Genomic DNA, 57,671 nt, shown 5'->3' on the forward strand with positions numbered 1-57,671 from the left:
CTTTCTTCAATTTTAGTATTGACTTTTTATTTGCAGGCTAAAGTAACGAGAATGCGACGCGCAGTTTTCAATTCTATTAGCTACAGCTAATGGTCAAACAGCAATGTCTGTTTGGAACTTTACTATCTATAAAAGTTCCAGGCAGGCATTTTTTATTTCCTGAATCCTGGAGGAAAGGAGTCAAGATGACTGAACCAAACAAGTGAAAAGTCTGTTATTGAGAGGGTATGGGGAGATCCCCATCAAGATAAAACCCATAGGTTGACGGGAGGCCAAATGGCAATACCGTTAAACATGGATGGATCTTGCTCTTATTTGTATCCCTCTATATAACGAAACGCTCAGAGGCTGTTTTACAGTGAGGGAAAAGAAAAAATATCAAGAAATTGATAATTAATGGTGAACTTGTGATAGAATGGAAAAAAGAGAAAAGCATAAAGGATGTAGTTGTGGAGAATATTTGTTATGATTAGAAAGTTGCTGAACGGAGATATCGATAGAGTCGCTGACATATGGTTAAAGACAAATCTGAAAGCACATTATTTTATTTCCAATCAATACTGGAAAAGTAATTATGAATTAGTAAAAGAAATGCTGTCACAATCCGAAGTCTATGTGTTTGAAGTGGATAAAATGATACAAGGATTTGTAGGACTAAATGATGAATATATCGAAGGTATTTTTGTCTCCGATGAAATGCAGTCATGTGGCATAGGTAAACTTTTATTGGATTATATTAAGGATAAAAAAGTTAGCTTACGATTAAATGTATACCAGAAGAATGCCAGAGCAATTTCTTTTTACCAAAGAGAAGGGTTCATTATTCAATGTGAAGATTTGGATGAAGATACTGGTGAAAAAGAGTACACTATGCTATGGAAACGAAAATAGAAATCGGAGTTTGGAGAATTAGACGTTATGAGGAGCGTAAAAATATGAATGCTGACTTCAGAATAGACGGAAAAGTAATAGAAACAAAAAGGCTCATTCTTAGATCATTCAAACAAACAGATTTGGAGGATTTCTATGAGTATGCATCTGTCGAAGGTGTTGGGGAGATGGCAGGATGGAAACATCATGAAAATATTGCTGAATCTCAAAGTATTATGAATTCCTTTATCAGTGAGGATAAAGTATTTGCAATCTGCTTAAAGAAAAACAATAAAGTAATCGGTACTGTTGGCATAGAAAAATATGGGTTAGAAGATGCTTTGACAGAATTCAAGGATTATTACGGCAGAGAATTAGGATATGTTTTGAGTAAAGATTATTGGGGAAAAGGACTTATGCCCGAAGCCGTAAATGCAGTTAAAGATTATTTATTTGGCGAATTGGATTATGATTTTCTGATTTGTGGTTACTATGATTTCAATGAACAATCAAAACGAGTTCAGACAAAATGTGGCTTCAAACCATATCGTTCATTGGTCATGACAACGCAAATGGAGACAAAAGAACAAGGTACATTGATGTTGTTGCTGAATTCCAAGAAGAATATTAAATTAGTTTTTTCACATCCGGAAACCTTAATCTCCGAAAATTGGTAAAATCCAGTTTGTTGAACTGAATCCGAAAAGCATTAGGGCGCAGAGGAGATAGAATCCTTTGCGTAAAAGACTAACGAACATATTTAATGAAACATCGGAACCATCTTCTTTTTGTTGTCTACCTATAATAACGATTGGAGTAATCGATTATAGACACTGCAATCAAAAAAATCTGAAAATATATTTATCAACATTACATAAAAGTGTGTAGATACACATAAAATGGGAATACATATTGAAATTCAGGTCGTTCTGCGATAGAATCTCATTACTAAAAAGTGTGCAGATGCACGGAAATGGGGAATATAACGGTGGAGATTAAAAGAGACGCTTACCTACAGCAGCTGATCGAGCGAAAAGATAATGGAATGATAAAGGTGATTACCGGCATTCGTAGATGTGGCAAATCCTTTTTGCTGTTTACCATCTTTAAGAGATACTTACTGGAGAACGGCGTTGATGTTGATCATATTATTGAAATTGCATTGGATGGTATTGAGAACGAAGAATTAAGAGATCCCAAGGTATGCTTCAAGTACATCAAGGATGCCATGAAAGACGACGGGAAGTATTATCTCCTTTTGGATGAAGTGCAGTTCATGCCACGATTTGAGGAAGTGCTGAACAGCCTGCTCCGCATGAGCAATATTGATGTGTATGTCACCGGAAGTAATTCCAAGTTCCTGTCCAGCGACATTGTGACCGAATTCCGTGGCAGAGGTGATGAGATTAGAATCTACCCTCTCTCCTTTGCAGAGTTTTATTCTGTCTATGACGGCGATTATGATGATGCCTGGGATGACTACATGATCTACGGAGGATTGCCGCAGATCGTAAGTTTCCAGAGCGAACGACAGAAAGCGGACTATCTGAAGAACATCTTTGCAAATGTCTATCTGAAGAATGTTATTGAAAGAAATAAGATTCAGAACGTGGATGAGATTGGGATTCTGGTTGATGTCCTTGCATCTGCAATCGGCGCACCGACCAACCCTTCAAAGATTGCCAATACCTTTGCCAGTGAGCGCCAGATGACTTATGCTAATAAAACCATCTCCAAGCATATCGACTATTTGACAGATGCCTTTTTGATTTTCAAGGCAAGCCGATACGATATTAAGGGCAGAAAGTATATCGGTGCAAATCTGAAATACTACTTTACGGATCTGGGACTGAGAAATGCACGTTTGAATTTCAGACAGCAGGAGCCTACTCATATCATGGAGAACATTGTTTATAACGAGCTGTTGATCCGTGGCTACAATGTTGATGTGGGTGTCGTGGATATCTTCGATAAGGATAAAGAGGGCAAACGTGTTCGCAAGCAGTTGGAGGTTGACTTTGTGGTGAATCAAGGAAACCAGAGATACTATATCCAGGTTGCATATGACATGACTTCGGAAGAAAAACAGACGCAGGAGTTCAATTCTCTGCGTAATATCCCGGACTCTTTCAAAAAGATCGTCATTGTAAATGGCAGCAAAAAGCCTTGGAGAAATGATGAAGGTTTTGTCATCATGGGAATGAAGTATTTCTTGCTGAATGCGAATAGTCTGGAATTTTAAGTCGATTTGAGTTGTTGCTGTGGTGTTGTTCTATTTCAAAAAAGAGTGAAATGATATAAATAAGGCCAGCCGATGTGGTAGCATTTATGTGGGAGTACATGAAAGTACCGGAGGATTCAAGAGAAAAAGTTAAGAATCTGCTTAAAGATGCAAATGAAAATGGAGTAAAAATAAGTCATCAGGCACCAACACTGTATGATGTTGTTCCGAAAGAAGAAATTGCTGAATTTGAAGAGCTTATGCGCAAAACCATAGCTGACATTGTATCAGAAGCCAGTAGCGTTGCCTGTTGGGTGTATGTGCAGAAATATGTGAAGCACAAAACCCTAAACGAAATGCTGCAAGAATTGCCAGACGTAAGTCAATTCATCCTGGCTATGATGAGATAAGTGAAGAATTACTTCATTCTGCAAGAGCTATCATTGAAGCAGATAAGGAAATGCAGAGAATAAAAGACAAAATTGGTATGTTACACGAAATTTAGGGAGAAAACTGAGCAAGTAGGAAGGTGGAATATATATGAAACAAGATACTTTAGAGGGCAAAGCAAAAACAAAAAATGGGGTAAAACGGCTGTGCTTTTCCATAATCTGCATTCTTCTGGAAGTGATTTTTATTATTACTATCGTAACACGCTTGAATGAATATGCAGAAATCATAAATTTATTTACAAGGATTTTGAGTGGGATCTTGGTTTTGGGATTGTACGCATCAAATAAGACATCCTCTATGAAAATGCCTTTGGTCATCTTAATTCTAATTTTCCCAATTATGGGTGTAGGCCTGTATTTGTTGATTGGTTTGAATGGCGGCACACATAAAATGCGTGAGCGATATGCAGAAATTGATAGCAAATTGTTACCAATGCTCCCGGACAGTCAGGAGTGTTTGAGCAGAATAAAAGAAACAATTCCGAAAGCAGGAAATATAGCAAGTTACATACAAAGAAATTCGCAGTATCCAATCTATCAGAATACGGATATTGTGTATTTTGATGAAGCAGTGAAAGGATTAGAGGCACAGCTTAAGGATTTGGGGAAAGCACAGAAGTTTATCTTTATGGAATATCATGCGATAGAAGACGCTGAAGCATGGCATAAGATTCAAGATGTTCTGGAAGAGCGAGTAAAAGCAGGTGTGAAAGTTAGAGTATTCTACGATGATATGGGTTCTATAGGCTTTATTAACACAGATTTTGTGAAAAAGATGGAGGCAATAGGAATTCATTGCCGTGTATTCAATCCGTTTATGCCAGGTTTAAATCTGTTTTTGAACAATCGTGATCATAGAAAAATAACAGTTATTGATGGAAAAGTCGGATTTACAGGTGGATATAATCTAGCAAACGAATATTTTAATTACACACACCCGTATGGACAGTGGAAAGATACAGGTATTCGTTTAGAAGGAGATGCTGTTCAGTCGCTTACGGTGACATTTTTGGAAATGTGGAATGCAGTAAGTGATAAGGATGCTAATGATTCTGATTTTAGTAAATACCTTTTCCACTATGATTATGCGGCACAGCAAACTGGGTTTGTTCAACCTTATGCAGACAGCCCTATGGATAATGAGCAAGTAGGAGAAGAAGTTTATATCAGTATGATAAATAAAGCTGAAAAATATTGTTGGTTTATGACTCCATATCTAATCATAACAGATGAAATGACGCATGCGTTATGTCTGGCTGCTAAGCGAGGGGTAGACGTAAGAATTATCACACCTGGTATCCCTGATAAAAAATTCATTTATAATATAACTCGTTCTTTTTATCATGGATTGGTTAAACATGGTGTTCGTGTTTATGAGTGGACTCCTGGTTTCTGTCATGCAAAAATGAGTGTGGCAGATGACTGTATGGCAACTTGTGGAACAATTAATCTGGATTATCGAAGTTTATATCACCATTTTGAAAACGGCTGTTTTATGGCAGATTGTCAGGCAGTTGTGGAAATAAAAAATGATCTGATAAGAACGATGGGAGAATGTCGTGATGTGACAGACCAATATCAAACTGGACGAAGTGCATATTTGCGACTGGGACAATTATTTATGAGATTATTTGCTGGATTGCTATAAGAATCTGATGAAACGACCTTTCAAAAAACAGTTGATTTAGAAGTTAACTGTTTTTGAAAGGCCGTTTTTGCTATATCTAACAGTCTGTTGTACAAAGAAGATTTTGCATGGATGAAAAAACAAACCTTGTTGAGGTTAAATTGAGATTGACTTTGTATTATATAAGTATGAAATAAAAAGGAATCAGGTGATGTACAATGAAAAAGTATAAAATATGTAAAATCCTTCTTGTTATACTGGCAATTTTTTTATGTGTGGCTTTTTATGAATTGCTCGGAATCCACGTTGCATATAAAAAGCAGCCGGAAGTGTCCAATACAACCAAAAAAGAAACAAAAAATGGGTCATGGAACGAATGCAGTGAAAATACAGAACGGGCAGTAATCATAGAAAAGAATCCAGAAGCGCTTTTACAAAGAGTGCGTTTGATCAAGAATGCAAAAAAGGAAATTATTCTTTCTACTTTTGCATTTCAATCCGATGAAAGTGGAAAATTGATTTTAGGAGCACTGCATGATGCGGCAGACAGGGGTGTACATATTCGTCTGTTAGTAGATGGAATGGAGAGCTGGATTGATATGGAAGGAAATCCGTATTTCTATGGATTATCTTCCCATGAGAATGTTGAAATTAAACTATATAATAAGGCCAATCCGTTGAAACCGTGGAAAATGATGGGTAGAATGCATGATAAATATTTGATTGCAGATGGAAAGAGATATATTCTTGGGGGAAGAAATACATACAATTATTTCCTGGGTGATTTTCCGGGACATAAGAACTATGACAGAGACGTGTTAGTGGTTTGCGATGAACCTGAGAAAGAAAATTCAGTTAACCAGTTGTTAGAGTATTTTGAAACGATATGGGAACAAGAAGACAGTGGTTATTTTCATGACAATAAAAAACTGGCAAATAGAAAATCTGTAAAGAACGCAGTTTTAGAGCTGCAGAACGGCTATCAGAAATATTTTGAAGAGAATAAGGAAAGAATCTGCGATACCGATTACACGGACGAAACTTTTGAGACAGAAAAGATTGCATTAGTGTCAAATCCTATCCACACAGGTTCCAAGGAACCAGTAGTCTGGTATCAACTGGGAGAACTAATGAAAAATGCAAAAGAGCGCGTGAAAATTCATACACCATATATTATTTGCAATGATATGATGTATAATACATGGAAAGAGATTGCGGAGAGAGTTCCGGATTTTTCTATCATGACCAATTCGGTTGCCAACAATGGAAATCCGTTTGGTTCTGCTGATTATGCGAGAAACAGAAACAGAATTTTAAATACAGGAATTGATATCTGGGAGTATGAAGGCGGCTATTCTTACCACGGAAAAAGCATCCTGATTGATGATGATCTATCCGTAATCGGTTCCTTTAACATGGATATGAGAAGCACGTATCTGGATACGGAACTGATGCTTGTAATACGTAGCAAAGAGATTAATAAACAGTTGGAAGAAGGCATGATGGAATATGAAAGAGTGTCCCGACAGGTATTGGAAGATGGAACCTATCGTGATCCATATCATGTAGAGCCAATCGAATTAACAAAGAAACGTCAGAGAAAAATATTTTTGGTACAGCATCTGCTTGGATGGGCAAGGTATCTGTTTTAATAAGGAGGAAGGAAAACGTGTTTCAAATATTGATTGTAGAAGATGATAAAGAATTAAGCCAGCTATTCCAAAAAGTGCTTGAGAAGAATGGATATCAGGTCAAAAGTGCATCGGATGGAGCACTGGCATTAGAAATATTGGATAAAGAGTATATTGATCTGATCATTTCCGATATTATGATGCCGGTTATGGATGGTTATGAACTGGTGTCGGAACTCCGTTCAGCAGGATATCAGATACCGGTACTTATGATCACTGCGAAAGGTTCCTTTGATGATATGCGCCAGGGATTTCTTTCGGGAAGTGACGATTATATGGTAAAACCGGTAAATGTGAATGAAATGGTTTTAAGAGTTGGAGCACTGCTTCGCCGTGCACAGATACTGAATGAACACAAAATTGTGATCGGTTCAACAGAGTTTGATTATGATGCAATGACGGTTACAACTGATAAGGAAAGTCTTGTTTTGCCTAAAAAAGAATTCCTGCTTTTATATAAGCTTGCAGCTTCGCCAGGCAGAACATTTACAAAACAACAGTTGATGGATGAAGTATGGGGATACGAGACGGAGGCAGACCCACATACGATAGAGGTACATATAGGAAGAATCAGAGAGCGTTTTAAAGATAACCCTGATTTTGAAATCGTAACAATGCGTGGAATTGGATACAAGGTGGTGAAAAAATAATGGAACAAAAGAAAGAAAAAGGATTGCGGATCCGATCCTGTCTGACTGGTGCAATCTGGCTGGCACTTGTATTTTCAACAGTCATATCTGCTTTATTATTTGCTTTTTTGAATCATTTTTTTAATCTGCCGGGCAGCATATCTGTACTTGGCTGGCTTTTGATTTTCAATACATTGATTGCCGGGCTGATCACTTCCTTTATTAATGCAAAGTTACTGGAACCAATTACCAGACTTAGTAAAGCAATGAAGGAAGTTTCTCAGGGAGATTTTGAACAGCATTTGGAAACGAACAGCCGTATAGCAGAAGTTGGAGAATCTTATCAAAGTTTTAACGTTATGACAAAAGAACTTCGTGCAACAGAGGTGCTGCAGATGGATTTTGTATCTGATGTTTCTCATGAGTTTAAGACCCCGATTAATGCCATTGAAGGATATACAATGCTGCTTCAGGGAGAAGAACTGTCTCCGGATCAAGAGGAATATGTAGAAAAAATCTTATTTAACACCCAAAGACTTTCCGGATTGGTTGGTAATATTTTGCTGTTATCCAAGTTAGAGAATCAGAATATACCAATGAAAAAAAAAGAATATCGTCTGGATGAACAGATCCGCCAGGCATTTCTTTCATTGGAAACAAAATGGACAGAAAAAGAAATTGGTTTTCAGGTAGAATTGGAGGAAGTTAAATATACTGGGAATGAAGGACTTTTTATGCATATCTGGATAAATCTTTTGGATAATGCGATTAAGTTCAGTCCTTCAAAGGGGACAATTACGATGTTTCTGAAACAAGAACAGGATTCTGTTAAGTTCATTCTGGAAGATGAAGGACCAGGAATAGAGGATGATGTAAAATCCAGAATATTTGACAAGTTCTATCAGGTAGATGGATCTCATAAAGCAGAAGGAAATGGCCTAGGTCTTGCACTTGTAAAACGGATTGTAGATAGTGCCGGAGGAACAATCAAAGCAGAAAACCGTGAATATGGTGGATGCAGATTTGTTGTAGAGCTTCCAATCCAGAAAGATAAGGCCATATAAGTTTAAGAAAAACAGATAGAGGAGGAATTACATGACATTTTATCAGGAGTTGCAGTTAAATCAGGCAGGTTCTAAAAACCTGTTGAAAAAGAGTGAAACACTAAAAGAAAAATCATATCATATGTGGGTATATCTGGTGAAGATAGCTGCTACAATGGCATTTTGTTTTTGCTTTGTTAGTATTTTCAGTATCCTATTTGGAAATGAGAACAGCATTGTAGGTGTAGTAGTCTTATTATGTCTCATGGTGTTTAGAAATGCGGATCTGGGGATCCACACCGGACAATCTACGATGCTTTTGGCTTTGTTCTTTGTAATTATGACTGTATGTCCGCATTTAGCAAATCAGTTTTCACCGGTATTGGGAATGCTGTTAAATATTGCGGCACTGGCTGTGTTGATTCTGTTCGGATGCCATAATCCATTCATGTTTAATCAATCTACATTGGTTCTTGGGTATCTACTGCTATATGGTTATGATGTTACGGGAAAAAGCTATCAGATGCGATTAGTCGGAATGGCTTTAGGTGCAGCACTTACCTGCTTCGTATTTTATCGAAATCATAAAAACAGAACCTATAAAAGAAATCTGAAAGATCTGATACAAGAATTTGATATCACTTCTTCCAGAACAAAATGGCAGATATGTCAGATTTTATGCGTACCGATTGTCCTTTGCATTGCAGAACTTTGTAATATGCCACGTGCAATGTGGGCTGGTATTGCGGCCATGTCCACGATTTTGCCGTTTATGGAAGATATGCACTACAGAGTCCGTAAAAGGATTGTCGGAAATATTGCAGGTGTTATATGTTTTACAGTATTATATTTTCTGCTTCCTTCGTCAATCTATGCATATATAGGAATTCTTGGTGGAATCGGTGTAGGATTTTCAGCACAATATGGCTGGCAGGCAGTATTTAACACATTTGGTGCTTTAGCCATTGCAGCAGAGACTTATGGACTACAAGGAGCGGTTAGTCTTAGAGTGATTCAAAATGTTTTTGGTGTTGTGTTTGCTTTAGCATTTTGTGTTATATTTTATTGGTTTATGTCTAAAAAAAAAGGAAAGTAAGGTGACCGTACATGCAGAGTGAAGTGAATCAGGAAGAAAATTTGAATAGAATTATTACGGTTCCTAATCTTCTTTCTTTTTTCGGCTTTGTCTGATTCCGGTAATTATATGGAGTTATTGTGTAAAGAAAAATCCTCTGTTAGCTGGTGAAATCTTATTGCTGTCTGAGCTTCCCGATATGTTCTGGTAAAGACTTGGACCATGGCAGAAGCTCTGTTAGAAAATCAGTTTTTTTATCCTCCACATGTTTAGGGATTTCTCTGAGCAGATGTCGAACTTTCCTATTATATAAGAAAATTCCGCATAGCCGCTGATGATAATGAGCTACATATCTTCCCGGATTTTTCTCAGCACCGAGCAGACTTCCAGTCCAAGTTCTTCCCCCAGGATCCTACCTTCCATCCTTTCTTTTCTGTCATACCCTGCTGTAAGTATAGCATAGACTTTTGTTTCCGACATTAAAAATTCCATCGACATCCGTTTCTGCACACGGTATAATAGGTATCATGTAAAGAAAAAGGAGGTTGTTTTCTTATGTTATCCTGCACCTACGAGGTAGTCGCCATCGATGGTGATTACGCGCATTTACGCCGCAATGACATCGAACCGGAGGACAATGAAATGAAACTGGTTGCCCGCGCGCTGCTGCCGCCGGAAATTATGGAGGGCAGTATTTTGAAATACGAGATGCTGCAGTATGAAATCATTGGCTGATGCTGTTTTTCCGGCCGAGGTGTTTTCTCTCCCGCTCTTTCATGGCATCTCGGAAACCGGGCGGACGGCTCTTGTTTCGAGCGGGTGGCTGCGGACGTGTTCGTTTGAGAAAAACCAGACCATTTATCACATGGGTGACCGCGTGTCCGAACTGGGGATTGTGCTGTCCGGCAGCGTTTTCGTGGAGAATACGGATCTCTGGGGCAACCGCAGTATCTTAAGCAAGATCACCCCCGGCCAGGTATTTGCCGAAACGTATGCCTTCTGTCGGGAGCCGATGATGGTGAATGTCACGGCAGCCGAAGCCTCGACGGTTCTCTTTTTCAATCTTCGAAACCTCGACCAGACCGCCGATGGTGATGATGCATGGCTGTCCCAGCTTCGCAGTAATATGCTCCGCATCTCCATGCAGAAAAATCTTACCCTCTCCAACCGCATTTTCTGCACTACACCAAAGACGATCCGCGAGCGCGTGCTGGTCTACCTCGCCGCGCAGTCTGCCAAAACCAGCGCCGACACCTTTACGATCCCCTTCGACCGCCAGGGCCTCGCCGACTACCTGAACCTCGACCGGAGCGCCCTCTCCAAAGAACTCGGAAAAATGCAGAAAGAGGGAATCCTCGAATTTCATAAAAACAAATTTACGCTGCGTCATCCGTCTCTCTAGGCGGTACCGCAGCGTAAATTTTTTACCGTTTCATCGTTTCAAATGCTTATTTTTCATAAACGAATATACACAAAAAGTATTTTTCCGTGGTTATAACCACATACTTTTCCTGTTATATCCGATATTCTGTACGTGTAAATTATGAAACTCCGCGCAGATCTGTTTTTCCCTCTGCGCTTAACCCCTCGGAAATACCCTACAGGAGGAACTATTTTATGGAACAGAACATGTTTTGCTACCAGTGTCAGGAAACTGCCGGCTGCTCCGGCTGTACAAAATCCGGTGTCTGTGGAAAGCGCCCGGAGACAGCGGCGCTGCAGGATCTGCTGATCTGGACGACGAAAGGACTTTCCGCCGTGACGACACAGCTCCGCCGCGAAGGAAAAACCGTCGATGCCAGCGTCAATCATCTCATCACCGAAAACCTGTTTACGACCATCACAAACGTGAACTTTGATGATGATACGATCCGCGCACGAATTGAGGCAACGCTTGAGACCAAAGCGCTTCTCGCTCAGCTTGCCGACTGCTCCGCTCTGCCGGAAGCCGCCCTCTGGAACGGCACAACCGATGAGTTTGCCGCAAAAGCGGTTACCGTCGGCGTACTTTCCACGGAAAATGAGGACATCCGCTCTTTACGCGAGCTCATCACCTACGGTCTGAAAGGACTTGCCGCGTACACCAGCCATGCCAATGTTCTCTTAAAAGAAAACGAGGAAATCGATGCCTTCCTGCAGCGTGCTCTCGCCGCAACGCTCGACGATTCCCTCTCCGCAGAGGAACTGACGGCTCTCGCACTCGAGACCGGCTCCTACGGCGTGCAGGGAATGGCACTGCTCGATGAGGCCAATACTTCCGCTTACGGCAATCCGGAGATCACCACCGTCGATCTCAGTGTCGGCACCCGCCCGGGTATTCTCGTCTCCGGCCATGATCTGCGCGACCTCGAGATGCTGCTCGAGCAGACCGTGAACACCGGCATCGATGTTTACACCCACTCCGAAATGCTGCCTGCACACTACTATCCGGCGTTCAAAAAATATGAACATTTTAAGGGAAATTATGGTAACGCCTGGTGGAAACAGAAAGAAGATTTTGAAGCCTTCAACGGCCCGATTCTGATGACGACGAACTGTATCGTGCCGCCGAAGGACAGCTACAAAAACCGTATTTACACAACCGGAGCGGTTCGTTATCCGGGATGCCCGCACATCGACGGCGTCATCGGTGAGACAAAAGATTTCTCTCTGCTCATCGAACAGGCAAAGCACTGCGCACCGCCGACGGAACTCGAGCAGGGAACCATTGTCGGAGGCTTCGCCCATGCACAGGTACTCGCCCTGGCAGACCAGATCGTCGATGCCGTGAAATCCGGCGCGATCAAAAAATTCGTTGTCATGGCTGGATGTGACGGCCGTGCAAAGAGCCGCAGCTATTACTCTGATTTTGCACAGGCACTGCCGAAAGACACCGTGATTCTGACCGCCGGCTGTGCAAAATACAAATACAACAAGCTGAACCTCGGCGACATCAACGGCATTCCGCGCGTCCTCGATGCCGGCCAGTGCAATGATTCCTACTCTCTTGCCGTGATTGCACTGAAATTAAAGGAGGTCTTCGGCCTCGACGATATCAACGATCTGCCGATCATCTACAATATTTCCTGGTACGAGCAGAAAGCTGTGATTGTTCTTCTGGCACTGCTGTCGCTCGGTGTCAAGAACATCCACCTCGGCCCGACACTTCCGGCATTTTTAAGCCCAAATGTTGCAGCTCTTCTCGTTGAAAACTTCGGCATCGCCGGAATCGATACCGTTGAAAACGATATGGAATTGTTTTTCGGGAAATAAAGAAAACCCCTTGCTTTCTTTCATTTTTCCACGTATACTGTATATGTTCAGACAAAAATATCTTTGAATTTGGGCATATCAGAAAACGGACCTCAGATTCCATTTCTATACACGCCCGACACTGATGAGTCATCTCATCTTAATCACACATTTTTAGAACGTGCCTGGGAATTTTTTCAGACACGTTCTCATTCTATCACGGAGATTTATGAACTATGAGCATCATGAAAAATATCAATAAAGCCAAGGTTATGGTCTTAAAAGATCAGGTTTCCTACCAGGAAGGCCAGATCGTCAGCAAAACACTGGTACAGAATGAATCCGTCAGCATCACCTTATTTGCCTTCGACAAAGGCGAAGAAATCAGCACCCACGAGTCCGGCGGCGACGCCTTCGTCACCTGCCTCGACGGAACCGGTGAAATCACCATCGACGGCGTAAAATACGAACTCCACGAAGGCGAATCCATCGTCATGCCGGCAAAACATCCGCATGCAGTGTATGGCAAAGAGCAGTATAAGATGCTTCTGGTAGTGGTATTCTAACGTATCCTTTTTGAACCAATTATTGATATGCCTGACAAAATAAGGCAGCATGCCTCAGGATTTCCTGTGATATGCTGCCTTGCCTTTTTATTCATTTACGCCTTTTCTATCAGGCATTCATTCTTTTTGGTCTTTTTATCATAATTAATTCCAACCAGTAGAATATCTCCAATATACGGTTCCAATGATGCAATGTACTTTTTCTCTTTGATCTGATCCGTCTCCACCCACAGATGGGCTATGAGCTCCTCAGCAAATGGGATTCCACAAGACCATACGCCGAGGCGGCGCTCTACCACCATCTCTGGTACGACGAAAAAGGCGGCTATCCGCGCGAGTATACCTATAAAGGCAACGACAACGCCATTCTCTACCAGATCCTCACCTGCGCCGATTGTCTCGATGCGGCAACCGATTCCGTCGGACGTGCCTACAGCTCCTGCAAGAACTTTGCCGATATGCTTGCGGATCTTCACTGCAACGCAGGCCGCATGTTCAATCCGGATCTCGTACAGCTCTTCGACAGTGAACAGCTCCAGCAGGAAGCCGGGCGGCTGATCACCGTGGAACGCGAACAGTTATACCGCGAAGTCTTCTGTAAAAACGTGGAGCTGGTTCTATAACTTTGGTTTCTGTTTATGGCGTTAATTCGTATATCCGTATATTGTAGTTCTTTTCAAGGCTCTGTCCGTCTCGCGTGGACACATTGTAAAATGCACAAATTTCATTCAGCTTACATGTTCATTTCGTTAATTTGTTAATGAACGTGTTTTTTCAATTTTATGTTTTGTGTTAATTTATGTTCATTTATTATTCATCATTTTGTGAACATTAAGTTGACATCATCAAAAGAAAATAGTTTACATTTTGGAAAAAATATACTAAAATAACAGAAACGGTCAAATCTCCGCCAAAAAACGGCGGAGATTTTTCTGGAAAGAAGGGCGAAAAACGTGTTGGAAAGACGATTGAAAAATTTCGAAGGAAATGCGTAGAAAATCCGCCCGAAAAGGTGAAAAACCAAGCATAAATCACAGGGAGGAACTCATACTATGAAAGAAATCATCCAGGGCTTCTACCAGAAGAAACATTTCTGGACCCGCCTGATTCTGGTCATCGCTGCCGTCATCCTGATGGGCTTTGCGCTCTCATGGCTGCTTCTCGTCGATCTCGGCACCGATCCGTGTACCTTGTTAAACCAGACCATCTCCACCCGCCTCGGCATCAGCATCGGAAACTGGCAGGCGCTCTTCAATACCGTCCTGCTCATCTTCGTTATCATTTTCGGCGGCAGAAACTTAGGCTTCGGAACCCTCGCAAACATGTTTCTCGTGGGATATTCCATCGACTTTTTCTCCTGGATCTGGGCGAAAGTCCTTCCGGCAGACCTCTTCACCTCGATGGGTGTGCGAATCGCCGTGCTGATCCCGGCGCTGATCCTGTTTATCCTTGCCGCATCCTTCTATATGGATGTTGATATGGGAACTGCACCGTACGACGCAGTATCCTTCATTATCTCCACCCACCTGCCGAACGTTTCGTTCCGTGTGATCCGCATCGTCTACGACTTCGTTGTCACCGCGATCGCCGTTCTGCTCGGCGGAAAACTCGGCATTGTTACCGTGCTGATGGTTATTACCCTCGGTCCGGTCATTGAATGGCTGGGAAATATCATGAAACAGCATCTGAATATTTTTGATGACTGAAATCATTGCTTTTCCGCGCTTTCTATACTACAATAGAACTACCAGATGATCTTTTTTCTAAAAGAAAAGCCTGCCTCCGGGACTCACATCTCTGTGGCAGGCTTTTCTTCCCTAAAAATAGCCGAAAAAAGACTCAAAAAGCAGAAAATCATTTATATTAAGGAGGTTTTTCCTATGAGCAACACCCCAAACCCTGTTTACGAAAAACTGATGAAATGCTACGAGAGCTTCCGCTCCCAGATCGATTTCCAGCCGGAAGTCGCACTGATTCTCGGTTCCGGCCTCGGTGATTTTGCGAATGATATCCGCGTTACCGCAACCCTCGATTACCACGATATCGAAGGCTTCCCGGTTTCCACTGTTCCGGGCCACGCGGGCCGTTTTATCTTCGGCTACGTCGGCGATGTGCCGGTTGTCTGCATGCAGGGCCGCGTTCATTATTATGAAGGCTATCCGATGACCGACGTCGTTCTCCCGACCCGCCTCATGAAGCTGATGGGCGCAAAAGCACTGTTCTTAACCAACGCCGCCGGCGGCATCAAACAGGGCACAAAACCAGGCTCTCTGATGCTGTTAAACGGCCAGATCGCCTGCTTCGTTCCATCTCCGCTTATCGGGCCGAACATCGACGAGCTCGGCACCCGTTTCCCGGATATGAGCCAGATCTACGACCTTGAATTCCAGAAAATCGCACGGAAAGCCGCAGCCTGCCTTGATATCGACCTGATGGAAGGCGTTTATCTGCAGCTCACCGGCCCGCAGTACGAGTCCCCGCAGGAAATCGCCATGTGCCGCACCCTCGGCGCAGACGCGGTCGGCATGAGCACCGCCTGCGAAGCCATCGCTGCACGCCATATGGGCATGCGCGTCATCGGTATTTCCTGCATTACCAATCTTGCCGCCGGCATCTCCCCGCAGCCTCTGTGCCATGCGGAAGTTCAGGAGGCAGCTGACATGGTTGCACCGCAGTTCAAAAAACTCGTTGCCGCAACGATTCAGGGCATCGCAAAGACACTGTAAACAGCACGTAAAATAAAGGAGAGATCTTTTTTGAATACACGTTTTTACAACGCCAAAATTCTCGTACTCGACGCTGAAAACCATTTTTCCATCGCCGAAGACGAACTTCATGTCACCGGCGACACCATCACCTATATCGGACCTGGTAGAAAAGCAGATCCAGATGCCGCAGAGACCCCTGTCTTCGACCGCGAAATTGACGCCCGCGGCAATCTTCTGATCCCGGGCTTTAAAAACGCACACACGCACACCCCGATGACCTTCCTCCGCTCCTACGCGGACGATCTCCCGCTCCACGAATGGCTCGAGCGCCAGGTCTTCCCGAACGAGGCAAAGCTCGCCGGGGACGACGTTTACTGGCTCAATATCCTCGGCATCATGGAATATCTGACGAGCGGCATCACCTCCAATTTCGACATGTACATCCAGCAGAAAAACAGCATCGCTGCCACGGTCGACACCGGATTCCGCACCGTTCTTACCAGCGGTCTCAACAACTTCGTCGACAGCCCGGAAATTCTCGAAGAGATGTATAACTATGTCAACAAACTCTCCGACCGCACCTCGTATCTGCTCGGTTTCCACGCCGAATATACGACCGGCGGCCCGCTTCTTGAATCCGTTGCCAAACTCGCCGAAAAATACCATTCCCCTGTCTGGACACACAACGCCGAAACAAAAAGCGAAGTCGAGGGCTGTAAAGAGCGCTGGGGACTCACCCCGACACAGCTGATGGAACGCTTAGGCATGTTCCAGTACGGAGGCGGCGGCTACCACTGCATCTGGATGGAGGACCGCGATTTTGAGATCTTCCGTGACCGGAAACTGACGGCCGTTACCAATCCCTCCTCAAACCTGAAGCTCGCCTCCGGCATCTGCCCGCTGAAGCGTTTTTACGATAACGGCATCAACCTCGCCATCGGCACTGACGGGCCGGCCAGTAACAACTGCCTCGATATGTTCCGCGAAATGTTCCTGACCACCGGCCTTTCCAAAGTCCGCGAGATGGATGCCGCAGGAATCCCGGCCGACGCCATTCTCTACATGGCAACCGCAGGCGGCGCGCACGCCATGCAGCTTACTGACTGCGACCGTCTCGCTGCCGGCAAAAAGGCCGATCTCGTCATGATTGACCTCCATCAGCCGAACATGCAGCCGGAGAATAATCTGATCAAAAACCTCGTTTACAGCGGCAGCAAACAGAACGTAAAGCTTACCATGGTAAACGGTCAAATCCTCTACGAAAACGGCGAATTCCATATCGGCTTTGACCCGGAAGAAATTTATGCAAGATCCAACGCCATTATCCGAAGAATTTCCGGCTCGCATGCAGATAATTAGTGGATTTCACGCAGTTTTTCCTTTGCTTGACATACTTTTTTCTTCTATATTATAATGTAGCCATACACGCAAAAACGCTGTACCTCTTGAAAGGAGAATACTATTATGAAAAAGAAAGTAGTTAGCTTACTGCTTGCAGCCGCCATGACAACTGCTGCACTCGCAGGATGCGGTTCCTCCAACGGATCCTCTTCCTCCGACGCATCCACAGGCGCCGATTCCACCAGCGCAACTTCCGCTTCTGCTTCCACAGATGGAGAAAAAAAAGACGCCGCAGGTGAGAAAATTGCCATGATCACAGACTCCGGAGATATCACCGACGAATCCTTCAACCAGATCACCTGGGAAACTGTATGCGCCTACGGCGATGCAAACGGCGTAGAGTACGAGTACTACAAACCGGCAGAGGATACCGATGAAGAGCGTATCAACTCCATCGATCTTGCTGTTTCCGAGGGTGCTACCGTTGTTGTAATGCCAGGTTACCTGTTCGGACCTGCCATCGCTGAAGAGCAGGACACCTATCCGGATGTAACCTTCATCGCAGTCGATGTTACCGAAGGTGATATTGTAAAAAACGGCAAAGCTGTTGATCTCGGAAAGAACGTGTACATCTGCTCCTTCGAAGAAGAGCAGGCCGGCTACCTGGCTGGATACGCTGCAGTAAAAGACGGCTACACAAGCCTTGGTTTCCTCGGCGGTATCGCTGTTCCGGCCGTTATCCGTTTCGGTTACGGTTATGTACAGGGTATCAACGCTGCTGCTGAAGAAGACGGTGTAGATGTAAACGTAAAATATTACTATGGCGGCCAGTTCTACGGCGATGACTCCATCACCGCCCGTATGGAGGGCTGGTATGCAGACGGAACACAGGTTGTATTCGCCTGCGGCGGCGGTATCTGGACATCTGCTCTGGATGCAGCTGAGACACACGACGGAAAAGTTATTGGTGTAGACGTTGACCAGCGTTCCAAAATCGGCGAGCGCTGCCTGACTTCCGCTATGAAAGGTCTTCCAAGCGCCATCAACAACGCTCTGGATTCCTACTTCAGCGGAAACTTCTCTGAACTTGGCGGAACTGCTCAGCAGCTTGGACTGAAAGACGGAGATTACATCGGCCTTCCTACCGATTCCGAATCCTGGGGATTCACAACCTTCACACAGGATCAGTATGAAACTGTACTGGCTGGTATCCGCGATGGTTCCATCGAAATCTCCAGCGATACAGAAAATCAGCCGGAAGTAGGTTCTCACGTAACCGTTGATTACATCAGCTAATGTGCATACTGTTTCTGTAACAATATGCCTTTTGGGGAAGAGAATATTATTTCTCTTCCCCTTTTTTTCTGTCACACAAAATGCTATACTAGACATAATGAAAGCCCGCAGTTCTGCCCTGTTTTCCATGCCTTCGGCAGTCCTGCAAAACCACGCTTGAAAGGGAATATGTATATGGAAAATGAGTACATTATTGAGATGTTGAACATCACCAAAGAATTCCCGGGTATCAAGGCGAACGACAACATTACGTTACAGCTCAAAAAAGGAGAAATCCATGCTCTGCTTGGAGAAAACGGTGCAGGAAAATCAACCCTGATGAGTATTCTTTTTGGTCTGTATCAGCCTACCTCCGGAATCATCAAGAAGAATGGGCAGGAAGTCCATATCAACACGCCGAACGACGCCAATGATCTCAACATCGGTATGGTGCACCAGCACTTTAAGCTGGTCGAATGTTTCTCGGTTCTCGACAACATCATCCTCGGCGTAGAGCCGACCAAAGGCCTTTTCCTCGAGAAAAAGAATGCCCGTGCAAAAGTCATGGAACTGAGCGAGAAATACGGTCTGATGGTCGATCCGGACGCTCTGATCTCGGATATCACCGTCGGCATGCAGCAGCGTACCGAAATTCTGAAAATGCTCTACCGTGACAACGAAGTCCTGATCTTCGACGAGCCGACCGCGGTTCTGACGCCGCAGGAAATCGACGAGCTGATGAAGATCATGAAGAACCTCGCAAAAGAAGGAAAATCCATCCTCTTCATCACCCATAAACTCAACGAGATCATGGAAGTTGCCGACCGCTGTACGATTCTCCGCAAAGGAAAATACATCGGAACCGTCAACATCAGCGAAACTTCCAAAGAAGAGCTCTCCCGCATGATGGTCGGAAGAAACGTCAGCTTCTCCGTCAACAAAAAGCCGTCAAAACCGGGCGACACCGTTCTGAAAGTAGAGCACATGACCGTACCGAGCAAGGTGCACGGAAACAACGCCGTCAAAGATGTTTCCTTTAATGTAAGAAAAGGCGAGATTGTCTGCATCGCAGGTATCGATGGAAACGGCCAGTCCGAGTTCGTTCAGGGCCTCACGGGACTGGAAAAAGTATCCGGCGGTAAAATTCTGTTCAACGGACAGGACATCACGAAAGCTTCCATCCGCGACCGCTCCAAGATGGGCATGAGCCACATCCCGGAGGACCGCCATAAACACGGCCTCGTGCTGGATTACTCCATCGAGCAGAACATGGTGCTGCAGCGTTACTGGCAGCCGGAATTTGAATCCTTCGGCTTTATCAAATCAAAAGCCGTGCGCGAATATGCCGAGCGTCTGATCGAGCAGTACGATGTCCGCAGCGGCCAGGGTCCTGTGACCATCACCCGCAGCATGTCCGGCGGAAACCAGCAGAAAGCGATCATCGCGCGTGAGATCGACAAAGATCCTGATCTTCTCGTTGCGGTACAGCCTACCCGTGGTCTTGATGTCGGAGCCATCCAATACATTCACAGCCAGCTCGTTGCACAGCGCGACAAGGGAAAAGCCGTTCTTCTGGTTTCTCTGGAACTGGATGAGGTTATGGATGTTTCCGACCGTATTCTTGTTATGTACGAAGGAGAGCTGGTCGGCCAGCTGGATCCGAAAACCGTTTCTGTCGAAGAACTCGGTCTCTACATGGCAGGTGCAAAACGGGATCCGGTTCCCGAAGAAGTATAAAAGAGAGGTAAGAAAAGCATGAACGAAAAAACGAAAAACGCTCTTCTGTCCATTGTCGCTTCTCTTGTATGTATTGTGATCGGTCTTCTTGTGGGATTTATCATTTTATACTGCATCAACGCGGAGAACGCAGTGGATGGATTTACACGAATCATCAAAGGCGGCTTTTACTTAAAGCCGAAAGGAATCGGAAGTGAAATCGCTCAGTCCGCTCCCCTGATTATGACCGGACTTTCGGTTGCATTTGCTTTTAAAACAGGTCTGTTCAACATCGGTGCTGCCGGACAGTACACCATCGGTGTCTTCGGCGCCCTGTATTTTGCCATCATCCTCCACATGCCATGGTATGTATGCCTTCTGGCTGCTATGGTCTGCGGAGCCATCTGGGGAGCAGTTCCTGGTATCTTCAAAGCATACTTCAACGTAAATGAAGTTATTACTTCCATCATGTTCAACTGGATTGGTCTTTATCTTGTCAATGAGCTGATGTACAACACCATCCCGGGCATGTATGATCAGAAGACCACACGTACTTACAAATTAAGCTCCGCTTCTCCGAAATCCCTGATTCCGGACTGCGGCATGAACTCCATTTTCCGTACCAGTTCCACAACGATTGCGATTTTCATTGCGATTGCCATTGCGGTCATCATCTACATCGTTCTGAACAAAACAACCTTCGGCTATGAGCTGAAAGCCTGCGGGTTCAATAAGGATGCTGCCAAATACGCCGGCATCAATGAGAAGAGAAACGTTGTTCTCTCCATGACCATCGCAGGTGCGCTTGCCGGAATCGGTGCAGGCCTCTACTTCCTCTCCGGTGCATCCGAGTGGAACCCGCAGGTATCGACAGCACTCCCGGCCATCGGATTTAATGGTATCCCGGTTGCGCTTCTTGCACTTAGCAACCCGATCGGCGTTATCTTCGCTGCTCTCTTCGTTGCTCATATTTCGGTCGGCGGTGCTTACCTGCCTACGAAATATTATCAGCCGGAGATCGCGGACCTGATCGTTGCCGTTATCATTTACCTTTGCGCATTCGTTACCCTGTTCAAGGGCATCGTTGCAAACCTGTTCAAGAGCAAAAAAGAGCAGAAAGCAAATGCCAATGCAGACAACGGAAAGGAGGAGAAGAAATAATGTTCCTTTTAATTAAATTTACCTTACTGTACGCCGTTGTTCTGATGCTCGTTGCGATGGGCGGTATGTTCTCCGAGCGAAGCGGTGTCATCAACATCGCGCTGGAAGGAATCATGGCGATCGGCGGCCTTGCCGGTGTCTTCGTCCTGGTTCTGTTCCCGGACCTCCCGGCTCCTGCACTTGTGGCACTTTCCATTCTGGCGAGCGCCGTATCCGGTATGATCTACTCTCTGCTGCTTGGCTTCTCCGCCATCACACTGAAAGCAGACCAGACGATCGGCGGAACCGCGCTGAACATGCTGGCTACTGCCATTGCCATCGTCCTGGTAAAAGCATTCAACAACGGCTCGGATGCCGGAAACGGTGCAGCTTCCGCAAAGCTGAACTACACCAACGCCGCTTTCATTTACAAGATCGGACCATTTACCGTGAACATCTTCCTGTTCATCGGCATCATCCTTCTGATCTGCAGCTACGTGTTCCTCTTCAAAACGAAATGGGGACTGCGCCTGCGTGCCTGCGGTGAGCATCCACAGGCAGCCGACTCTGTTGGTATCAACGTATACCAGTGGAGATACACCGGTGTTATCATCTCCGGTGCACTCGGCGGTATCGGCGGATTTGCCTACATCGTTCCGTCCGTTACCACCTGGAACTTCGAAGTCGGCGTAGCCGGTGCCGGATTCCTTGCCCTCGCTGTTATGATCTTCGGTCAGTGGAAACCGTTCCACATTGCCGGAGCAGCCGTATTCTTTGCGGTATTCCGTTCCCTGGCAAACATTGCGGACTCCACCGTCCTCTCCCATCTGGGACTGTCCAAGAACATTTACAACATGATGCCGTTTATCGCATCCATGATTATTCTCGCCTTCACATCCAAGAATTCCCAGGCTCCGAAAGCCGAAGGTATTCCATACGATAAGGGCGCAAGATAATATGTAACTATTCAGAGCCATGTGAAATGGAAGAAAAAATTGCGAATCATGCTTGCATGAATGAGCGGTTTTTTCTGGAATTTCATATGGCGAGCAGCCACATCGAGATGCAGCGCAGCGGAATCGAGATGTGGCTCTGAATAGTTACAATTTTTAAAGGCAGAGCCGTTAAATCCGAACTGTGTTTTTTCGGCTCTGCCTTTTCTCTATCATTCTAATTTATTTTTCATCAAAGAAAGGAAAAAATTATGCTGAACACCAAATTATTTGACCACACCATCTTAAAAGCAGACGCAACCGAAGCACAGGTTGCAAAGATCTGCGACGAGGCACTTGCACATGATTTTGCTTCTGTCTGCGTCAACCAGTACTACACCAAATTCGTTGCTGAAAAACTCAAAGGATCTGACGTCAAAGTCTGCACCGTTGTCGGCTTCCCTCTGGGCATGTCCGATACCCGTGTAAAAGCGTTTGAGACCCGTGCGGCCATCGAAGACGGTGCACAGGAGGTTGATATGGTCATCAACGTCGGAGCCCTCAAAGACGGCAAATACGACTTCGTACGCTCCGATATCCAGACCTTAAAAGAAGTATGCGGCAAGGACATCGTTCTGAAAGTCATCATCGAGACCTGCCTTTTAACCGATGAAGAGAAAGTAAAAGCGTGCGAGCTCGCAAAAGAAGCCGGCGCTGACTTCGTAAAAACCTCCACCGGATTTTCTACCGGCGGTGCAAAAGCGGCTGATGTTGCCCTGATGAGAAAGACCGTAGGCCCGGATATGGGCGTAAAAGCTTCCGGCGGAATCCACAACGCAGACGAGGCACAGGCTATGGTAGATGCCGGCGCAAGCCGTCTCGGAACAAGCGCAACACTGGCTATCATCGGATAAAAAGGAGTTTCTTATGGATACGATACTGATAGGAATTGCCGGAGGAACCGACAGTGGAAAAACGACACTGGCAGATAAGCTGGTAGAAAGTTTTGGACGCGATGAAGTGAGCATTCTGCGCCATGACAACTATTACAAACGCCATGACGATATTCCTTTTGAGGAGCGTGCCAAATTAAATTACGATCATCCCGATGCCTTTGATACCGACCTGTTATGCCAGCACATTCTCGAGCTGAAAGCCGGAAAATCCATCGAGATGCCGGTTTACGATTATGCCATGCATAACCGCTCGGATAAAACGATTCTGGTCCATCCTGCCCCGGTTATCGTGCTCGAGGGCATTCTCCTCTTCGTTGAGAAGGATCTCTGCGATCTGATGGACATCAAAGTCTTTGTCGATACCGATGCGGACGTGCGGATTCTCCGCCGGATCCTGCGCGATGTAAAAGAGCGCGGCCGTTCCCTGGACAGCGTTGTAACGCAGTACCTGACGACCGTAAAACCGATGCACGAGCAGTTCGTAGAGCCGAGCAAGCGCCGTGCCGACGTGATCATCCCGGAGGGCGGACAGAACACCGTTGCTCTTGAAATGCTGATCGAGCGGGTGCGTAAGCATCTGAATCTGGTGCAGAACCAGTAAACATCCGTTTATCGCTATAAAAATCTGCAAAAAAAGAACGAGGACTGAATTTTCTCTTTTTCCGTCCTCGCTCTTTTTATTTTTTCCTTACAGATGTTCCAGCATTCCCTGCAGCCAGATCTGGCCTTTGAAACGTCTTCCCACTTCCGGTACTCCAAATAAATCCTTTTCGTTGATACAGATGTCTATCGGCACATCGTTGCAGACGAGGCCGAGCTCATACACCTGCTCGCCCGTTACCGCGTTCTTCGTTGTATTCATCTCCGTAATTTCACCCATCACGCTGTACTGGTCACATTCGAGACCGCTCGGCATGAAAAAGCTATCTACAATAGAAAAGACATCTTCCTTCGTCAGACGCTGGGAAATCATGGCATATGTGTCAATATCATCCATGGTGAGACTTTCCATCGCATCCTCATCCCCGTTTCTGGCAGCCGAGATCAGTGAATTCTTCTGCTGCGTGCTGCGGCGCTCCTTCTCGACCTGTTCCGGGTCTTTCTGGATCGGAAGCAGAATTGTTCCTTCCGCTGCAAGACCGGAGACAGAAAGCGGGAGCGGAAGCGGCTGCAGCGCATTTTTCTGTTTCATCTCAAGATATTCCGCTGCATGCGTCAGATAAAAGATCATCGTGATGCCAAGCCGCATATCGTCGCAGGCGCCTGCAAACGATTCCTTATCGACGTGGCGCTCCACCGATACCTCCTCGTAGGAGCTGATCTGCCCGCCCTCGAAATAGGGATAATAATATTCCATCTGGAAACGGTTGTTCTCATCAATTTCCCCACAGACCGTGATACCACAGTCATATGCATATTCTTTCGAAAATTCAGCAAAAAGGTGGTGTTCTTCTGTTTCCACAATCTTTTTACGGTCGTAGTTTTCTACTACATCACGAAGAATCTCCTGGAGTTCCTTCGTCGTCTTGATCTTTGAAAATCCAATAGTTTTCAGGTAAGCGTGCATAAGAACACCTCCTCTCATTCCTTTGTATTTCTTATGCGATTAGTGTTTCGGAACCAGTTTTTCTTTTCCGCCCATGTACATACGAAGAACTTCCGGAATGCTTACGGTTCCGTCTGCATTCAGGTTGTTCTCCAGGAATGCGATCAGCATACGCGGCGGAGCAACTACGGTGTTGTTCAGGGTATGTGCCAGGTATTTCTTTCCGTCCTCGCCGTTGACACGGATTTTCAGACGTCTTGCCTGTGCATCACCAAGGTTGGAGCAGCTTCCTACCTCGAAGTATTTCTTCTGACGCGGAGACCATGCCTCAACATCGACAGATTTTACTTTCAGGTCAGCCAGGTCACCGGAGCAGCACTCCAGAGTACGAACCGGGATATCCATGGAACGGAACAGGTCTACGGTGTTCTTCCACAGTTTGTCATACCACATCATGCTGTCTTCCGGTTTGCAGACAACAACCATCTCCTGTTTCTCGAACTGATGGATACGATAAACACCACGCTCCTCGATGCCGTGTGCTCCTTTTTCTTTACGGAAGCACGGAGAGTAGCTGGTCAGGGTCAGAGGCAGTTTCTCCTCCGGGATGATGCTGTCGATGAATTTACCGATCATGGAGTGCTCGCTGGTTCCGATCAGGTACAGATCCTCGCCCTCGATTTTGTACATCATGGACTCCATCTCAGCGAAGCTCATAACACCGTTTACAACGTTGCCGTGGATCATGAAAGGCGGTACGCAGTAGGTAAATCCGCGGTCGATCATGAAATCTCTTGCATAAGAAAGGATGGCAGAGTGGAGGCGTGCAATGTCGCCCATCAGATAATAGAATCCGTTTCCTGCAACTTCTCTTGCTGCATCCAGATCGATTCCGTCGAAGGACTCCATAATGTCGGTGTGATACGGGATTTCAAAATCCGGTACAACCGGCTCGCCGAAGCGCTCTGCTTCTACGTTCTCGCTGTCATCTTTTCCGATCGGTACGGAAGGATCGATGATGTTCGGGATCACCATCATGATCTTCTTGATTTCTTCTTCTACTTCTTTTTCTCTTGCAGAAAGAGCCTCGATGCGGGAACCGTCAACAGCTACCTGTTTCTTTACTTCCTCAGCCTCTTCTCTCTTGCCCTGGCCCATCAGTGCGCCGATCTGTTTGGAGATTTTGTTTCTTTTTGCACGAAGTGCTTCTACTTCCTGTTTGATGTCACGGTTTTCTTTGTCCAGCTCGATGACTTTATCAACCAGCTCCAGTTTCTGATCCTGGAATTTATTTCGGATATTCTGTTTTACAACTTCCGGGTTTTCTCTTAAAAACTTAATGTCTAACATAATTTCCTCCTAGTAGATCTTATCCCCTCATTTTGGCGGGATTCTTTTTGTTCTTTCCAGCCCGGAACCACTGCCGTTTTTCCAGCATTTATGCGGGTTTGGCGCGTTCCAGTACCATCATATAACAGTATATGCATTTTTTCAAGCGTTCTTTCATGCTGTTTTTCTGCGGTCCGCTTTTACATCAGATCGATCGAATTCATCGTAATTGCCTGGCGCAGCGCGTCGATTTCCTCGGTGCTCAGCATGATATAGGACTCGCCTTTTACGATCTCTTTCAGATATAAAAAGCAGTTGTCACGGCTGTGGATTGCATTCAGGATAAAACCTGTGTTTTCTTTGTCGAGCATTGCCAGCGCAAAACTCATCTTTCCGCCCACATCATCAAACGCATCATATTTTACGATTCCGTATTTGTTCAGCGTCATGCCCTGGATCTTTTTCAGATCCGCAAGATTCTTTTTCGTCAGCTCATTCTGCTTGTTCAGTTTGTCAATTTCCTTGAACCGCTGATGAAACAGCTTTTCGAGTGACTGGGCGTCTTTTCCCTTCATAAAGCTTCTGTACTTCTGGTTCAGTCTGCTCAGACGCAGCGACATGCTGACCGTCATAATCATCATCACGATAATCAGTACAATCAGAAGAAGTACAACAACGCCAAGGTCAATTCCTACCTTACTAAATAAATCGCTCATTATTCTACCTCTTACTGTATTGATTCAAACAGATCCATGATTCTCTCGAGCTCTTCCTGGGAATAATACTCGATCTCGATCTTTCCTTTGTGCTTTGCCCCGCGGTGAATGGAAACCTTGGTACCGATGATACTCTTGATTTTCTCTTCCAGTCCCTCGTAGATGGCTTCCTCTTCCAGGTTGACTTTCTTTTCTTTCTTCACCTTTGGATTTAAGATCTCTTTGACCAGGCGCTCCGTTTCACGGACGCTGAGCTTTTCATCGAAGATTTTCATGGCCGTATTGTACTGGAGTTCCTTGTCCTCCAGTGCCAGCAGTGTCCGTACATGACCCGTTGTCAGCATTTCATCGACAACCATCTGCTGTACTCTGTCATCCAGCTTTAAGAGACGCATCGAGTTCGTAACCGCCGTTCTGCTCTTGGAAACCCGCTCTGCGATTTCGTCCTGGCGAAGATGGAACTCTTCCATCAGGCGTTTGTATGCGTGTGCCTCCTCAATTGGATTCAGGGATTCTCTCTGAATATTTTCAATCAAAGAAATCTCTACGACTTCCTGCTCGGTAAAGTCCTTGATAATCACCGGAACTTCTTTGACACCGGCAAGTTTTGCCGCTCTCCATCTTCTCTCTCCGGCGATGATCTCGTAGTAGTCATCCTTTTTCTGTACCAGAATCGGCTGCAGGATACCGAACTGTTTGATGGATTCCGAGAGCTCGATGAGGCCATCCTCGTCAAAAGACTTTCTCGGCTGTTCCCGGTTCGGCTCGATATCAGAGATTTTCAGTTTCATCTCGATCGGTTTTTCAACAACTTTTTCAACAACCTTCTCGACAACCTTAATTTCCGGTTTTGCCTTTTTCTCTTTTGCTTCTGCTTTAGATGGGAGTCCTGGTGAAATCAGTGAATCCAGGCCTTTCCCTAATCCTCCTCTTCTTGCCGCCATTACTCTTCATCCCCCCTGTGAATCACTTCGTCTGCCAGGAGACGGTAGCTCTCTGCACCGGTAGAACGCTTATCATAATAGTTGATCGGCATGCCATAGCTCGGTGCCTCTGCAAGACGGACATTTCTCGGAATAATGGTCTTATAGATATTCTGTTTCAGGATATCCTTTACATTTTCCACTACCTGCAGAGAAAGATTGGTTCTCGCATCGTACATGGTAAAGACAACGCCCTCCATCTCCAGATCCGGATTCAGACGCTCCTGCACCAGCTCAATCGTATGCATCAGCTGTGATAATCCCTCCAGTGCGTAATATTCACACTGAATCGGCACCAGAACGGTGTCCGCGGTGGTCATCGCGTTGATCGTCAGCATATTTAAGGACGGCGGGCAGTCGATGATGATGAAGTCATACTGATCGCGGACCTGATCGATTGCTTTTTTCAGAATGAATTCTTTATCATCCACCCCGATCAGCTCAATTTCCGCTCCGGCCAGATTGACATTGGAAGGAACGAGGGAAAGATTGTCGAATTTCAGCGGAATAATACAATCCTCCAGTTTCGACTCTCCCAGAAGCAGTTCATAGATTGTATTTTCTACTTCGTTTTTCTCCACTCCCATTCCGCTGGTTGTATTTCCCTGCGGATCCATATCAATGGTCAGAACTTTTTGTCCCATTTCCCCTAAACAGGAAGAAAGGTTGATTGCGGTGGTAGATTTCCCTACGCCGCCTTTCTGGTTGGCAATTGCAATTGTTCTTCCCAAAATATGTATTGCCTCCTTTCATCTTTTTGTTTTCCTTTTTTTACTGTTTTTCCCTTTTACAGGAAATGACCTGCCGGCATTTTTTCGGGAAACAGGAAACTATGCGGCAGGTATTTCGGCGTGTTCAAGGAAATAATTTTTCTCTTCATGCGCCAGTATATCTGAGGATTTCTTCAGATTTCTATCTAAAATTGCCCCAATTTGGGACAAGAATATTCTATCATACTACGCCGGATTTTACTACTGGAAATGTTTCACGTGAAACATTTTCTGCATTTTTACATGATCGCGGGACACCAAACCGGTGAATTTTGGAGATTTTTGGCGATGTTTCACGTGAAACATTTTTAAAAAGATGCTGTTTCACAAAGGGATTTTTCTTTTTTTAACGTTTTTCAAGGCTTTTTCATGTTATACTATATCTATTCCGGCCATTATTTTTTGACCGAACTTGCTCATAACCGAAGAAAGGAGGTTTTCGCCATGTTTGAAGATGATTATCTGCTGCGTTTGATCAAAGAAATGGTTCGAACGGTTTTAAAACTGCTTTTTCATATTGATTTCAAAGAGGAGGATCCTGTATCTGTTGTTTTTGAGTCAGAGGATGCAGAAAAAACGTTATATTCGCTGATTCACCTCGCTGATCAGGGATTTATTAACGATGCAGAAAATCAGTTATATGATTTCACACAGAATCCAGAAAATATGGAATCGTTAAAGACTGCACTTCTCTTCTATTCACATTTGAATCAGCTGGACAATGACTTTCTGGAAGACCACAACTACAGCAGGGAAGAAATCGTTTCCGGGGTGAAAGATGTGTTGAACAGGTATCATTTAGATAGTATGAGTGCTCTTTTTTAGAAAATTTTGGATTATGTTTCAAAATACTTTTTACATCCAGGAATTCATGCTTTATCCAGCCGACAATCCGTTTTTCAGTACTAATATTTTTTCTGTAGGGTAAAAAAAGAGACATTACGCGTCATGTCGACTAATAAGAGCAAAATATATTGCAAAGCTGCCATACATCCGAGGGGAACTTTCCGTAACAGATCCCTTCGGATGTATGGCAGCGCATAGACTCAGAAATAATTTTTCAAACGTGCTCTAAACCATTATTTCTACAAAAAATCAGCAAAAAGAGATGTTTACAGGCCTTCCAGGATCGTAAACATCTCTTTTTTTAGCAAAGAAAAAGCTTTTGAGCGTGATTCAGATCCCATTTTTTACATTTTAGTGCTTTTTCTATGAGATTTTACTATTTTTCTGTTTTTAAGTTCCATCAGTAAGAAGCGCGAGCCGTGCAACATTTTTTTCTCCCTTTTTTACTGTTTTTTCTCTTTCTGTTCCCCTTTTTATTACCAGTAGCACATTTTTCTGTTTTTTTACCATTTCTCTTCCATTTCACGCTACATCCCAATCCCCCTCTTCGCCTATGTCTATTGTTCTTTTCAGCCAACGTCTCTATTTCTTCTTCCGCTGTTGCTGCTCCATCTTTACTTTCTACGTTTTTTCTCTTTTTGTCCGTCGTGCTGTCCTTTCCTTTCTTCTACCCTTCTTCTACTCTTTTTCTCTTTTTTTACTCATATTTTGCTTCATTTGCCTTTCTTATCCTTTTTCCTCTTTTTCCTCTTTTTCCTCTTTTTTCTCCTTTTTTGCCTTTTTTCATCTTTTTCACTTTTTACTTATGTAACTCTCTCACTCCCTCTTTTTCATGTTTCACACCTCTCCCAATGTTTCACGTGAAACATCATTTTTCACATTTTCCAGTTCTCATTCTTCATGGAGAAGCAGTTTTCTTATCCTCTTCCTTCGTTCCCCAGCTGTTTTTCGTCTTTCAAACTTTTAAAACATTCGTATTTTTTCTTCCATTTTTATGTTTTTATTCTTTTCTCTTGTTTTTCCCATATTTTCGCATGTTTCACACCGTTTTATACTTTCCATTTCTTCGTTTTATTAAATTATTTAATTATGTTTTTGTATTTTTATATAAATTGAACTTTTTAATTCGTTTTTTCGTATTTTCCGAACCATTTACTAAACCCGATCTTGGCCCTCTTTTTTCGGTTTTTTCACCCGTTTGTCAGGATTTTATTTCGTTCTCGTATTTTCAGGTTTTTGTAGTCATCAGGTTTGCTTTTTTTCTCATTTTTCATAGTTATGTAAACTATTTAGTAACGCGTTTTATCTTTGGTTTACATAATCATTGTTGTCCACAATTGCCGCTACAATTTGCTCAATTATCCTCTGTTTTTTCTCTTTTTCCCATCTTTCCCTTCATTTTTGCATTGTATCTTTCTCCTTTTTCGCTTATAATGGGTAAAAAGCACCACATTTTCCCCGAATCCATCCCCTTTGGGAGAACCCTGAAAGGAGTTTTAGATATGAAACACAGCAAAAAACTGGTTACGCTCAGTGTATTAACCACGATGTCCGGTGCAGCGATTTACTTTTTAAATAAGACACTCGATACCGCTGCCATACGGAAAAACCTGCTCGCAGCGACCGAAAAAGAGATCTTCTCCTGGCAGTTCGGCGATATTTTTTACACAAAAAAAGGCACCGGAACCCCGATGCTCTTACTTCATGACTTACATTGTGCCTCCAGCGGCCGCGAATGGCAGTATATTGAGGATACTCTCGCCCAGGATCACACCGTCTACACACTCGATCTTCTCGGCTGCGGCCGTTCCGACAAGCCGGCGATCACGTACACAAACTTTTTATACGTACAGCTCATCGTCACCTTCATCAAGCAGGTCATCGGATGTCCAACCGACGTAATTGCATCCGGTTTATCCGGTTCTTTCGTCGTAACCGCCTGCAATACAGCCCCGAAATGCTTCGGCCGAATCATGATGATCAACCCGACCGACCTTGCCAAGCTCAACAAAATTCCGGATAAACGCAGCCGCTTCCTGAAACGCATGATTGAGCTCCCGCTTGTCGGCACGCTGCTGTACCACACGCTCACCGGCCGCTCCAACATCGAGCTTTTATTCACCGAGAGCTACTACCACAACCCGTTCCACCGCTCGCCGGAGGACGTAGACGCATTCTATGAGTCAGCCCACCTCCAGAGCAGTGCCGGAAAGTACCTTTTTGCAAGCCTTGCGGGCAATTACGTGAACCTCAACATCGGCCACGCCTTAAAGCACATTGACAACAGCATCTTCCTCATCGGCGGCGAGGAGGAGCCAGGCATCGCCGAAACCTTTGCGCTGTACACAGCGCTCAACACCTCCATCGAAACCCAGATCCTGCCGAAAACAAAGCACATGCCGCAGATGGAGGCCCCGCAGGCCCTCTTAGACCAGATCCAGATCTTCTTCGCACCGGTACAGTAATACCCCCTTCTGCTCCCGGCCTCGAGCGAAAAAAATGAGACAAAAAAACGGAGAATTTACTGATATTTCCATGTCAGTAAATCCTCCGTTTTTCCATTTTTAACCCGGCTCACAGTCCATTTCCAACGCATCTTCCTCTGCGCCCGGATAATCCGTTGGCGGCGCTGTATACGTTTCCATTCCCTCTTTTATTTCATCCATCGTATAAATATTAATTCTCTCCTCCGGCGCTGCATCCGGGTCAAATTCCACCGTTTCTCCCAGTGCAAGCATCATTGGCTCATCCGCATTTCTTTTCTCATCTGCAATCTCATACGCGTTTACATATTCACCCGACGCAGTCTCTACATACTGTCCAAACCCGTCGCAAAGCCGGTAATAAAGCTCCTTTTCCGCATCTTTCTCCAGAAAATACAAGGATTTCTGCCCGATCACCGGATCAAGGTCGCAGAAGCTGATCTGTATATAGTTCTCCCGCCGTTCCTCCTCCGAATACTCCGCTTTCAGCTCCTCTGCGTTCCAGTACGTAATTCCCGCATCCTCCATGGACTGCAGATACTCTTCCACCGTAACTGCTCCGCCCGGCTTTCGAACCGTAATATGTTCTCCGGCTTCCATATCACCTTTCAAAACGTCATCCACCCGCAGTGAAATATTGGTTGCAATCTCAATTCCCCCGGCAAAACAGCTATAATCCTCTACCGTTCCCAGAACAATGAGATCGCTTCCCTCTTTCTGCTCATAAAAGCTATTATAAAACCGATCCCACTCCTTCAACCCTCCGTACTGCATATTTACCTTTGCCGGATCCAGATTTTCAAACCGCATTTTCTCCTCTGTTTCCGCCGTTTCTGCATTACCGCAGCCCACCAGCAGAATACACAATACTGTCAAACAAACCTTTTTCATCCTTTCACCCCCCATCCACCGTCTTTGTTATACTCCCATTATACTTCTTCCGCTTTCATTTTCCCATAAAAAAGCGGAAGACTTACTGATTTTTTCACTCTTAGTAAATCCTCCGTTTTCAATTTTAACCAGATTTTAATGACTCTTTATTCCGCTGATTCTGACGTGCTGTCTGAAGAACTGTCATCTTCCGTCTTTGCCGCAAGCAGTTTCCCGTAATTTTCCAGCATGGTCTTCACGTTATTTTTATTCACAAGAGACGGCACTCCGTCCTCATCTACCGTGTAATAGAAGCTTGAATCATACGGGCTGTAAGCAAATGTCAGGTCGCCGTCTGTCATATGGAAGACTGCGGTAAACTCGGCATCCTTGGCCTGTACGAGGCTCTCATCCTTCGTCTGCGCCTTCAGGCCAATGAGTGAAGAATAGAATGTGGTAAACGTTGATTTATCAATCGTTTTATCGCCGCAGGTATAGCTGATTTCCTGTGTTGTGGAATCGCTGTCGTCATCCTTTTTCTCTTCTACATGGCGTACATACGTCTTCGTCTCGCCGTTATACGTAATATCAAGGCTCTTCAGATCCGATACATTTTCCATGCCGATATACATATTCCAGAAATCAGATGCCTTCTTTCCGGTGAAGGTTTCAACGTTCGAAGCCGTCGTCAGATGAACTTCATTCGAGCCGTCCAGCTTCACGTAATAAGAACCGCCGTCCTCATTTGCATTGCCGACATACAATACCAGATCTTTCTCCACCGCAACGGTTGTCGTTTCGGAAGAGGAGCTCGTTGCAGTGCTGTCGCTTGATGCAGAATCTGTTGTGGAATCCGAAGAAGTATCTGCCGTTGTTGTATCGTCAACCTCCTGCTCTTCCGTGTAATGCACGCGAATCGTCGTCTTTGGCTGATCCAGTCCGTACTGGGAAAGATCCGATGCGTTGTACGTAACAAGATCTCCAAAGCCAAGAGATGCCACCGCATTTGTCATGGTGCTGATCGAATCCGCATCACCGCCATGTGCCGCTCCATCTGCGTCCACAACCTGCCATTCATCCGTCTGGAGTGCCGAATCAGCAGCGCTTACTTCTTTTGTCAGCGTATATCCGTTCTCACCCTCCACCTGCAGCTTCGTAATATTATCTGCCGTCACAGACGGCATGGATTCCGTTGTCGCCCACTCCATCATATCGGACGGGAACATCGTTCCTAGCGACGTGCTTACCAGATAAACTTTACTCGTATCATCGTTCAGATAAATATAGTATCTGCTCGAGCTGTTCTTATCTCCGACATGAATCGTCGTTTTCTCGTCTCCCGCAGTCACTACAACCTCCTGAGACGGCGTCTCGAGTCCAAAATCGGCCATAGAATCGATTTCATCGCCTTCAATGACTCTTTCTGCTGTCATGCTGCTAAGAGAGCTTAAAACGCTCGTTATCTTGCCCTCATCCAATGGGAATCCATCCTCCTGGTCGTATGTCCAGATATCGGTATCATCGTCTCCTGCTGTTTTCGTAAAGGACACCGTCTCTCCGTTGATCTGGAACGAAAGCGCCGTTACATCATCTTTTGAAAAATCAACCACTTTTTCGGCGTCTGCACCAGAATCCGAACTGCTGCTGTCCGCATCGGCGGTGCTGTTTTTCTTCGTCAGCACCACCAGTACGGCAAGAAGCAGTACCAAAAGGATCAGGCAGGCCGCCATCTTTCCTTTTTTCTTCATCACTGTTTTCTCCTCTTCATCCAGATCATCACGCCAATCACAACAAGTACCAGCGGAATTCCCGCAATGGTAATAATAGACCAGGTGTTAACCGCTCCCTGTGTAAATACCAGGTTTGTATAGCTTGTGCTCTTGCTTGGAATAACAACGGTCTGCTCCACATCACACATGGAGGTCAGTGCAGTCGCTGCCAGCTTCGAGTTCGCACCGCTGATTGCCTGGTCAATCTGGCTGCTCAGCATCGATGCACTCGAGAAATAAATGATCTGTGTCTCTTTATCATCTACAGTCTCTGTGATGGAAACACCAAGGTCAAATGCGCCCGTCTCACTGTCCGCACTCTTCGACCAGGTGCTGTTCTCCGGGTCATTTTCAATATAAGCGTCCTCGGTGGTCGTCAGAAGGCTCTTGATCGTAATGGTATCACGATAAGAATCGAGCTTCTGAATTGCCTGTGCAACCGGCATCAGAATGTAATTACTCTTTACTTCGGTTGTAATGTCATCACTCTGAATGTTCGGCAGCAGATAATACGGCATCTGCGGATAATAATGCTGGGAATCGGTCTCCACAACAATTCCGCTGGAGCGTTTCACGCCGTAGTTCTCCAGTATGGAATCCAGATTCGGCATATCCGTTCCGGTATAGCTGGTGAACATCAGAAGTTTTCCGCCGTTTTCCAGGTAGGTAATGACTTTATTTGCCTCATCCTCTGAAAAATCGGTGGTCGGGGACATGATTACAAGCTCCTCGGCATCCTCCGGGATATCGTCTGTCATCAGGGCAAGATCACTAATTTCCACATTGTTTTTGTTAATGGCATCGCTGAAGTTCGTAGAGAGATCACTCTCGGAAGCCTCGCCGTGGCCGGTTACCCAGTAAACCTTCGGGTTGTTTTCACTCGTCACATACGTGATGGCACTGGTAATCTGACCCTCGCCGTCAAAGCCGGTCGTCTGTGTCTGATAGGTCTGATAGTTCGTGGAAGTCTCCCACATATCACTGTTGCTGACCACCTTGCTCTTGTCACCGCATACGGCAATCACACTATTTGCAGCTACCGTCTGATCGGTATACTGACTCGTAAATTTCGGATACAGATCCGGGTCTTTTGTCTCTACTTTGATATGGTCAGAAAGCTCATCGTAGTGCTCCAGCAGCTTCTCGATCGTATCGTTTTCGCTGCCTTTCTGTACGATATAGTACAGGGTGACGTCTTGATCGAGGTCCTTTAATGCCGTTTTCGTCTCATCTGTAATGGAGTACATTTTCTGGGTACTCAGGTCAATCTGCGTTTTACTGGTCGGAATCTGTGCCACAATCAGGTTAATAACTACAATCACGGCCAGAACAATCACCGTCATAATCGAAGAATAAGAGCCCTGTTTCAGGTGCTTTTTCTGCTCCTCGCCGGTGAACACTTCCTTCAGATGTTCTTTGGAGAACGTCTTTTTCAGCCTTTCTTTGATGTTGAAATTCATTTTATGCTGTTTCTTTTCCTTCTTTTCGCTGCTCATCGTCTCCACCTCCTAATTCCAGCGTTTTTTCTGCAGGGACTGCATTGCAAGGAAAGTGCAGATTGCAATGACGGACAGGTAGTAAACAACACCGCCAATGTCCAGAATACCGTTCACAAAGTTATCCATATGGCCTGCCATGTTGAAGACACCGAGCAGATCCTGGATTTTGCCCTCGAGAAGGGTGGATTTTGTGAAGTAAACTGCCGTCAGCGCACCCTCGCCGATCACGGCAATCACACCGGTAATGATCGGGTTTTTAATCATACTGCCGATCCAGAGGCATACCAGTGCAATGATGATAAAGAAAGCAAAGAAAGAGCTTCCGGCTCCTTCCGGGAAGAAGTTTGCGATACCGCTCTCCACGTAGCACAGGAACAGGATCACAAAGCCGACAACGGCTGCGATGACCTGGCTCTCGGTGATGGAGGAAACGAACACACCGACCGAAATATAGGCTGCTCCCAGCAGGAAATAGCCAAGGATCGAAGTGTAGGATACAGCGTAGGAAACTGTTCCGTGGGTTCCAAGAAGCAGCGGATACAGGCACATAATCAGCACTGGAATCACATAAATGGTGAGAAGTGCCAGATATTTTCCAAGGATAATATCGGAAATTTTTACCGGTGCGGTAAGGAGCAGCTGATCCGTCTTATTTTTCTGCTCCTCCGACAGGACACGCATTGTCAGAACCGGTACTGCGATCAGCAGAATAAATGCGGAATTCTGCAGCGCGTATCCGATCTCCGGGTAACCCTGCTGCAGGTTGATGGCCGTAAAATACAGGCCGAACAGCGCCAGAGTAAACGCCATAAACAGATATCCGATCATGCTTGTCAGATAGCTTTTTAACTCTTTTTTATAAATCGCCGTCATTGTGCGTCTCCCTCCTCCTGTTTTGTTTCAGCGGCTGATTCCGCTGCATCTGTGCTTTTTTCTTCAGACGTTTCCCCGGCAGCCGTTTTGTCTGCTTCTGGTTCACATTCTTTTTCACATTCTTTTTGTTTCAGCTGTTCTTTCTCTGCTTTTTTCAGCTTTCTTGCAGCCTTTCCGGAATCATCGGTCAGCTCCAGGAAGACGTCTTCCAGAGACATCGAGGAGGAAGTCAGCTCGAGGATCGGGCAGTTGGCCTTTGCCAGTGCATAGAACAGCTCCTCGCGGATATCCTTATCCTTTTCAGTGGTAATTTTTACCTTAATCTGCTCCTCATTCGGCGTATTTTCATATTGGATCTCTTTTGCATCGAGCGCATTAAGCGCCGGAACCAGCTGCTTTCTCGTTCCGTGAACGGTACATGTAACCGTGTTTGATCCAAGCATCAGTTTACTTAAGTTTTCCGGGGTATCACTCGCAACGAGCTGTCCCTTTGCGATAATCATGACGTAATCGCAGACGGCGCTGACCTCGGAAAGGATATGGGAACTTAAGATAACGGTATGTTTTTTGCCCAGTGATTTAATCAGATCGCGGATCTCAATGATCTGCTTCGGGTCCAGACCTACGGTCGGCTCGTCGAGAATGATGATCGGCGGATAACCGAGCACTGCCTGTGCCAGTCCGACCCTCTGTCGGTATCCTTTCGACAGATTCTTGATCAGACGGTTCTGCATATCGGTGATCTTCACCAGATTCATGACCTCAAGAATCTGTTTCTTTCTCTGATCCTTTGGAATTTTCTTTAATTCCGCCACGAATTTCAGATATTCCAGAACGGTCATGTCCGTGTAGACCGGCGGCAGCTCCGGCAGATAGCCGATGCATTTTTTTGCCTCCTCCGGCTCCTCCAGGATGTTGTGGCCGTTGATCAGCACTTCGCCCTCCGTAGATGCCAGATAGCCGGTGATGATGTTCATGGTTGTTGATTTTCCGGCGCCGTTTGGGCCAAGAAATCCATAGATCTGGCCTTCTTCTACGGTAAAACTCAGGTTGTTGACAGCTACGTGGTCGCCATAGCGTTTCACCAGGTTTTTAACCTCTATCAATGTTCCTTCCTCCTTGTTTCTTAAAGCAGTCCCAGCCCGCCCTTGGGGGTGAAAGAGCCGGAGATGCTCTCATTTTCTAAAGACACTTTATCTTATTCTGAAAATGTGATAATTTGCTGGAAAATTTGTGAAAAAACGGTGAAGGCATGGAGCAGTTTGTTTGTTTTTCGACAAAAAATCAATTTCTTTTACCATAAGAATCATGTATACTATAACGTATCCGCGGACGGACGCTTTTCCATTTTTGTTCCACCGCGAAACATTACGCCGGACTTTTTCCCGTCCGGGACTGGAGATTTTAGGAGACTCTATGAATAAAAAAGACTACTACTGGGCCAAGTATATGCTGATTTTCGGCTTTTTCTGCATCTGCTTCGGCACTTCCATTTTCCTGAAAACCGAACACGCCCCCGACGAAGCGATGCGGATGCTGATTCCGGAATACATCGTCTCACACCACGCATTGCCGAACGGCATGGAGGAAGCGGTGCGCCACCCGCTGTGGGGCTTTTCCTATGCGCTGTATCCGTATCTGACTGCACTCATCAGCGCGGTATTTATGGGCATTGCAGCGCTGTTCAACGGAAGTGCAGCGGTTCTCTTAACTGCCGCCCGCCTCACCAGCGTCCTTTCCGGCACCGGCACACTGATCGTTGTCTTTCTGATCGGAGAAGAGCTCTTTGAACGCCGCGAATCGGCACTGCTTGGCGGTATTTTCGTCGGATTTCTGCCGCAGTTCGTGTTCCTCTCCTGCTATGTAAACAACGATTCTTTTGCTGTTTTCACGGTCGCACTGATCATCTACTTCTGGATCCGCGGCATGAAAAGCGCATTCTGCAAGAAAGACTGCATCGGCCTTGGAGCAGGCTGCGGACTCTGCGCGCTGTCGTACTACAACGCCTACGCGTACCTGCTCTGCAGCATTCTTCTGTTCTTCGCGCTGATGATACATTTCAGGAAACCGGCAAAGGAGATCTTCGCCAAAGCGTTTCTGGTTTTTGCCATTGCCTTCCTGATCGGCGGCTGGTTCTTCATCCGCAATCCCGTCATCCACGACGGCGATCTGCTCGGCATGCGCACCTCGAATGAATCCGCATCGCTGTACGCAGCCGATGAATACAAACCAGAGAATCGTCAGACCCCGGCATCCGAAGGCTGGAGCTTCCAGCAGACGTATTTACAGACCCCGGAGGGCCGCACCTCCAACTGGCTGTTCTCGACCGTCAGCAGCTTCATCGGCTCGTTCTCCTACATGACCGTCCATCTCCCGATGGTGCTTTATCTGCTGTACGGCGCCCTGATGGCATTCGGATTCCTAGTGTTTTTGTTCCTCGGCATGGTTCCGCACTGGTTCCGCAAAAAGCCGCAGCTTCTCCTCTTTGTGATGCTGTTCCTCGCCTGCCTGGTCACGCTGTTCATGGACATGTACAACACGTATTTCAGCGATTACCAGTCTCAGGGCCGCTACCTGATGCCGGCGCTTGTCCCGCTGATGGTCTGGATCGATGACGGCTATTCTTCACTCACTGCAAAACTTCCCGCTGAGTGGAAACGCGCCTCCTGCCATCTGACACTCCTGCCGGGAGCAGTCTGGCTTGTACTGTTTCTCATCAGCTACATCGGATTTCTGATTCCGGGCTGCTGTGTATAAAAAATTTGTAACGCAGTAATTCACGTTCTGCCGTGCTGAATTTTTGGCATTATTTTCCGGAATTTCTATAAAAAACAGGTGCTGTCTCTTTTTCTCAGATAGCACCTGTTTCTTCGTTACAAGCTTTTCGTTTTTAGATATGTTTCATCCGGGCTTCCCTTTCACTTTCTTTGTTTCCTTTTAATTGCCAAACCAGCTATAATACCAACTGCCAGAATCCCAATTCCTAAAATAATTACCAACATCTTATTTTGATGTTTCACCGGCTGATTTGCAACATCAAAGACAATATTGGTTCCTCCTTGTGCATCGTCAGTTTCGATATAAGACGAATCAGCAACTGCGGCAACAACCGCAGCATAACTATATGCATGGAATTCTTCTTCACCATCAAGTCTATCTTCCGCTATTTCCGAACTGTCTGTAAGACACGCTGCAGCATCTTCACGTCCCGGTATCAGATACTCCATTTGCGTTTCCGTGAATGTAATCCAGACCGGAAAACGAATCGGATCTACTCCTCCAACAAGTCGAAACTTATAATTGTCCCATACAATATCTGGGTTTGCAGAAAGTGAAATATTTAATTGTTCTATATAGGTCGGCGTATCGTCTAATTCATATCCTCTGGCTCCACTTATGTGCCATTGATCAATCGGTTGTCCATCTTCCCCATTTGCCCTTACCGCACATGCTTCATACAAATGTCCATATGCTCTAATCGGGATAATCCAAATATAATCGCTTTGTTCTAACGCGCTTTCTACTTCGGACACAGAAAGAAGTTCTGAGGTCAAAAGTGGCGTATCAATATACTCTTTTAATGCATTATCAAAATCAATATCCGATACACGGATTCCCTCCTCAAACGGATCCTCAACAGGTCCTCCATTTGTAACAGACACAATTTCATCAGCCAGCTCAACTATTTTTTCATAATCTTCAGATTCCGATAGTATTTCAAGTTTAGATGCCGATACAGTAGATGCTGATATCATAATTCCAATGAAGCAAACAAATATTTTTAATATTTTCCTCATGCCATTCCCCCCTATCATATTTTCTTTTACGTTTCACAATTGATCTATTTATCTCATCATACACTGATATAATTTTTTTAACAATTATCATATTTTCACAAAATATTCAGCGCAAAATACTGCAAATAGGAGAATTGTTTTTTTGCTCAAAAGTGTAATTTTCCAGACATTTAATCGTATATATACATAAAAAATCAGAAGAGGTTATTATGCCAACTTACTCGGCATAACAATCTCTTCTGATTTCACCTTTTACACTTTTGTTTCTTTTTTAGCTTTCTCAAAAAATCTATTCTTTACTGAATCGGCTCCTTCGCCGGTGTTCCCGCTTTTCTCGGATACTTCTTCGGCGTTGCCTTCCCCTTCTTGATGCAGACAAACGATCGCTCATCCTCGGTTCCCGTAAGCTGGAAATAGACCGGCTCTTTTGCTTCGCCGCCGAGCACATGAATCGCTTTTTGAGCTGCGGCAAGCTCCTCATTCAATTTGCCCGATTTATACGAAACAAACCGTCCGCCCACCTTCACATACGGCAGACAGTACTCCGAAAGCGAGCTTAAATTCGCCACCGCGCGTGATACCACGAGATCAAACTGCTCCCGGTAATCCTTCTGGCGTGCGAAATCCTCGGCTCTTCCGTGAACCGCCGTGATTTTCGAAAGGCCAAGCTGTCCGATCACCTCATTCAGGAATTTCACTCTCTTATTCAGTGAATCCAGCAGTACAACTTCCACCTCCGGAAACGCGATTTTCAGCGGGATTCCCGGAAAACCGGCTCCCGTTCCCACGTCGAGAATGCGTCCCGCCTGTGCCACATCACAGACCTTCACCAGCGACAGACTGTCGAGAAAATGCTTCGTAATCACCTGATCGAACTCCGTAATCGCCGTCAGATTCATAAACGAATTCCACTCCACCAGCAGCTCGTAATACTGCAGAAACTGCGTCTTCTGCTCCTCGGAAAGTGTGATTCCAAGCTCAAAAAGGCCGCGCTCAAATCCTTCAAGATTGTATTCTTTCATGTTGTTCTCCGTTCTTCTCTATTCTTCCAAGTGCCCGCTGCACTTTTTGTTACGATCCACGCAGCGCGAAAGCACTTGCTGTTTCGCTGCATAAGAACGTAATTCAGGCATGCATATCTGCCATTTATTTATGTCCCAGATACACCAGCAGAACCGAAATATCCGCCGGGGAAACGCCTGAAATACGGGACGCCTGGCCGATGTTGATCGGGCGGTACAGGTTCAGCTTCTGTTTCGCCTCGATGCGCAGGCTCTGGATCTCGTCGTAATTGATGTTCTCCGGGATCTTCTTCTCTTCCATCTTTTTAAACTGCTCCACCTGCTTCATCTGGCGCTTAATGTAGCCGTCGTACTTGATGTTGATGTTGACCTGCTCCTGCACATCCTCCGGCAGCTTGGGTCTTTTCGGATCTACTTCCGCCAGCATCTTATAATTCAGCTCCGGTCGGCGGATCAGCTCTGCGAGCGAACTTCCGCCGGAAAGCAGCGTTGATCCATACTCTTCCAGAAGCTCATTGATGTTCGAGCTCGTTCCCACATACGTATTCTCCACGCGCTCAATCTCTTCCTGAATCCGCTGTTCTTTTACTTTCAGTGCCTCATACTGCTCCTCGCTGATCAGACCCACGCGGTAGCCGTATTTGCGCAGACGCAGGTCCGCATTGTCCTGGCGGAGCAGCAGACGATATTCCGCGCGGCTCGTCATCATTCGGTACGGCTCGTGGTTCTCTTTCGTTACGAGGTCATCGATCAGAACACCGATGTACGACTCGGAACGGTCGAGCACCAGCTCCTCTTTTCCCTGCACGCGGAGCGCCGCATTGATGCCCGCGATCAGGCCCTGTGCCGCAGCTTCCTCGTATCCTGAACTGCCGTTAAACTGGCCGCCGGAAAACAGATTTTTGATCGCCTTGAACTCCAGGGACGGCAGAAGCTGTCTCGGATTGATACAGTCATACTCGATCGCATACGCATTCCGCACAATTTTTGCATGCTCCAGACCCGGCACGGTGTGATACATCGCAATCTGCACATCCTCCGGCAGTGAACTCGACATGCCGCCGACGTACATCTCATTCGTGTATCTTCCCTCCGGCTCCAGGAACACCTGATGACGGTTTTTATCCGCAAATTTTACGACTTTATCCTCAATCGAAGGACAGTACCGCGGACCAGTTCCCTCGATCATGCCGGAATAGAGCGGCGACCGGCTGAGATTTTCGCGGATGATTTTGTGCGTCTCCTCGTTCGTATACGTCAGCCAGCAGGATTCCTGATCAATCTGTACGCTCTCCGGATCGGTCGAGAAGGAGAACGGCACAACACGCTCATCACCGAACTGCTCTTCCATCTTGGAAAAATCGATGCTCCGCTTGTCAATACGCGCCGGAGTTCCTGTTTTAAAGCGCACCATCTCCACGCCGTTTGCCTTCAGCGAATCCGTCAGATGTGTTGCCGCCTGCAGGCCGTTCGGTCCCGTATATGTGCTCACATCACCGTAAATGCACCGCGCATTCAGGTAAACACCGGTACAGAGCACTGCAGCCTTGCAGTGGTAAATTGCACCGGAAACGGCTTTTACGCCCGTCAGAACGCCGTCTTCCACGATCAACTCCGCAATCTCCATCTGGCGGATCGTCAGATGATCGGTATTTTCGAGAACCTCGCGCATCGACTGGCTGTACGCCCGCTTGTCTGCCTGCGCACGCAGCGAATGCACCGCCGGTCCCTTTGATTTATTCAGCATTTTCGACTGAATAAACGTCTTATCAATATTTTTACCCATCTCGCCGCCGAGCGCGTCGATCTCTTTTACGAGGTGTCCCTTCGAGGTTCCTCCGATGTTCGGATTGCACGGCATCATCGCGATGCTGTCGACACTTACCGTAAATACAACCGTTTCCAGCCCCATCCGCGCTGCCGCAAGTGCTGCCTCGCATCCCGCATGGCCCGCACCGATGACGGCAATATCAATTGTTTCTTCTAAAACTGCCATTTTTCCTGTCCTTTTCTATCTAAACTCTACGAACTGTTTCGTGACTATTTGCCTGTACAAAACTTGCTGAAAATCTCATTCACAAGGTCCTCTCCCACCGCTTCACCGATGATCGAGCCAAGTTCCTCATACGCATTCATTAGGTCAATCGAGAAGAAGTCCTCCGGCATACCCATTTCGATGCTGCCTGCCGTCAGCTCCAGACTCTTTTTTGCTTCCAGAAGCGCCTGTTTATGACGCGCATTCGTGATGTAAACCTCATCGTTGAACGAAATTTCACCTTGGAAAAACATCTTTTTCATCTGCTCCTCCAGCTCTTCCATGCCCGTCTCTTCCCGCGCGGAAATGCTGATGACCGGAGCGCCTGTCTTTTGCTCCATCTCCTCTTTTTCGATCACCGCAGTCAGATCCGACTTATTCAGCAGCACAATCGCCTTGCGCCCTTTCAGGATTTCCATGATTTTTGCATCATTCTCATCAAGCGGCACGGATGCATCCACCACATAGAGAATCAGATCTGCGTCCTTTGCATGCTCCAAAGCACGATCCACACCGATTTTCTCGACCGTATCCGCCGTTTTTCGGATCCCCGCCGTATCCAGAATCCGAAGGGAAATGCCCTTTAAGACCAGATTTTCCTCGAGCACGTCGCGTGTCGTTCCGGCGATATCCGTTACAATCGCCTTTTCCTCTCCGGCCAGCAGATTCAAAAGCGACGATTTTCCGGCATTCGGCTTTCCAAGAATAACTGTCTTGATGCCCTCCTGGATCATCTTACCCTCATCCGCAGATGCCAGGAGCTTTTCAACCTGTTTTTTCTGCTCCGCAACAACCACGGCCAGCCGCTCCGGGTATCCGTCCAGACTGATGTGCTCCGGGTCATCAAGCGCCGACTCGATAAACGCGATCTCATAAATCAGCTTCTCGCGAATTGCCCGGATCGCCTTTTTCACCGTTCCGCGCAGCTGGCTCTCGGAGCTTTTTAAGGCATACGCACTCTTTGCCGAGATGACATCCATAACCGCCTCGGCCTGCGTCAGATCCATTCTTCCGTTCAGAAACGCCCGTTTCGTAAACTCGCCCGGATCTGCTGCCCGCGCACCGGCATTTAAGACTGCCTCGAGCACTTTTTTCACCGCCAGCACCCCGCCGTGACAGTCGATCTCGACGGTATTCTCGCCCGTATATGTTTTCGGCCCTTTCATCACCATGACAAGGACCTCATCAATCACTTCCTCCCCTTCGGTAATCCAGCCATAATGAATCGTATGGGATTTGACCGCGGAAAGCTTTTTTCCTTCTTTTTTTGCACGGAATACGCGGTCCGCCACTTCGAACGCATCGTTTCCGCTGATTCTTACAATACCAATGCCCGCCGGCGCCATCGCTGTGGACACCGCAGCAATCGTATCATCCAAATGAAATCCTGCCATTGTTTCCAGTCCTTTCTAAAACCTCTCTTTTTGGGGATCCCAGTATTCAGATCCACATTTTTTCTTTCCTTTCGCATGGCTCTGAATAGTTCCATTTTAGCAGAAAACCAGAAAAGACGGTACCCCGTATTTTACACAGGTACCGTCTTTTTGCATATTTTTTACGCTTTCTTATCGTTTCGGCGCTACAACAACGTGGCGATATGGCTCGCTGCCCTCGCTGTAGGTCTCCACAAATTTATTTCCCTGCAGTGCAGAGTGGATGATTCTTCTCTCGTAAGGATTCATCGGCTCTAAGGAAACCGGTCTTCTGGTCTTTTTCACTTTGTAAGCGATGTTTCTTGCCAGGTTTTCCAGTGTTTCTTTTCTGCGCTTGCGGTAATTTTCCGTATCAAGTTTGACACGAACGTAATCCTTCTGCTCTTTATTGACTACAAGGCTGGTCAGATACTGAAGGGAATCCAGCGTCTGTCCTCTTTTGCCGATCAGGATGCCCATATCCTCACCGGCAAAATCAACTTCAAGAGAACCGTTCTCGGCATTATACTCCATCTGGATCTCAACCGGGAGCTCCATGGCTTTGAATACACCGCTTAAGAACTCAAGTGCCGTTGCCTTGATCTGGGCGATTTCCTCGTCTGTTCTCTGAACTACTTCACGCTCTTCTCTTGGCTCGGAGCGTCTTGCAGTTTCTGCCTGACGCGGAGCAGATTTTCTTTCCGTTTCTTTCTTTACAGCTTCTTTTTTCGGCGCTTCCTTTACCGGTGCAGGAGCTGCCTCTTTTTTCTCTGGTTTCTGGGGTGCTTCCGGTTCTTTTTCCGGTGCGGCTTTTACAGCGGCACGGATCACAGCCGGTTTACTTCCGATTCCAAAGAATCCGGAACTGCCTTCGCTGATGACCTGGATCTCCAGTTTATCGCTGGCAGCCTGAAGCTCGATGCAGGCTTTTGTAATGGCGTCGTCCACGGTTTTTGCGGATACTTCGATAAACTCCATAAAGATTTACCCCCTATTTTTTCTTTTTGCTGTTCTTTTCATCAAACTGTTTTACCATGTTTGCTTTCGCAGCGATGCTTCCGGCGCGGTATTCCTGATTGCTGTTGTAATACTCAGTCGAAGCCTTTCTTGCTGCCTCTTTTTCCTCAGCAGACGGCTCTTCGTTCTCCTGTACCTGAATATTACGCACACTCTGCGTTGCAGCCTGTGTGATTTTCTGCGGCGGAAGGCCGGCTTTTTCTCTCTTCTTTGCAGCTTTTTCCTGGTTTTTGCGGATCACCTCATCCATGTCGATCGAGGACATATGGCGGTTGATGATAACCTGCTGTACACTTCGAACGAGCGCACCGGCGATCCAGTAAATACCAATACCGATGGAGAATGATAAACACATAAATGCGGAGAAAACAGGCATTACCGTGTTCATGGTCTTCATGGAATTTTCCATGGAGTTTGCTGTCTTATTTCCGTTGTTGGAAGATGGTGCCTGCGGCATCAGCTTGTAGTTCAGCCACTGGGTAAACCATGCCAGAATCGGCACCAGAATTGCTCCTGCAATCAGAAGCGCAGATCCGTTTGCCATACCCTCGCGGATGACATCCATCGGAGACTGTGTGATATTAAATCCAAGGAACATGTTGATATGCTTGGACTCCGCGGCGGTTTTTGTAATGGTATCCGCAATACCGGAGAACTCGCTGATGTCAGCCAGCTTCGTCCACTGGGACGGTTTCAGCACATAAAACATGTCCAGAAGGTTATTTTCGGTTAATGTTTCACTTACTTTACTGTACATGGTAACACGGTTATCTGTGATAAACTGTGTCAGGATGTCAGAATATCCTGATACACCCATCATCTGTGTTGTCAGTCCCTGGAATACATTGCGGACACTTCCGATATATCCCGGAATATGATAGATAACCTGGTACAGTGCAAGCAGAATCGGCATCTGAATCAGCAGTGTACTGCAGCTTCCTGTCGGGGAGACACCGTATTTCTGATAAACTGCCATGGTTTCTTCAGATTTTTTCATCTGAGAAGCCTGGTCTTTTTTGTTCTGATATTTCTTTTCAATTCTCTGCAGATCCGGCTGCATTACGCTCATCATCTTCGACATCTTCTGCTGCTTGATCTGAAGCGGCGTCAGAACGAGATAAATGATAATCGTATACAGAATAATCGCAATACCGATATTCGGAATTCCAATTTTTTCCAGACAAAAATAAATTCCATTGATCAGCCAGCCGAGGATCTGGCATACCCACCCGATAATCGGCCACGTTGATTTACTCAGTACGATATCCAAAACGTCTTTTCCTCCTTATTTATCTACGGCACAGGGTCGTAACCTCCGTGTGAAAACGGGTTACATCTCAGTATTCTCCATAATGCCAGCAGACTTCCTTTGAAAGCACCATATTTCTGAATCGCTTCCAGCCCGTACTGCGAGCAGGTCGGCGTATAAGGGCAGTGCACCCTCTTCAGAGGAGACAGGTACTTCTGATAAAACCGGATACCTTTTATCAATACCGTCTTCATTTTTCTGTTTCCTTTAATATATGATGCAGTTTTCCCAGATGCAAAAGTGCTCCCTCTATCTCGAAATACGTACAGTTTTTTGCATTAACTCTTGCGATCACAACTACATCCATTCCACACTGAAATTCCTCTTCATGCAGACGATAACTCTCCCGGATCAGTCTCGCCAGATGGTGGCGCACAACGCTGTTTCCAACCTTTTTACTTACTGAAATTCCAATCCGGTTCCGTCCCAGCTGATTTTTCTTCACATACATGACCAGAAATCGGTTTGCAAACGATGTTCCCTGCTTATAAACCAGCTGAAAATCTCTGTTTTTTTTCAGGCTTTCCGAATATTTCATGAATCCATTCTTTCCTTCATGATTTGTCTAAATTTTCTTTTCATTGAATAGCTTTAGATAGAAGAAAAGACCACATAAATTTTATGCGGCCTTTGGTTTTATGCTGATAATTTTTTTCTTCCTTTTAATCTTCTTGCAGCTAAAACTTTTCTTCCACCTTTTGTGCTCATTCTTGCTCTGAATCCGTGAACTTTAGCTCTGGATCTTTTTTTCGGCTGAAATGTCATTTTCATAAGATAAGGCACCTCCTTTAAATTCTAATCAATAACTGCCTGCAAGGCAGTATTTCACTACATGTATGACAGAAAACATCATTTCAATTATATTCATAAACCCCCATTTCGTCAACCCTAAAATCAATAATTTTCGCAGTTTTTTCGGGAAAAATGCCGCTCTGACGCGGTTTTCCGGTCTGCCGCTGCCCGTGCCTTCCGTGTGCTGATTTTCGGTTTATCCACAACTTATCCACACTGTCCGCCGCACGCGTACAAATATCAGTTCGATTTTTGTGCTTTCCACACGATATCTTGTAACCGTAATCAACATTATCCACAATCTGTGGATAACCTTGTGGATAACTTTCGGTTTTGCTGTGTACAACCTGTGGGCATTTCCAATTTTTCCAGTATTTACGCCATGTATAATGTGTATATAAATTTTCCAGACTTTACACATTTCGGTTTTTCCAGCCCTCTATCCACAATTTTATCAACATAAGATTCCCTGTTATCCACAAACTATCCTCCATTTCATCAACAGGAAAATTTTTTACACATTCTGTGGATAAAAAAATAATTATCCACATTTTTGGGTTGAATAAAACGGCATTTTATTATATCATATAGAAGTAAAAATGCGACTATTCGGGGAAAATTTCGTTTTCCAGACAGAAGTTATCCCCAAAAAGCAATGATTATAGAAGCGGAGCGACAGAAAAAGCATGGAAATCGTACAAGATAAATGGAAAGAAATACTGCAGAGAGTGCGGGACGAGCACGAATTATCTGAGATCTCCTTTACTACATGGATTGAACCACTTACGATCCATTCGGTTGAGGACAATCTGATCACAATCCTGGTTCCATCCGAAAAAATGGGTCTCGATTACGTGAGCAAAAAATATACTCTTCCTATTAAAGTGGCAATCGCGGAAATCACAGGTGTCAACTATGAGATCCGCTTTATTCTTCCGGAAGAAGTGAAACAGGAAAAAGCGCCTGCTCCCGTCCAGAAAAATCTCTATGTGCCGAACCTGAATCCAAAGTATACCTTTGATACCTTCGTGGTCGGCAGCAATAACAAATTTGCCCATGCAGCTTCTCTCGCCGTGGCCGAATCCCCGGGAGAAATCTACAATCCGCTGTTTTTATACGGTGGTGTTGGACTGGGCAAAACCCATCTGATGCACTCGATCGCACATTTTATTCTTCAGAAGAACCCGTCTTCGCGGATTCTCTACGTAACGAGTGAAGAATTTACCAATGAAGTCATCGAGGCTATCCGAAACAGCAACAACACCGCAATGACCAAATTCCGTGAGAAATACCGCAATATCGACGTACTTCTCATCGATGATGTGCAGTTTATTATAGGAAAGGAATCCACGCAGGAAGAGTTTTTCCATACCTTCAATACGCTGCACGGCGCCAACAAACAGATCATCCTTTCTTCGGATCGTCCCCCGAAAGACATGGATATCCTGGAAGACCGCATCCGTTCCCGTTTCGAATGGGGACTCCTTGCCGACATCCAGAGCCCGGATTATGAGACGCGAATCGCCATTCTCCGAAAGAAACAGGAATTAGACGGCTATTCCGTCAGCGACGATGTGATCGAATACATCGCTTCCAATATTAAATCGAACATCCGTGAGTTGGAAGGCGCTCTCAACAAAATCATTGCATACGCAAACCTTGAAAAACGTGAAATCAACATTGATCTTGCAGAGCAGGTGTTGCGCGACATCATCTCCCCGAACGAGAAGAAGGTGATCACGCCGGAATTTATCATCGACACCGTTGCAGATCACTTCGATATTACGCCGTCCGACATTGTCGGCAGCAAGCGGAGCAGCAAAATCGTATTCCCGCGCCAGATCGCAATGTATCTGTGCCGCGAAATGCTCGATGCCCCGCTGACCGGAATCGGAAAAATGATGGGCGACCGCGATCATACCACTGTCATGCACGGCATTGAAAAGATCGAAAAGGAAATGAGTGCTAAAGACAGTGTCCGCAACACGGTAGACATCTTAAAGAAGAAGATCAACCCGTCGAAATAGGCGGAGCCTTTGTAACTCTGTCAAAACGGTTAAAAACGATTTACATTTATATAAGAAGAAACTCATCGGTTGACAGGCCCTTATTTATACACAAACCGATGTGGAAAGCCTGTGGATGAATTGTGGACAAATTTGGGGCCTGAAGTTATCAACATTTCATACACAGGTTCACGTTCGATTATTCACAGAGTTATACAGATCGATTTTTCCAGTATTTCCGCATTCTTGACGGGGTTTTCCACATATCCACAGCCCCTACGACTAAGACTACGGATTTTTACTATATTTTTTCTTTATAAGCAGACTCACCAAGCAGTGAGGAAAGGAGAGTTATCCACAATTATGAAATTAGTGTTTGACAAAGCAGACCTTGTAAAAAGCGTTGCCATTGCGATGAAAGCTGTTTCCGGTAAAACTACGATGCCAATTCTGCAGTGTATCCTGATTGATGCATCTTCCAGCCAGATCAAGTTTACCTCCAACGATATGGAACTCGGAATTGAGACCCTTGTCACAGGTATGATTCTGGAACGCGGTGTTGTTGCTCTGGATGCAAAGATTTTTTCTGAGATTGTAAGAAAACTTCCGGATAATCAGGTTACAATAGAGACAGATGAAAACCTGGTAACAACAATTACCTGCGAAAAAGCAAAATTCAATATTCCGGGACAGTCAGGAGAAGATTTTTCCTATCTGCCGATTCTGGAAACTTCTGACTGTGTTTCCATTTCCCAGTTCACCTTAAAAGAACTGATCCGTCAGACCATTTTCTCCATTGCAGCCAATGAGAACAACAAACTGATGACCGGTGAGCTGTTTGAAATCAAAGATAACACACTTCGCGTCGTATCTCTGGACGGACACCGTATTGCGATCCGCAAAATTGAGCTGAAAAATTCGTATCTGGACCGAAAAGTCGTTGTTCCGGGAAAAACTCTGAACGAAATCAGCAAAATTCTGTCCGGCGAGATGGATGATCAGATTGATATTTACTTCTCGGAAAACCACATTATGTTCAAGTTCGATGATACAACGGTCGTTTCCAGACTGATCGACGGTGAATATTTCCGCATCGACCAGATGCTTTCGAGTGATTACGAGACAAAAGTGACGATCAACAAAAAAGAATTCTTAAGCTGTATCGACCGTGCGACGCTTCTTGTCAAAGAAGGCGACAAAAAACCGATCATCATCGACATCCAGGATGGAGCGATGGAGCTGCAGATCAATTCTGCAATGGGTTCCATGAAGGAAGAGATCGATATCACCAAAGAAGGCAAGGATATTATGATCGGTTTTAACCCGAAATTCCTGATCGATGCACTTCGTGTTATTGACGACGAGGAAATTTCGATTTATTTGGTCAACCCGAAGGCTCCATGTTTTATCCGGAACGAAGAAGAGAGCTATATCTATCTGATTCTGCCGGTAAACTTCAATTCCGTGAGATAAGTCACATAAGTTTGAAATCTGCCGGAACCTTTTCTGAAAGAACTTTCAGCGGTTTTACAGCCACACAGGTTGAAAACTGCGAACTTACGTGAAGAAAAGGTACGGCAGTGCAGGAGGAAAAAATGGAAATTATTACGCTGCGTGAAGATTACATCAAACTGGGCCAGGCATTAAAAGCTGCGGCTCTGGTAGAAGACGGCGTGGAAGCAAAGCTCGTCATCAAGGACGGCGAAGTGACCGTAAACGGTGAAGTAGATACCCGCCGCGGCCGCAAGCTCTATGACGGAGATATTGTCTGCTACAATGGAAATGAGATACAAATTAAAAAATAAGGCTTAAAAACTTAAGCTGATTTTTCACGGACGAGTGCTCATGTATATCAAATCTTTAGAACTGAAGAACTATCGGAATTATGAAAACTTATGCATAAATATCAGCCCCGGAACGAATATTCTCTACGGCGACAATGCCCAGGGAAAGACGAATATTCTCGAGGCTTTATATCTGGCGGGTACGACGAAATCGCACCGCGGCAGCAAGGACCGCGAAATCATCCAGTTTGACCGGGAAGAAGCCCATATCCGGATGATGGTGGAACGGAACGGCAGCACGCATAAAATCGATATGCATCTGAAAAAAAATAAATCCAAGGGAATCGCCATCGATGGAGTTCCGATCCGCAAAGCGTCGGAACTTTTTGGCATTGTAAATATTGTGTTTTTCTCTCCGGAGGACCTGAATATCATCAAAAACGGTCCTGCGGAGCGCCGGCGTTTCCTCGATAGCGAAATTTGTCAATTGTCAAGACTATACATGATCGAGCTTGCCAATTATAATAAAGTGGTGGCACAGAGAAACAAGCTGCTCAAAGAGATTTCGTTTTCCGGCAGAATGGCGGATACGCTCGAGATCTGGGATGAGCAGATGGTCCGCTATGGAAAAAGCATTATTTCCGAGCGGAAAAAGTTTATCAGCCGCCTGAATGATATTTTATCCGAGATCCATCAGAATCTGACCGGAGGAAAGGAGCAGATTCTGATTACCTATGAACCGAATGTGTCCGAGGAAGCGTTTTCCGAAGAGTTAAAAGCCGGAAGAGAGCGTGATCTGCGTTTCGGACAGTCCTACACCGGGCCGCACCGGGACGATTTCTGTGTGCGGGTCAACGACATTGATATCCGTAAATACGGTTCCCAGGGGCAGCAGAGGACGGCGGCGCTTTCGCTGAAACTGGCGGAGATCCGTCTGGTCGAGGAGGAAATTCACGATACACCGGTTTTACTGCTGGATGATGTTTTGTCGGAGCTGGACGGCAGCCGGCAGAATTATCTTCTGCAGAGCATTCACAGCATACAGACACTGATTACCTGTACCGGACTGGACGAGTTTGTCGAAAATCATTTTGAGGCAAACAGCGTATTCCAGGTGGTCGAGGGATCTGTGTTTCACAAAGAAACAGGAGGAATCTAAATGAGTACAGAGAACATGGAAAAGACAGAGTATGGTGCAGACCAGATTCAGATTCTGGAGGGTCTGGAAGCCGTACGGAAGCGCCCAGGTATGTATATCGGCAGTACCTCCGCACGGGGACTTCACCATCTGGTCTATGAGATTGTCGACAACTCGGTAGACGAGGCACTGGCAGGATACTGCAAAAATATTGACGTTACGATTAACCCGGACAACTCCATCACTGTCATCGACGACGGCCGTGGTATTCCGGTCGGCATCAATCATAAGTCGGGCCTTCCGGCCGTTGAGGTTGTCTTTACGGTGCTGCACGCAGGCGGAAAGTTCGGCGGCGGAGGGTACAAGGTATCCGGCGGTCTGCACGGCGTTGGTGCATCCGTTGTAAATGCGCTGTCCAACTGGCTTGAGGTGCGCGTTTATCACGATGGAAAGGTTTACTTCCAGCGGTATGAGCGCGGAAAAACCATGAATAAGCTGGAGGTCATCGATACCTGTCCGATCGAAAAAACAGGTACCGAGGTCCGTTTCCTGCCGGATGACACGATGTTCGAGGAGACGGTTTATGATTACGACGTTTTAAAAACAAGACTCCGCGAGACCGCATTTCTGACCAAGGGACTGCGCATTGTTCTGCGCGATCTGCGCACGGATCCGGTAGTGGAAAAAGCATTCCACTACGAGGGCGGTATCAAAGAGTTTGTCAGCTACCTGAACAAGAGCAAAACGGCGCTCTACCCGGACATCATCTACTGCGAGGGAGAAAGAGACGGCGTTCTTGTTGAGGTTGCAATGCAGCACAACGATTCCTATCAGGAAAATACGTATGGTTTTGTCAACAACATTACGACACCGGAGGGCGGTACCCATATCGTGGGCTTCCGAAATGCGCTGACGAAAACCTTTAATGAATATGCAAGATCGAACAAGCTGTTAAAAGACAGCGAGCCGAACCTGACCGGAGAAGACATCCGCGAGGGTATGACGGCGATTGTCAGCATCAAAATCGAGGAGCCGCAGTTCGAGGGCCAGACGAAGCAGAAACTCGGAAACAGCGAGGCGAGAGGAGCTGTCGATAATATCGTGAGCACACAGCTCGAACTGTTCCTGGAGCAGAACCCGGCTGTTGCAAAGACGATTATCGAAAAATCCCTGCTTTCCCAGCGTGCCAGAGAGGCCGCAAGAAAAGCGCGTGACCTGACGAGAAGAAAATCCGCACTGGATGGCATGTCCCTGCCTGGAAAACTGGCAGACTGTACCGACAAGGATCCGAAAAACTGTGAGATCTTCCTGGTTGAGGGAGATTCCGCGGGCGGTTCCGCAAAATCCGCAAGAAGCCGTGCAACGCAGGCAATCCTGCCTCTGCGTGGAAAAATTCTGAACGTAGAGAAGGCACGTCTCGATAAAATTTATGCGAATGCCGAGATCAAAGCGATGATTACGGCATTCGGAACCGGAATCCACGACGATTTCGATATCACAAAACTGCGCTACGACAAGATCATCATCATGACCGATGCCGATGTCGACGGCGCTCACATTGATACCCTGATGCTGACGTTCCTGTACCGTTTCATGCCGGAACTGATCAAACAGGGCCACGTTTATCTGGCACAGCCGCCGCTGTTTAAGATCGAAAAAAACAAAAAAGTATGGTATGCATACGATGACGATCAGATGAATCAGATCCTCAATGAGATTGGACGTGGAGACAATAAGATCCAGCGTTACAAAGGACTGGGAGAGATGGATGCGGAGCAGCTCTGGGAGACCACCATGGATCCGGAACGCCGTGTTCTGCGCCGCGTTGTGTTCGACGAAGAGTATTCTTCTGAAATTGACCTGACCTTCAATACACTCATGGGCGACAAGGTAGAACCGCGCCGTGACTTTATCGAAGAGAGAGCAAAATACGCAAACAACCTGGATATCTAAAAGTCCTGTGAACTGAAGTGGAGGAAAAGATGGAAGATAATGTTTTTGATAAAATTCACGAGGTCGATCTGAAAGACACGATGGAGGAATCCTACATCAACTACGCGATGAGCGTAATTGCATCCCGTGCACTTCCAGACGTCCGCGATGGCTTAAAGCCGGTACAGAGACGTATTCTGTACTCCATGAGTGAACTGAACAATACGCCGGATAAGCCGCACCGTAAGTGCGCGCGTATCGTCGGTGATACGATGGGTAAATATCACCCGCACGGCGACAGCTCTATCTACGGAGCACTCGTCAACATGGCACAAGACTGGGCAACCCGTTATCCGATGGTGGACGGCCATGGAAACTTCGGTTCCGTCGACGGCGACGGCGCTGCGGCTATGCGATACACCGAGGCACGTTTAAGCAAAATCTCGATGGAGATGCTGGCGGATATCAACAAAGACACCGTAGACTTCGCCCCGAACTTTGATGAAACCGAAAAAGAGCCTGTTGTTATGCCGGCCCGCTACCCGAACCTTCTGGTAAACGGTACTTCCGGTATCGCAGTCGGTATGGCAACGAACATCCCGCCGCACAATCTGCGCGAGGTGGTAAGTGCCATTGTAAAAATTATTGATAATATCATCGAGGAGGACCGTACGACAGATCTCGAGGAGATTCTCGGCATTGTAAAAGGCCCTGACTTCCCGACCGGAGCAGAAATCCTCGGCACCCGCGGCATCGACGAGGCCTACCGTACCGGCCGCGGTAAAATCCGTGTTCGTGCGGTATCAAACATCGAGACACTGCCGAACGGAAAGAGCGAGATCATCGTAACCGAGATCCCGTACATGGTAAACAAGGCGCGCCTGATCGAGAACATCGCCGCGCTGGTAAGAGATAAAAAGATCGACGGCATCACCGGCATTGCGGACCACTCCAACCGTGAGGGTATGCGCATCTGTATCGAACTGCGCCGCGACGCCAATGCAAACGTCATCTTAAACCAGCTGTACAAACATACCCAGATGCAGGATACCTTTGGTGTGATCATGCTTGCACTGGTAAACAATCAGCCGAAAGTCATGAACCTTCTGGAGATGCTGACGTATTATCTGCAGCACCAGGAAGAGGTTGTGACGAGAAGAACGAAATACGACCTGAACAAAGCGCAGGAGAGAAGCCATATTCTGGAAGGACTCTTAAAAGCGCTTGACCATATTGACGAAGTGATCCATATCATCCGTGCATCCGCGAATGCGGCAGAGGCGAAGAAGAACCTGATGGAACGCTTCGATCTGAGTGATGCCCAGGCCCAGGCAATCGTAGACATGCGTCTGCGCGCTCTGACCGGTCTGGAACGGGAGAAGCTCGAGAACGAGTACAAAGAGCTGATGGCGCGCATCGAGCAGTTAAAAGCCATCCTCGCAGACCGCAAGGTGCTTCTTGGCGTTATCCGCAGGGAGATTCTGACCGTATCCGAAAAATACGGCGATGACAGAAGAACTTCCATCGGTTTTGATGAGTACGATCTCTCCATGGAGGATCTGATTCCGCGCGAGAATACCGTCATCACCATGACAAAACTGGGTTATATCAAACGTATGACAGTTGACAACTTCCGCAGCCAGAACCGCGGCGGCAAGGGAATCAAGGGCATGCAGACCATCGAGGACGACTACATCGAGGAGCTTCTGATGACGACGACCCATCATTACCTCATGTTCTTTACGAATACGGGAAGAGTCTACCGTCTGAAAGCATACGAGATTCCGGAGGCGTCCAGAACCGCAAGAGGAACGGCGATTGTCAACCTTCTCCAGCTGCAGCCGGGAGAGAAGATTACCGCTGTTATTCCAATGCGCAAATATGAGAAGGGCCATTATCTGTTTATGGCAACGAAAAAGGGACTGGTGAAGAAGACGCCGCTCGAAGAGTACGAGAACGTCAGAAAAACGGGTCTTGCTGCCATTGCGCTCCGCGATGATGATGAACTGATTGAAGTTAAGACAACTGATAACGAGAAAGAGATTATTCTGGTAACGAAATTCGGCCAGTGTATCCGCTTCAAGGAAAACGATGTGCGTACGACAGGCCGTGTTTCCATGGGTGTACGCGGCATCAACCTTCTGGATGGCGATGAAGTAGTCGGCATGCAGATCTGCACGCAGGGAGACTATCTCCTTGTCGTATCCGAAAACGGCATGGGCAAACGGACGCCGATGGCAGAGTTTACCGTACAGCTCCGCGGCGGCAAG

Annotated in this window: 51 protein-coding genes and 2 pseudogenes (1 of these 53 running past the window's edge); 34 read left to right on the forward strand and 19 right to left on the reverse strand. The window is 46.0% G+C overall.

The window, feature by feature from the left end; all coding sequences use genetic code 11:
• Window positions 1-465 precede the first annotated feature (465 nt).
• The 25 genes and pseudogenes from DWY63_RS16875 (at window position 466) to udk (ending at window position 24,074) form a co-directional block, all read left to right on the forward strand.
• Window positions 466-891 (forward strand): GNAT family N-acetyltransferase, encoded by a 426-nt coding sequence (locus tag DWY63_RS16875; RefSeq protein WP_117802670.1) that lies wholly within the window; start codon window positions 466-468, stop codon window positions 889-891.
• Window positions 876-1,547, forward strand: coding sequence for a GNAT family N-acetyltransferase (locus DWY63_RS16880; RefSeq protein WP_243001912.1), 672 nt, complete (start codon window positions 876-878; stop codon window positions 1,545-1,547). The genes DWY63_RS16875 and DWY63_RS16880 overlap by 16 nt, the downstream gene beginning before the upstream one ends.
• 311 nt (window positions 1,548-1,858) lie before the next feature.
• Complete coding sequence (locus DWY63_RS16885) at window positions 1,859-3,112, forward strand: ATP-binding protein (protein ID WP_117802690.1); 1,254 nt, start codon at window positions 1,859-1,861, stop codon at window positions 3,110-3,112.
• A gap of 98 nt (window positions 3,113-3,210) precedes the next feature.
• On the forward strand, window positions 3,211-3,501 hold the full coding sequence (locus tag DWY63_RS16890; protein ID WP_179964667.1) for a hypothetical protein: 291 nt from the start codon (window positions 3,211-3,213) through the stop codon (window positions 3,499-3,501).
• Window positions 3,483-3,596: pseudogene (locus tag DWY63_RS19180) on the forward strand (GTP pyrophosphokinase); the annotation flags it as partial. The gene DWY63_RS16890 and the pseudogene DWY63_RS19180, both read left to right, overlap by 19 nt.
• A 35-nt stretch (window positions 3,597-3,631) precedes the next feature.
• On the forward strand, window positions 3,632-5,191 hold the full coding sequence (cls, locus tag DWY63_RS16895; RefSeq protein ID WP_117802671.1) for a cardiolipin synthase: 1,560 nt from the start codon (window positions 3,632-3,634) through the stop codon (window positions 5,189-5,191).
• Between the two features lie 197 nt (window positions 5,192-5,388).
• A complete protein-coding gene (locus DWY63_RS16900) occupies window positions 5,389-6,822 on the forward strand; it encodes a phospholipase D family protein (RefSeq protein WP_117802672.1) in 1,434 nt (477 codons plus the stop codon).
• A complete protein-coding gene (locus DWY63_RS16905) occupies window positions 6,801-7,511 on the forward strand; it encodes a response regulator transcription factor (RefSeq protein WP_044024695.1) in 711 nt (236 codons plus the stop codon). Before DWY63_RS16900 ends, DWY63_RS16905 begins: the two co-directional genes overlap by 22 nt.
• Window positions 7,511-8,554 carry a sensor histidine kinase gene (locus DWY63_RS16910; RefSeq protein WP_117802673.1) on the forward strand — a complete coding sequence of 348 codons (1,044 nt, stop codon included), beginning with the start codon at window positions 7,511-7,513 and terminating at the stop codon, window positions 8,552-8,554. The genes DWY63_RS16905 and DWY63_RS16910 overlap by 1 nt, the downstream gene beginning before the upstream one ends.
• A 31-nt stretch (window positions 8,555-8,585) precedes the next feature.
• Window positions 8,586-9,629: an FUSC family protein gene (locus DWY63_RS16915; RefSeq protein ID WP_117802674.1), complete on the forward strand. Its 1,044-nt coding sequence runs from the start codon at window positions 8,586-8,588 to the stop codon at window positions 9,627-9,629.
• Window positions 9,630-9,640: 11 nt separating this feature from the next.
• Window positions 9,641-9,810, forward strand: a pseudogene (locus DWY63_RS16920) (CDP-alcohol phosphatidyltransferase family protein); the annotation flags it as partial.
• A 353-nt stretch (window positions 9,811-10,163) separates the two neighbouring features.
• Window positions 10,164-10,343, forward strand: a complete 180-nt coding sequence (locus DWY63_RS16925) for a hypothetical protein (RefSeq protein ID WP_055225919.1) — start codon at window positions 10,164-10,166, stop codon at window positions 10,341-10,343.
• Window positions 10,327-11,010 (forward strand): Crp/Fnr family transcriptional regulator, encoded by a 684-nt coding sequence (locus tag DWY63_RS16930; protein ID WP_117802675.1) that lies wholly within the window; start codon window positions 10,327-10,329, stop codon window positions 11,008-11,010. The genes DWY63_RS16925 and DWY63_RS16930 overlap by 17 nt, the downstream gene beginning before the upstream one ends.
• 215 nt (window positions 11,011-11,225) lie before the next feature.
• Window positions 11,226-12,860: a hydroxylamine reductase gene (hcp, locus tag DWY63_RS16935; protein WP_117802676.1), complete on the forward strand. Its 1,635-nt coding sequence runs from the start codon at window positions 11,226-11,228 to the stop codon at window positions 12,858-12,860.
• Between the two features lie 215 nt (window positions 12,861-13,075).
• Complete coding sequence (locus tag DWY63_RS16940) at window positions 13,076-13,405, forward strand: cupin domain-containing protein (protein WP_022462474.1); 330 nt, start codon at window positions 13,076-13,078, stop codon at window positions 13,403-13,405.
• A gap of 233 nt (window positions 13,406-13,638) precedes the next feature.
• Window positions 13,639-14,028 (forward strand): hypothetical protein, encoded by a 390-nt coding sequence (locus DWY63_RS16945; RefSeq protein WP_117510617.1) that lies wholly within the window; start codon window positions 13,639-13,641, stop codon window positions 14,026-14,028.
• Between the two features lie 429 nt (window positions 14,029-14,457).
• Window positions 14,458-15,111 (forward strand): YczE/YyaS/YitT family protein, encoded by a 654-nt coding sequence (locus DWY63_RS16950; protein ID WP_022461580.1) that lies wholly within the window; start codon window positions 14,458-14,460, stop codon window positions 15,109-15,111.
• Between the two features lie 174 nt (window positions 15,112-15,285).
• Window positions 15,286-16,131, forward strand: coding sequence for a purine-nucleoside phosphorylase (locus tag DWY63_RS16955; RefSeq protein WP_117510620.1), 846 nt, complete (start codon window positions 15,286-15,288; stop codon window positions 16,129-16,131).
• 30 nt (window positions 16,132-16,161) lie between these two features.
• Window positions 16,162-17,472 (forward strand): amidohydrolase family protein, encoded by a 1,311-nt coding sequence (locus tag DWY63_RS16960; RefSeq protein ID WP_117510622.1) that lies wholly within the window; start codon window positions 16,162-16,164, stop codon window positions 17,470-17,472.
• A 105-nt stretch (window positions 17,473-17,577) separates the two neighbouring features.
• The gene (locus tag DWY63_RS16965) at window positions 17,578-18,750 is read left to right on the forward strand and encodes a BMP family lipoprotein (protein WP_055225931.1); all 1,173 of its coding nucleotides are present in this window, start codon (window positions 17,578-17,580) and stop codon (window positions 18,748-18,750) included.
• A 168-nt stretch (window positions 18,751-18,918) separates the two neighbouring features.
• A complete protein-coding gene (locus DWY63_RS16970; protein ID WP_442857757.1) occupies window positions 18,919-20,466 on the forward strand; it encodes an ABC transporter ATP-binding protein in 1,548 nt (515 codons plus the stop codon).
• 18 nt (window positions 20,467-20,484) lie between these two features.
• Window positions 20,485-21,606: an ABC transporter permease gene (locus DWY63_RS16975; RefSeq protein ID WP_055266722.1), complete on the forward strand. Its 1,122-nt coding sequence runs from the start codon at window positions 20,485-20,487 to the stop codon at window positions 21,604-21,606.
• On the forward strand, window positions 21,606-22,541 hold the full coding sequence (locus tag DWY63_RS16980; protein ID WP_055225933.1) for an ABC transporter permease: 936 nt from the start codon (window positions 21,606-21,608) through the stop codon (window positions 22,539-22,541). Before DWY63_RS16975 ends, DWY63_RS16980 begins: the two co-directional genes overlap by 1 nt.
• Before the next feature lie 248 nt (window positions 22,542-22,789).
• Window positions 22,790-23,431, forward strand: a complete 642-nt coding sequence (gene deoC / locus DWY63_RS16985; protein WP_022461750.1) for a deoxyribose-phosphate aldolase — start codon at window positions 22,790-22,792, stop codon at window positions 23,429-23,431.
• A gap of 13 nt (window positions 23,432-23,444) precedes the next feature.
• Window positions 23,445-24,074, forward strand: coding sequence for a uridine kinase (gene udk, locus DWY63_RS16990; protein ID WP_117802678.1), 630 nt, complete (start codon window positions 23,445-23,447; stop codon window positions 24,072-24,074).
• 87 nt (window positions 24,075-24,161) lie between these two features.
• Here udk and DWY63_RS16995 read toward each other — a convergent pair whose 3' ends face one another.
• The 5 genes from DWY63_RS16995 to DWY63_RS17015 form a co-directional block, all read right to left on the reverse strand.
• Window positions 24,162-25,040: a DUF3881 family protein gene (locus DWY63_RS16995; protein WP_055225936.1), complete on the reverse strand. Its 879-nt coding sequence runs from the start codon at window positions 25,038-25,040 to the stop codon at window positions 24,162-24,164.
• 39 nt (window positions 25,041-25,079) lie between these two features.
• Window positions 25,080-26,369: a serine--tRNA ligase gene (gene serS / locus DWY63_RS17000; protein WP_022461753.1), complete on the reverse strand. Its 1,290-nt coding sequence runs from the start codon at window positions 26,367-26,369 to the stop codon at window positions 25,080-25,082.
• Between the two features lie 179 nt (window positions 26,370-26,548).
• On the reverse strand, window positions 26,549-27,064 hold the full coding sequence (locus DWY63_RS17005) for a DUF4446 family protein (RefSeq protein ID WP_055225938.1): 516 nt from the start codon (window positions 27,062-27,064) through the stop codon (window positions 26,549-26,551).
• Between the two features lie 11 nt (window positions 27,065-27,075).
• Entirely contained in the window at window positions 27,076-28,008 is a 933-nt protein-coding gene (locus DWY63_RS17010; protein ID WP_055225940.1) for a ParB/RepB/Spo0J family partition protein, read from the reverse strand.
• The gene (locus DWY63_RS17015; protein ID WP_055225942.1) at window positions 28,008-28,778 is read right to left on the reverse strand and encodes a ParA family protein; all 771 of its coding nucleotides are present in this window, start codon (window positions 28,776-28,778) and stop codon (window positions 28,008-28,010) included. The genes DWY63_RS17010 and DWY63_RS17015 overlap by 1 nt, the downstream gene beginning before the upstream one ends.
• A gap of 483 nt (window positions 28,779-29,261) precedes the next feature.
• Here DWY63_RS17015 and DWY63_RS17020 point away from each other — a divergent pair, with 483 nt between their 5' ends.
• Window positions 29,262-29,642 carry a DUF6483 family protein gene (locus tag DWY63_RS17020; RefSeq protein WP_055225943.1) on the forward strand — a complete coding sequence of 127 codons (381 nt, stop codon included), beginning with the start codon at window positions 29,262-29,264 and terminating at the stop codon, window positions 29,640-29,642.
• Window positions 29,643-31,165: 1,523 nt separating this feature from the next.
• Window positions 31,166-32,128, forward strand: a complete 963-nt coding sequence (locus DWY63_RS17025) for an alpha/beta fold hydrolase (RefSeq protein ID WP_055225945.1) — start codon at window positions 31,166-31,168, stop codon at window positions 32,126-32,128.
• 99 nt (window positions 32,129-32,227) lie between these two features.
• On the opposite strand, the gene DWY63_RS17030 is transcribed toward DWY63_RS17025, so the two are convergent.
• The 5 genes from DWY63_RS17030 to DWY63_RS17050 form a co-directional block, all read right to left on the reverse strand.
• Window positions 32,228-33,037 carry a hypothetical protein gene (locus tag DWY63_RS17030; protein WP_055225948.1) on the reverse strand — a complete coding sequence of 270 codons (810 nt, stop codon included), beginning with the start codon at window positions 33,035-33,037 and terminating at the stop codon, window positions 32,228-32,230.
• A 146-nt stretch (window positions 33,038-33,183) separates the two neighbouring features.
• Window positions 33,184-34,764 (reverse strand): DUF4340 domain-containing protein, encoded by a 1,581-nt coding sequence (locus tag DWY63_RS17035; protein ID WP_117802679.1) that lies wholly within the window; start codon window positions 34,762-34,764, stop codon window positions 33,184-33,186.
• Window positions 34,764-36,281 carry a GldG family protein gene (locus tag DWY63_RS17040; protein WP_243001913.1) on the reverse strand — a complete coding sequence of 506 codons (1,518 nt, stop codon included), beginning with the start codon at window positions 36,279-36,281 and terminating at the stop codon, window positions 34,764-34,766. The genes DWY63_RS17035 and DWY63_RS17040 overlap by 1 nt, the downstream gene beginning before the upstream one ends.
• Window positions 36,282-36,293: 12 nt before the next feature.
• A complete protein-coding gene (locus DWY63_RS17045) occupies window positions 36,294-37,157 on the reverse strand; it encodes an ABC transporter permease subunit (protein WP_022462025.1) in 864 nt (287 codons plus the stop codon).
• Window positions 37,154-38,263: an ABC transporter ATP-binding protein gene (locus DWY63_RS17050; protein ID WP_117802680.1), complete on the reverse strand. Its 1,110-nt coding sequence runs from the start codon at window positions 38,261-38,263 to the stop codon at window positions 37,154-37,156. Before DWY63_RS17050 ends, DWY63_RS17045 begins: the two co-directional genes overlap by 4 nt.
• A 310-nt stretch (window positions 38,264-38,573) precedes the next feature.
• On the opposite strand from DWY63_RS17050, the gene DWY63_RS17055 reads away from it, so the two are divergent.
• Window positions 38,574-39,914 (forward strand): ArnT family glycosyltransferase, encoded by a 1,341-nt coding sequence (locus tag DWY63_RS17055; protein WP_158568387.1) that lies wholly within the window; start codon window positions 38,574-38,576, stop codon window positions 39,912-39,914.
• Between the two features lie 161 nt (window positions 39,915-40,075).
• Here the strand turns inward: DWY63_RS17055 and DWY63_RS17060 are convergent, their stop codons facing one another.
• The 9 genes from DWY63_RS17060 to rpmH all read right to left on the reverse strand — a co-directional run bounded on the left by DWY63_RS17060 (window position 40,076) and on the right by rpmH (window position 48,520).
• On the reverse strand, window positions 40,076-40,954 hold the full coding sequence (locus DWY63_RS17060) for a hypothetical protein (protein WP_117802682.1): 879 nt from the start codon (window positions 40,952-40,954) through the stop codon (window positions 40,076-40,078).
• 296 nt (window positions 40,955-41,250) lie between these two features.
• Window positions 41,251-41,976 carry a 16S rRNA (guanine(527)-N(7))-methyltransferase RsmG gene (gene rsmG / locus DWY63_RS17065; RefSeq protein ID WP_117802683.1) on the reverse strand — a complete coding sequence of 242 codons (726 nt, stop codon included), beginning with the start codon at window positions 41,974-41,976 and terminating at the stop codon, window positions 41,251-41,253.
• A 124-nt stretch (window positions 41,977-42,100) separates the two neighbouring features.
• Window positions 42,101-43,972, reverse strand: a complete 1,872-nt coding sequence (gene mnmG, locus DWY63_RS17070) for a tRNA uridine-5-carboxymethylaminomethyl(34) synthesis enzyme MnmG (RefSeq protein WP_117802684.1) — start codon at window positions 43,970-43,972, stop codon at window positions 42,101-42,103.
• A gap of 44 nt (window positions 43,973-44,016) precedes the next feature.
• A complete protein-coding gene (gene mnmE / locus DWY63_RS17075) occupies window positions 44,017-45,405 on the reverse strand; it encodes a tRNA uridine-5-carboxymethylaminomethyl(34) synthesis GTPase MnmE (protein ID WP_055225963.1) in 1,389 nt (462 codons plus the stop codon).
• 171 nt (window positions 45,406-45,576) lie between these two features.
• Complete coding sequence (gene jag, locus DWY63_RS17080) at window positions 45,577-46,401, reverse strand: RNA-binding cell elongation regulator Jag/EloR (protein WP_022462269.1); 825 nt, start codon at window positions 46,399-46,401, stop codon at window positions 45,577-45,579.
• 13 nt (window positions 46,402-46,414) lie between these two features.
• Complete coding sequence (yidC, locus tag DWY63_RS17085) at window positions 46,415-47,710, reverse strand: YidC/Oxa1 family membrane protein insertase (RefSeq protein ID WP_117802685.1); 1,296 nt, start codon at window positions 47,708-47,710, stop codon at window positions 46,415-46,417.
• 23 nt (window positions 47,711-47,733) lie between these two features.
• On the reverse strand, window positions 47,734-47,943 hold the full coding sequence (yidD, locus tag DWY63_RS17090) for a membrane protein insertion efficiency factor YidD (protein WP_022462271.1): 210 nt from the start codon (window positions 47,941-47,943) through the stop codon (window positions 47,734-47,736).
• Window positions 47,940-48,287, reverse strand: a complete 348-nt coding sequence (gene rnpA / locus DWY63_RS17095) for a ribonuclease P protein component (protein ID WP_022462272.1) — start codon at window positions 48,285-48,287, stop codon at window positions 47,940-47,942. Before rnpA ends, yidD begins: the two co-directional genes overlap by 4 nt.
• Window positions 48,288-48,385: 98 nt before the next feature.
• A complete protein-coding gene (rpmH, locus tag DWY63_RS17100; RefSeq protein WP_005952426.1) occupies window positions 48,386-48,520 on the reverse strand; it encodes a 50S ribosomal protein L34 in 135 nt (44 codons plus the stop codon).
• Window positions 48,521-49,227: 707 nt separating this feature from the next.
• Here rpmH and dnaA point away from each other — a divergent pair.
• The 6 genes from dnaA to gyrA form a co-directional block, all read left to right on the forward strand.
• Complete coding sequence (gene dnaA, locus DWY63_RS17105; RefSeq protein ID WP_022462273.1) at window positions 49,228-50,568, forward strand: chromosomal replication initiator protein DnaA; 1,341 nt, start codon at window positions 49,228-49,230, stop codon at window positions 50,566-50,568.
• Window positions 50,569-50,910: 342 nt separating this feature from the next.
• On the forward strand, window positions 50,911-52,020 hold the full coding sequence (dnaN, locus tag DWY63_RS17110) for a DNA polymerase III subunit beta (protein ID WP_117802686.1): 1,110 nt from the start codon (window positions 50,911-50,913) through the stop codon (window positions 52,018-52,020).
• A 122-nt stretch (window positions 52,021-52,142) separates the two neighbouring features.
• Window positions 52,143-52,352: an RNA-binding S4 domain-containing protein gene (locus DWY63_RS17115; RefSeq protein ID WP_117802687.1), complete on the forward strand. Its 210-nt coding sequence runs from the start codon at window positions 52,143-52,145 to the stop codon at window positions 52,350-52,352.
• A 40-nt stretch (window positions 52,353-52,392) separates the two neighbouring features.
• Window positions 52,393-53,490, forward strand: a complete 1,098-nt coding sequence (recF, locus tag DWY63_RS17120; RefSeq protein WP_117802688.1) for a DNA replication/repair protein RecF — start codon at window positions 52,393-52,395, stop codon at window positions 53,488-53,490.
• Entirely contained in the window at window positions 53,491-55,422 is a 1,932-nt protein-coding gene (gyrB, locus tag DWY63_RS17125) for a DNA topoisomerase (ATP-hydrolyzing) subunit B (RefSeq protein WP_055266698.1), read from the forward strand.
• A 29-nt stretch (window positions 55,423-55,451) separates the two neighbouring features.
• Window positions 55,452-57,671: the 5' portion of a DNA gyrase subunit A gene (gene gyrA, locus DWY63_RS17130; RefSeq protein WP_055266696.1), read on the forward strand. Its footprint extends 288 nt past the window's final position; 2,220 of the gene's 2,508 nt are visible here — the first part of the coding sequence; the start codon lies at window positions 55,452-55,454; its stop codon lies off the right edge, out of view.

It is taken from the genome of Blautia sp. AF26-2 (assembly GCF_003460955.1).
GTDB classification, from domain to species: domain Bacteria; phylum Bacillota; class Clostridia; order Lachnospirales; family Lachnospiraceae; genus Fusicatenibacter; species Fusicatenibacter saccharivorans.

Coding starts and splice junctions, on each gene's coding strand:
- serS (WP_022461753.1), bottom strand. CDS start 26,369: ATGTTAGACATTAAGTTTTTAAGAGAAAACCCGGAAGTTGTAAAACAG.
- DWY63_RS16880 (WP_243001912.1), top strand. CDS start 876: ATGGAAACGAAAATAGAAATCGGAGTTTGGAGAATTAGACGTTATGAG.
- DWY63_RS16950 (WP_022461580.1), top strand. CDS start 14,458: ATGAAAGAAATCATCCAGGGCTTCTACCAGAAGAAACATTTCTGGACC.
- DWY63_RS16925 (WP_055225919.1), top strand. CDS start 10,164: ATGTTATCCTGCACCTACGAGGTAGTCGCCATCGATGGTGATTACGCG.
- DWY63_RS16900 (WP_117802672.1), top strand. CDS start 5,389: ATGAAAAAGTATAAAATATGTAAAATCCTTCTTGTTATACTGGCAATT.
- DWY63_RS17035 (WP_117802679.1), bottom strand. CDS start 34,764: ATGAAGAAAAAAGGAAAGATGGCGGCCTGCCTGATCCTTTTGGTACTG.
- DWY63_RS16945 (WP_117510617.1), top strand. CDS start 13,639: ATGGGCTATGAGCTCCTCAGCAAATGGGATTCCACAAGACCATACGCC.
- recF (WP_117802688.1), top strand. CDS start 52,393: ATGTATATCAAATCTTTAGAACTGAAGAACTATCGGAATTATGAAAAC.
- rsmG (WP_117802683.1), bottom strand. CDS start 41,976: ATGAAAGAATACAATCTTGAAGGATTTGAGCGCGGCCTTTTTGAGCTT.
- rpmH (WP_005952426.1), bottom strand. CDS start 48,520: ATGAAAATGACATTTCAGCCGAAAAAAAGATCCAGAGCTAAAGTTCAC.
- rnpA (WP_022462272.1), bottom strand. CDS start 48,287: ATGAAATATTCGGAAAGCCTGAAAAAAAACAGAGATTTTCAGCTGGTT.
- DWY63_RS16875 (WP_117802670.1), top strand. CDS start 466: ATGATTAGAAAGTTGCTGAACGGAGATATCGATAGAGTCGCTGACATA.
- DWY63_RS16970 (WP_442857757.1), top strand. CDS start 18,919: ATGTATATGGAAAATGAGTACATTATTGAGATGTTGAACATCACCAAA.
- DWY63_RS17020 (WP_055225943.1), top strand. CDS start 29,262: ATGTTTGAAGATGATTATCTGCTGCGTTTGATCAAAGAAATGGTTCGA.
- DWY63_RS17010 (WP_055225940.1), bottom strand. CDS start 28,008: ATGGCGGCAAGAAGAGGAGGATTAGGGAAAGGCCTGGATTCACTGATT.
- DWY63_RS16955 (WP_117510620.1), top strand. CDS start 15,286: ATGAGCAACACCCCAAACCCTGTTTACGAAAAACTGATGAAATGCTAC.
- DWY63_RS17055 (WP_158568387.1), top strand. CDS start 38,574: ATGAATAAAAAAGACTACTACTGGGCCAAGTATATGCTGATTTTCGGC.
- DWY63_RS16975 (WP_055266722.1), top strand. CDS start 20,485: ATGAACGAAAAAACGAAAAACGCTCTTCTGTCCATTGTCGCTTCTCTT.
- DWY63_RS16995 (WP_055225936.1), bottom strand. CDS start 25,040: ATGCACGCTTACCTGAAAACTATTGGATTTTCAAAGATCAAGACGACG.
- dnaN (WP_117802686.1), top strand. CDS start 50,911: ATGAAATTAGTGTTTGACAAAGCAGACCTTGTAAAAAGCGTTGCCATT.
- mnmE (WP_055225963.1), bottom strand. CDS start 45,405: ATGGCAGGATTTCATTTGGATGATACGATTGCTGCGGTGTCCACAGCG.
- DWY63_RS16890 (WP_179964667.1), top strand. CDS start 3,211: ATGAAAGTACCGGAGGATTCAAGAGAAAAAGTTAAGAATCTGCTTAAA.
- DWY63_RS16905 (WP_044024695.1), top strand. CDS start 6,801: ATGGGCAAGGTATCTGTTTTAATAAGGAGGAAGGAAAACGTGTTTCAA.
- DWY63_RS17025 (WP_055225945.1), top strand. CDS start 31,166: ATGAAACACAGCAAAAAACTGGTTACGCTCAGTGTATTAACCACGATG.
- DWY63_RS17060 (WP_117802682.1), bottom strand. CDS start 40,954: ATGAGGAAAATATTAAAAATATTTGTTTGCTTCATTGGAATTATGATA.
- DWY63_RS16930 (WP_117802675.1), top strand. CDS start 10,327: ATGAAATCATTGGCTGATGCTGTTTTTCCGGCCGAGGTGTTTTCTCTC.
- jag (WP_022462269.1), bottom strand. CDS start 46,401: ATGGAGTTTATCGAAGTATCCGCAAAAACCGTGGACGACGCCATTACA.
- cls (WP_117802671.1), top strand. CDS start 3,632: ATGAAACAAGATACTTTAGAGGGCAAAGCAAAAACAAAAAATGGGGTA.
- DWY63_RS16980 (WP_055225933.1), top strand. CDS start 21,606: ATGTTCCTTTTAATTAAATTTACCTTACTGTACGCCGTTGTTCTGATG.
- yidD (WP_022462271.1), bottom strand. CDS start 47,943: ATGAAGACGGTATTGATAAAAGGTATCCGGTTTTATCAGAAGTACCTG.
- DWY63_RS17040 (WP_243001913.1), bottom strand. CDS start 36,281: ATGAGCAGCGAAAAGAAGGAAAAGAAACAGCATAAAATGAATTTCAAC.
- DWY63_RS17005 (WP_055225938.1), bottom strand. CDS start 27,064: ATGAGCGATTTATTTAGTAAGGTAGGAATTGACCTTGGCGTTGTTGTA.
- hcp (WP_117802676.1), top strand. CDS start 11,226: ATGGAACAGAACATGTTTTGCTACCAGTGTCAGGAAACTGCCGGCTGC.
- deoC (WP_022461750.1), top strand. CDS start 22,790: ATGCTGAACACCAAATTATTTGACCACACCATCTTAAAAGCAGACGCA.
- dnaA (WP_022462273.1), top strand. CDS start 49,228: ATGGAAATCGTACAAGATAAATGGAAAGAAATACTGCAGAGAGTGCGG.
- DWY63_RS17115 (WP_117802687.1), top strand. CDS start 52,143: ATGGAAATTATTACGCTGCGTGAAGATTACATCAAACTGGGCCAGGCA.
- DWY63_RS16915 (WP_117802674.1), top strand. CDS start 8,586: ATGACATTTTATCAGGAGTTGCAGTTAAATCAGGCAGGTTCTAAAAAC.
- DWY63_RS17030 (WP_055225948.1), bottom strand. CDS start 33,037: ATGAAAAAGGTTTGTTTGACAGTATTGTGTATTCTGCTGGTGGGCTGC.
- DWY63_RS16965 (WP_055225931.1), top strand. CDS start 17,578: ATGAAAAAGAAAGTAGTTAGCTTACTGCTTGCAGCCGCCATGACAACT.
- DWY63_RS16910 (WP_117802673.1), top strand. CDS start 7,511: ATGGAACAAAAGAAAGAAAAAGGATTGCGGATCCGATCCTGTCTGACT.
- mnmG (WP_117802684.1), bottom strand. CDS start 43,972: ATGGCAGTTTTAGAAGAAACAATTGATATTGCCGTCATCGGTGCGGGC.
- DWY63_RS16940 (WP_022462474.1), top strand. CDS start 13,076: ATGAGCATCATGAAAAATATCAATAAAGCCAAGGTTATGGTCTTAAAA.
- DWY63_RS17045 (WP_022462025.1), bottom strand. CDS start 37,157: ATGACGGCGATTTATAAAAAAGAGTTAAAAAGCTATCTGACAAGCATG.
- gyrB (WP_055266698.1), top strand. CDS start 53,491: ATGAGTACAGAGAACATGGAAAAGACAGAGTATGGTGCAGACCAGATT.
- udk (WP_117802678.1), top strand. CDS start 23,445: ATGGATACGATACTGATAGGAATTGCCGGAGGAACCGACAGTGGAAAA.